Origin of the sequence: Leptospira kemamanensis, from assembly GCF_004769665.1 — a bacterium.
GTDB lineage: Bacteria > Spirochaetota > Leptospiria > Leptospirales > Leptospiraceae > Leptospira_A > Leptospira_A kemamanensis.
The window spans coordinates 173,015-224,302 of record NZ_RQGG01000010.1; the positions used below are offsets into that span (position 1 = coordinate 173,015).

The 51,288-nt window shown below is 38.5% G+C and carries 43 protein-coding genes (1 of these 43 running past the window's edge); 27 read left to right on the forward strand and 16 right to left on the reverse strand.

The window, feature by feature from the left end; all coding sequences use genetic code 11:
- Nucleotides 1–1,689 carry the 3' portion of a sensor histidine kinase gene (locus EHQ59_RS04245; protein ID WP_135617898.1) on the forward strand. The gene continues 636 nt to the left of window position 1, outside the view, so 1,689 of the gene's 2,325 nt are visible here — the last part of the coding sequence; its start codon lies off the left edge, out of view; it ends in the stop codon at nucleotides 1,687–1,689.
- Here EHQ59_RS04245 and EHQ59_RS04250 read toward each other — a convergent pair.
- On the reverse strand, nucleotides 1,673–2,482 hold the full coding sequence (locus EHQ59_RS04250; protein WP_244245377.1) for a magnesium transporter MgtE N-terminal domain-containing protein: 810 nt from the start codon (nucleotides 2,480–2,482) through the stop codon (nucleotides 1,673–1,675). The genes EHQ59_RS04245 and EHQ59_RS04250 overlap by 17 nt on opposite strands.
- Nucleotides 2,483–2,573: 91 nt before the next feature.
- Here EHQ59_RS04250 and EHQ59_RS04255 point away from each other — a divergent pair, with 91 nt between their 5' ends.
- Nucleotides 2,574–3,737 (forward strand): AZOBR_p60025 family cell surface glycopolymer formation protein, encoded by a 1,164-nt coding sequence (locus EHQ59_RS04255; protein WP_135617899.1) that lies wholly within the window; start codon nucleotides 2,574–2,576, stop codon nucleotides 3,735–3,737.
- The gene (locus EHQ59_RS04260) at nucleotides 3,734–4,561 is read left to right on the forward strand and encodes a 1,4-dihydroxy-6-naphtoate synthase (protein ID WP_135617900.1); all 828 of its coding nucleotides are present in this window, start codon (nucleotides 3,734–3,736) and stop codon (nucleotides 4,559–4,561) included. Before EHQ59_RS04255 ends, EHQ59_RS04260 begins: the two co-directional genes overlap by 4 nt.
- On the opposite strand, the gene EHQ59_RS04265 is transcribed toward EHQ59_RS04260, so the two are convergent.
- From EHQ59_RS04265 to EHQ59_RS04280, 4 genes are all read right to left on the reverse strand, one after another.
- Nucleotides 4,547–7,057, reverse strand: coding sequence for a discoidin domain-containing protein (locus EHQ59_RS04265; RefSeq protein ID WP_135617901.1), 2,511 nt, complete (start codon nucleotides 7,055–7,057; stop codon nucleotides 4,547–4,549). The two genes, EHQ59_RS04260 and EHQ59_RS04265, sit on opposite strands and share 15 nt — an antisense overlap.
- A gap of 51 nt (nucleotides 7,058–7,108) precedes the next feature.
- Nucleotides 7,109–7,999, reverse strand: a complete 891-nt coding sequence (locus EHQ59_RS04270; protein ID WP_135617952.1) for a helix-turn-helix domain-containing protein — start codon at nucleotides 7,997–7,999, stop codon at nucleotides 7,109–7,111.
- A 374-nt stretch (nucleotides 8,000–8,373) separates the two neighbouring features.
- A complete protein-coding gene (locus tag EHQ59_RS04275; RefSeq protein WP_135617902.1) occupies nucleotides 8,374–9,195 on the reverse strand; it encodes a ParB/RepB/Spo0J family partition protein in 822 nt (273 codons plus the stop codon).
- Nucleotides 9,179–9,931 carry a ParA family protein gene (locus EHQ59_RS04280; RefSeq protein ID WP_135617903.1) on the reverse strand — a complete coding sequence of 251 codons (753 nt, stop codon included), beginning with the start codon at nucleotides 9,929–9,931 and terminating at the stop codon, nucleotides 9,179–9,181. Before EHQ59_RS04280 ends, EHQ59_RS04275 begins: the two co-directional genes overlap by 17 nt.
- 230 nt (nucleotides 9,932–10,161) lie before the next feature.
- Between EHQ59_RS04280 and EHQ59_RS04285 the strand changes: the two genes are divergently transcribed.
- From EHQ59_RS04285 to omp85, 10 genes are all read left to right on the forward strand, one after another.
- Nucleotides 10,162–11,481 (forward strand): helix-turn-helix domain-containing protein, encoded by a 1,320-nt coding sequence (locus tag EHQ59_RS04285; RefSeq protein WP_135617904.1) that lies wholly within the window; start codon nucleotides 10,162–10,164, stop codon nucleotides 11,479–11,481.
- A gap of 2 nt (nucleotides 11,482–11,483) precedes the next feature.
- Nucleotides 11,484–12,482: a hypothetical protein gene (locus tag EHQ59_RS04290; RefSeq protein WP_135617905.1), complete on the forward strand. Its 999-nt coding sequence runs from the start codon at nucleotides 11,484–11,486 to the stop codon at nucleotides 12,480–12,482.
- Nucleotides 12,483–13,011: 529 nt separating this feature from the next.
- Nucleotides 13,012–13,443 (forward strand): phosphatidylinositol phospholipase, encoded by a 432-nt coding sequence (locus EHQ59_RS04295; protein ID WP_135617906.1) that lies wholly within the window; start codon nucleotides 13,012–13,014, stop codon nucleotides 13,441–13,443.
- 1,018 nt (nucleotides 13,444–14,461) lie between these two features.
- Complete coding sequence (locus EHQ59_RS04300; protein ID WP_135617907.1) at nucleotides 14,462–14,677, forward strand: hypothetical protein; 216 nt, start codon at nucleotides 14,462–14,464, stop codon at nucleotides 14,675–14,677.
- Between the two features lie 249 nt (nucleotides 14,678–14,926).
- Nucleotides 14,927–16,180, forward strand: a complete 1,254-nt coding sequence (locus tag EHQ59_RS04305; protein ID WP_279638176.1) for an MBOAT family O-acyltransferase — start codon at nucleotides 14,927–14,929, stop codon at nucleotides 16,178–16,180.
- An 8-nt stretch (nucleotides 16,181–16,188) separates the two neighbouring features.
- A complete protein-coding gene (locus EHQ59_RS04310; protein WP_135617909.1) occupies nucleotides 16,189–17,709 on the forward strand; it encodes a hypothetical protein in 1,521 nt (506 codons plus the stop codon).
- A 36-nt stretch (nucleotides 17,710–17,745) separates the two neighbouring features.
- The gene (asd, locus tag EHQ59_RS04315; RefSeq protein ID WP_135617910.1) at nucleotides 17,746–18,795 is read left to right on the forward strand and encodes an aspartate-semialdehyde dehydrogenase; all 1,050 of its coding nucleotides are present in this window, start codon (nucleotides 17,746–17,748) and stop codon (nucleotides 18,793–18,795) included.
- 15 nt (nucleotides 18,796–18,810) lie between these two features.
- Nucleotides 18,811–20,811 carry a hypothetical protein gene (locus EHQ59_RS04320; protein ID WP_135617911.1) on the forward strand — a complete coding sequence of 667 codons (2,001 nt, stop codon included), beginning with the start codon at nucleotides 18,811–18,813 and terminating at the stop codon, nucleotides 20,809–20,811.
- A gap of 4 nt (nucleotides 20,812–20,815) precedes the next feature.
- Nucleotides 20,816–22,249: a pyruvate kinase gene (gene pyk, locus EHQ59_RS04325; RefSeq protein WP_135617912.1), complete on the forward strand. Its 1,434-nt coding sequence runs from the start codon at nucleotides 20,816–20,818 to the stop codon at nucleotides 22,247–22,249.
- 5 nt (nucleotides 22,250–22,254) lie between these two features.
- Nucleotides 22,255–23,676, forward strand: a complete 1,422-nt coding sequence (gene omp85 / locus EHQ59_RS04330) for an Omp85 family outer membrane protein (protein ID WP_135617913.1) — start codon at nucleotides 22,255–22,257, stop codon at nucleotides 23,674–23,676.
- A gap of 7 nt (nucleotides 23,677–23,683) precedes the next feature.
- On the opposite strand, the gene EHQ59_RS04335 is transcribed toward omp85, so the two are convergent.
- From EHQ59_RS04335 to EHQ59_RS04350, 4 genes are all read right to left on the reverse strand, one after another.
- The gene (locus tag EHQ59_RS04335; RefSeq protein ID WP_135617914.1) at nucleotides 23,684–23,986 is read right to left on the reverse strand and encodes a P-II family nitrogen regulator; all 303 of its coding nucleotides are present in this window, start codon (nucleotides 23,984–23,986) and stop codon (nucleotides 23,684–23,686) included.
- A gap of 2 nt (nucleotides 23,987–23,988) precedes the next feature.
- A complete protein-coding gene (locus EHQ59_RS04340) occupies nucleotides 23,989–24,966 on the reverse strand; it encodes a sodium-dependent bicarbonate transport family permease (protein WP_135617915.1) in 978 nt (325 codons plus the stop codon).
- Between the two features lie 9 nt (nucleotides 24,967–24,975).
- A complete protein-coding gene (locus EHQ59_RS04345) occupies nucleotides 24,976–25,659 on the reverse strand; it encodes a carbonic anhydrase (RefSeq protein ID WP_135617916.1) in 684 nt (227 codons plus the stop codon).
- A 405-nt stretch (nucleotides 25,660–26,064) separates the two neighbouring features.
- Nucleotides 26,065–26,802, reverse strand: a complete 738-nt coding sequence (locus EHQ59_RS04350) for a pirin family protein (protein WP_135617917.1) — start codon at nucleotides 26,800–26,802, stop codon at nucleotides 26,065–26,067.
- A gap of 107 nt (nucleotides 26,803–26,909) precedes the next feature.
- Here EHQ59_RS04350 and EHQ59_RS04355 point away from each other — a divergent pair, with 107 nt between their 5' ends.
- The 6 genes from EHQ59_RS04355 to EHQ59_RS04380 are packed head-to-tail and all read left to right on the forward strand — an operon-like array spanning nucleotide 26,910 to nucleotide 35,602.
- Nucleotides 26,910–28,487 (forward strand): methyl-accepting chemotaxis protein, encoded by a 1,578-nt coding sequence (locus EHQ59_RS04355; RefSeq protein ID WP_135617918.1) that lies wholly within the window; start codon nucleotides 26,910–26,912, stop codon nucleotides 28,485–28,487.
- A 9-nt stretch (nucleotides 28,488–28,496) separates the two neighbouring features.
- Entirely contained in the window at nucleotides 28,497–29,798 is a 1,302-nt protein-coding gene (locus tag EHQ59_RS04360) for a caspase family protein (RefSeq protein ID WP_135617919.1), read from the forward strand.
- A 34-nt stretch (nucleotides 29,799–29,832) separates the two neighbouring features.
- Nucleotides 29,833–31,296 carry a Kelch repeat-containing protein gene (locus EHQ59_RS04365; protein WP_244245379.1) on the forward strand — a complete coding sequence of 488 codons (1,464 nt, stop codon included), beginning with the start codon at nucleotides 29,833–29,835 and terminating at the stop codon, nucleotides 31,294–31,296.
- The gene (locus tag EHQ59_RS04370) at nucleotides 31,283–33,136 is read left to right on the forward strand and encodes a Kelch repeat-containing protein (protein WP_135617921.1); all 1,854 of its coding nucleotides are present in this window, start codon (nucleotides 31,283–31,285) and stop codon (nucleotides 33,134–33,136) included. The genes EHQ59_RS04365 and EHQ59_RS04370 overlap by 14 nt, the downstream gene beginning before the upstream one ends.
- The gene (locus EHQ59_RS04375) at nucleotides 33,129–34,874 is read left to right on the forward strand and encodes a Kelch repeat-containing protein (RefSeq protein ID WP_135617922.1); all 1,746 of its coding nucleotides are present in this window, start codon (nucleotides 33,129–33,131) and stop codon (nucleotides 34,872–34,874) included. The genes EHQ59_RS04370 and EHQ59_RS04375 overlap by 8 nt, the downstream gene beginning before the upstream one ends.
- 2 nt (nucleotides 34,875–34,876) lie before the next feature.
- Entirely contained in the window at nucleotides 34,877–35,602 is a 726-nt protein-coding gene (locus EHQ59_RS04380; RefSeq protein WP_135617923.1) for a hypothetical protein, read from the forward strand.
- Here EHQ59_RS04380 and EHQ59_RS04385 read toward each other — a convergent pair.
- Genes EHQ59_RS04385 through EHQ59_RS04415 form a run of 7 tightly spaced genes read right to left on the reverse strand, consistent with a single transcriptional unit; the run spans nucleotide 35,599 to nucleotide 42,816 of the window.
- Nucleotides 35,599–35,937: a nucleotide pyrophosphohydrolase gene (locus EHQ59_RS04385; RefSeq protein ID WP_135617924.1), complete on the reverse strand. Its 339-nt coding sequence runs from the start codon at nucleotides 35,935–35,937 to the stop codon at nucleotides 35,599–35,601. The genes EHQ59_RS04380 and EHQ59_RS04385 overlap by 4 nt on opposite strands.
- The gene (locus tag EHQ59_RS04390) at nucleotides 35,924–37,069 is read right to left on the reverse strand and encodes a hypothetical protein (protein ID WP_135617925.1); all 1,146 of its coding nucleotides are present in this window, start codon (nucleotides 37,067–37,069) and stop codon (nucleotides 35,924–35,926) included. Before EHQ59_RS04390 ends, EHQ59_RS04385 begins: the two co-directional genes overlap by 14 nt.
- Nucleotides 37,070–37,071: 2 nt before the next feature.
- Nucleotides 37,072–38,562 carry an MBOAT family O-acyltransferase gene (locus EHQ59_RS04395; RefSeq protein ID WP_135617926.1) on the reverse strand — a complete coding sequence of 497 codons (1,491 nt, stop codon included), beginning with the start codon at nucleotides 38,560–38,562 and terminating at the stop codon, nucleotides 37,072–37,074.
- Between the two features lie 10 nt (nucleotides 38,563–38,572).
- Nucleotides 38,573–39,859 carry a hypothetical protein gene (locus EHQ59_RS04400; protein WP_135617927.1) on the reverse strand — a complete coding sequence of 429 codons (1,287 nt, stop codon included), beginning with the start codon at nucleotides 39,857–39,859 and terminating at the stop codon, nucleotides 38,573–38,575.
- A gap of 14 nt (nucleotides 39,860–39,873) precedes the next feature.
- On the reverse strand, nucleotides 39,874–40,461 hold the full coding sequence (locus tag EHQ59_RS04405; protein ID WP_135617928.1) for an LIMLP_18675 family protein: 588 nt from the start codon (nucleotides 40,459–40,461) through the stop codon (nucleotides 39,874–39,876).
- Entirely contained in the window at nucleotides 40,458–41,552 is a 1,095-nt protein-coding gene (locus EHQ59_RS04410) for a glycosyltransferase family 4 protein (RefSeq protein WP_135617929.1), read from the reverse strand. The genes EHQ59_RS04405 and EHQ59_RS04410 overlap by 4 nt, the downstream gene beginning before the upstream one ends.
- The gene (locus tag EHQ59_RS04415; RefSeq protein ID WP_135617930.1) at nucleotides 41,530–42,816 is read right to left on the reverse strand and encodes a glycosyltransferase family 87 protein; all 1,287 of its coding nucleotides are present in this window, start codon (nucleotides 42,814–42,816) and stop codon (nucleotides 41,530–41,532) included. Before EHQ59_RS04415 ends, EHQ59_RS04410 begins: the two co-directional genes overlap by 23 nt.
- Before the next feature lie 63 nt (nucleotides 42,817–42,879).
- Between EHQ59_RS04415 and queA the strand changes: the two genes are divergently transcribed.
- From queA to EHQ59_RS04455, 8 genes are all read left to right on the forward strand, one after another.
- Nucleotides 42,880–43,920, forward strand: a complete 1,041-nt coding sequence (gene queA / locus EHQ59_RS04420) for a tRNA preQ1(34) S-adenosylmethionine ribosyltransferase-isomerase QueA (protein WP_135617931.1) — start codon at nucleotides 42,880–42,882, stop codon at nucleotides 43,918–43,920.
- Between the two features lie 52 nt (nucleotides 43,921–43,972).
- On the forward strand, nucleotides 43,973–44,995 hold the full coding sequence (locus EHQ59_RS04425; RefSeq protein WP_135617932.1) for a hypothetical protein: 1,023 nt from the start codon (nucleotides 43,973–43,975) through the stop codon (nucleotides 44,993–44,995).
- A complete protein-coding gene (locus EHQ59_RS04430; RefSeq protein ID WP_135617953.1) occupies nucleotides 44,955–45,485 on the forward strand; it encodes a FlgO family outer membrane protein in 531 nt (176 codons plus the stop codon). Before EHQ59_RS04425 ends, EHQ59_RS04430 begins: the two co-directional genes overlap by 41 nt.
- 109 nt (nucleotides 45,486–45,594) lie before the next feature.
- Complete coding sequence (locus EHQ59_RS04435) at nucleotides 45,595–47,850, forward strand: aconitate hydratase (RefSeq protein ID WP_135617933.1); 2,256 nt, start codon at nucleotides 45,595–45,597, stop codon at nucleotides 47,848–47,850.
- 115 nt (nucleotides 47,851–47,965) lie between these two features.
- Nucleotides 47,966–49,141, forward strand: a complete 1,176-nt coding sequence (locus EHQ59_RS04440; protein ID WP_135617954.1) for a hypothetical protein — start codon at nucleotides 47,966–47,968, stop codon at nucleotides 49,139–49,141.
- A complete protein-coding gene (locus tag EHQ59_RS04445) occupies nucleotides 49,141–49,818 on the forward strand; it encodes a class I SAM-dependent methyltransferase (RefSeq protein WP_135617934.1) in 678 nt (225 codons plus the stop codon). The genes EHQ59_RS04440 and EHQ59_RS04445 overlap by 1 nt, the downstream gene beginning before the upstream one ends.
- 112 nt (nucleotides 49,819–49,930) lie before the next feature.
- The gene (gene pnuC / locus EHQ59_RS04450) at nucleotides 49,931–50,614 is read left to right on the forward strand and encodes a nicotinamide riboside transporter PnuC (protein ID WP_425270116.1); all 684 of its coding nucleotides are present in this window, start codon (nucleotides 49,931–49,933) and stop codon (nucleotides 50,612–50,614) included.
- A gap of 74 nt (nucleotides 50,615–50,688) precedes the next feature.
- Entirely contained in the window at nucleotides 50,689–51,195 is a 507-nt protein-coding gene (locus tag EHQ59_RS04455) for a hypothetical protein (protein ID WP_135617936.1), read from the forward strand.
- Nucleotides 51,196–51,288 lie beyond the last annotated feature (93 nt).

Below are 51,288 nucleotides of genomic sequence, written 5' to 3' on the forward strand. Positions count from 1 at the left end.
GCGGTCAAAAAAGCTATTGATTTTCTGCAAAATACGACGAACCAGTATACGGGCAATTTATGGGATGACCTTCAACTCTCCCATTTTTATCCTCACTTAAGAGTAGGGGAAACAAAAAACCTACTAACAGCTCATCCACTCATCCAAAAAGGAATATTCTCTTACCATGGAAATGAGTCGTCCTTGTTCCCTCTCTTAAAGGATGTCTATTTCCGATTGATCCGAAGAGTGATTCAACCTGAATCAGTACAAACGGCCCTCAATTTTGATGAAATCCTTTCGGCATTGGAACCTAAAAAAGTATTTGATGTTCGAAAATTATCCAGTTTCCAAGAACCAACACAGGTAAAACTCCACGCACCATCTCAGATCAATTACCGAAAACTCAATGCAGTTCGTCATCTCATCGTGGATGTCAATTCATTAGTACTGGATATGCTCCAAGGAAATTATGGATCCAGACTCAATACAGACGAAACTTTACAATTAGACAATCGCGTAAAAGTTCTCGTAAACTCGATGTTAGATTCATTTAACGCGAAAATAGAATTACAGAGGGAAGAAATCACAGAACTGGAAAACCTAATTTCCATTTTAGAAATCAAACTCGATCGATCTGCTGTAGACTTACAATATTCAGAGGAAAAGTATCGTTACTTATTTGAATTTTCAAGAGAAGCAATCGCACTTGTAGATGCCGATACCGGTAGTATATTAGAAGCCAATAACCAATTCCGAACACTCACTGGATACACCCGTGGAGACATTACAAAAATGACAATCGAAGATATCATTATAGGAAATCAAGTATCAAGCCAATTGCGATTTGGTTCCGATTTATCTTCTGATACGATGTTGTCTTTACCAGATGTTGAAATTTTAGCAAAAGATGGAAGCAAAGTAGAAGTGGATATCAGTTTTACATCCATCCTGTTATCACCTAAAAAAAGATACCAGGTACAATTTCGACCTAACTCAGAACGAAAAGAACAAGAACGACTTCAACATGAATTTATCTCTAATGTCAGTCATGAACTGCGAAGTCCAATGACCAATATCCGAGGATATTTAGAATTTTTTAAATCCGATTCATCCTTACCCTTTAACGCAGAACACATCAATATGTTAGAGGTCATTGATAAAAACGCAAAACGATTGAGTTTCTTAATTGAAAACTTACTCAAATTGACAACCTCAAGAGAAAAAGACAAAGAAGCGGAGGTAGTAGAAATTTTTGATCCTGTTCCTGTCATTGAAGATGTAATTCACATGAATTCTCATCTTGCTAAAGGCAAACCAATCGAGTGGGATCTTTCCCTCAAAAAAGGACTCTTCATACGTGGAATCAAATTTGAATTTTCGCAAATCATCACAAATCTCTATGTAAATGCCCTAAAGTATACCTTCAAAGGGAAAATCGGGATTTCTTTAAAGGAATCAAACGGCAAAGTTGAAATTATAGTAGAAGATACAGGGATCGGTATTGATCCAAATTACAAAAATCAAATTTTTGATCGATTCTTCCGAATTCCATCCTCAGATAACAGAAAGATAGGTGGAACTGGACTTGGACTTTCCATCGTCAAGTCCCTTGTAGAAAAAATGTCAGGCGAAATATTTGTAGAAAGCACAATGGGAGAGGGAAGTAAATTTACTTTGTATTTCCCAAAGATCAATGCGATCGTTTAGATTGTTTTTTCTTTTTGGGAGCAGGTTTTTTCTTTGCAACTAATTTTGATTTCGGTTGGTTAGATTCGACCTTTGCTTTTAACGTTAGGTGAGAAGGAATGTTGGATTCCTCCAAATGCATTTTGGATAAAATCACAGACAATTCCATCATTTCGCGAGTTCCAAGTAAATGCATCATTGCCAATGCTTGGTTCATCCCTAATTTTTTGAAAATTTCTAATACGTTTGAGACACCAAAAAACTTAAGTAAAATGGGAAGTTCTTCCAATCCTCTTTGTTTGATCCATTTTTTACAATCAGCAACGGACAATTCATTCACGAGTCGAAGGATAGGTTGCACTTGGACTTTATCGACTAACCATAAAAAATCCCGCATCGGAATTTCTTTTAATAAAGCAATTGATTTCTGAATTCCCAAGGATTTCAAAATTTCAACACTCACTTCTCGTCCCAACGTTTTGGCAAGTAATCCAACATCTTGGGGAGGTATACTTTTCGACACTGTTGCCAAATCGGTGATCGACAAAGAGTGAATGAAATACACTAAATCGTCATCATCGTTCTCTGAGATCATTTCCACTAAAATTTTTTCAGGGATTTGATTTACCAATTCCACAACCGTTTCTTCACTTAACTTTTGAGTGAGAACAATCAGTCTTTCTTTGGGGACTTTTCCAGTGAGGGAAAGCAGTTTTTCGTAACCTAAATTTTTCAATATTTGGAATGATTTTTTGGGACCTAGTTTTTCTAAATATTGATAAACGGTTTGAATCGTAACGAGAACTTCTTTCATTTGCCCCAACTTTGGATACAAACTGTCAGAATCTTCTGAAAATTCCAGAGAAATTCCTTTCAAAATCCATTAAATTTTACAAAATGGAAGAGTGAAACCAAGAGATCTTTGGCTTGTTTTGATTTTATTCATTTTAGGTGTGACCGGGCTCGTTTATGTCAAAACTGAACCCTACGGAAACTCACTTTCTGCTCTCATTGGCATATGGGAAGGGTTTTACGAAATCAATCCTAACCTAGTGGATTCAAAGTTTGTGATTTATCCTTCAGGGGGATATGATGGCCAATTTTTTTACCTACTCGCCAAAGACTTGTTTGCCGAAAGTAATTGGGATTTAATCGTTGATAGTTTCTACTTTCGTTACCACCGTATCGGACTTTCCTTTACAACAGGGATTTTGTCTTTACTATTTGGTTCAGAACACTACCCAATCCTAACGCTGATTCTACTATTTACAACATTCCTTTTTTCTGTTTATTGTTTGTACGAATTATTACCAAAACACTCAAAATGGCTGACATTATTTTATATTTTTTCACCTTATTCCTTAAACGCAAACCTTCTGATAGTTGCCGATTCTTTCTTTGTTAGTTTAGCCATCATCGCTTATTACTTTTACTCGAAGGAAAAACACCTTTTATCTTTTTTATTCTTTCTTTTTACCGTTTTCACAAGAGAACTTGGCATTTTATTTCTAGCCCCCATTGTCTTCCAATTTTTACGAACGAAACACTGGAAACTTGGATTCCTATATTCCTCGCCAGGGATTCTTTTTATTGGATTTATGTTTTACGGTTGGGTATCCACTCCGAACCATTTAGGCACAAACCCACTCGGTTTTCGAGATATGACTGATTATCCTTTGTTTGGTTTTGTTAAAAGTTTTTTGGAGAATGGATCCTTCCAATTCAAATTAAAAGAAACCCCGAAACTCCTATTTTTATTATCTTTTATTGCTATGGTCGGAGTCAGTATTTCTTCCATTCGCAAATCCTTTTTCAAAGATATTGAAGTGTTATTCCCAATCCTTGGAAGCTTATTTGTCATTGCCATTGCGGAAGAAGGGTATTGGCGTTCCTTTGATAATTTAAGCCGCATGTTCACCCTCATCCTTCCTTTTTCCTTATTACTTAAAGAAGGACAGAAAAACTTAGGATTCAAAATATTTTTAGGTTCTTCTCTATTATTGTTTTTCTTTTTACTCATCCGAATCGTATTCATTACACCTCATAAGGAGTATTTTTTAGCACTATGATCTCACTTGCTTATTCGCCTTGTCCGAATGATACATTTTTGTTTTATCATTTGATCCGTAATCCAAGTTACCCTGTTAAAGAAGAACTATATGATGTGGAAAATTTAAATGAATTTGCCCAACAAGGAAAGTTCCCAGTAACCAAACTTTCTTTTGCAGCTTACTTTCAGATCATGAACCAATATATATTATTGGAAACAGGTTCTGCCTTAGGAAGAGGTTGTGGACCACTTCTTGTCCGGAAAAAAAACACAAACACGACTTTAGAAAATTGCAAAGAGCTTCTGATACCGGGCCATCTCACAACTGCAAATCTACTTCTGTCTTTATACACAAATGGAACGCATAAACCAACTGCCCTTCGTTATGACCAAATCATCCCAAAACTTCTATTAGAAGAGGATAGTTTGGGTGTCATCATCCATGAAGAAAGATTTACGTATGAAGATCGTGGCCTAGAAAAAGTCGTCGATTTAGGGGAGTGGTGGGAAAATTCAACAGGTTATCCCATCCCACTGGGGGCAATTGCCATCAGAAGAGACATTCCAAAAAAGGATGCCTTACAATTCCAAAAGGAATTACAAAATAGTTTAAGTGCCGCATACAAAGAACCAAAAGAGATGATGGATTACATTCGAGCCAATTCGCAAAACAAAGAAGATGCGGTGATTCGTTCCCATATCAATTTATATGTAAACGAATTCACAAAATCTCTCGGTGAAGAAGGCCATGGCGCCGTCACCTACCTTCTCAAAAGAGCAATCGATGCAGGTTTCATTAAGAAACCCACAGAAATTCCTGCTTTATTTTTAGGAGAAAGTTAACATACAAAGGATATGTCCTTTGTCTTTTTTGCATGCTTCCATCGCTTTCGCGACAAGCATTCCTGGTTTTAATTTCGCTGGGTCAGCTTTAATGGCATGACCTGAAGAGAGTCCAGAGACAAGAAGATCCCCTGGATAAATGGGCACCTGTGTGGCATCCACATGGATTTTGGTGATCCCAAGCAAAGCAACAAGCACATACTCCACACCTTTCTCTTGTTTTCCGAACACAAGATTTGCATTGGAAACAGCAACACCAATCACATTTGTGGAGTAGGGGTGTTTAGAACGTCCAAGGACACCTGTTTCTTCCGTTGCTACCAGTAAATCACCTGCAGTGATCACATCTTTTCCATCTAAACGGAAATACTTAGCAACACATTCTTCTCCACCATCTTTTGTAAGGCGAAGATTCCCTTCAAAAACAGACTCACCATTTGCATAAATCGCTTTTCCGGATCCAGTTAATTCAAATCCTGAAATCCCTTTCCCATCGGCAATGACTGCAAATTCCGATTGAGAAACAAATCGCCCACCAGGTGACGTAGTCCCGGCACCCAAAACCCCAGCAGAACGAGTGTTATCTTTTCCTTTGGAAATTCCATACAAACCAATGGAATCACCAAAACCAACTACACCGATTCCCGAAGAAACTCCAAGGACACCGGATCCATTTTTTGTATTTTTTCCATAAATGATTGCATCACTTGGTTGCGGAGGGACATATCCTTTGGATGCAGATTCTGCTTCGCCAGTGATTTTCAATAATCCTGTATGGGAATTGAAATCATGTTCTTTTTCAGCATATGGGTGAGTATGTGGTTTAGGATCTCTTTTATCAGACAATCTTGGATCATCGGATAAAACAACTTTCCCTGGAACGGCCTCTCCATGGTTTGCGAGTAATACAATCCCTGCTTCGTCAAACGCAGCTTTGGCGAGACGTTTATCGTTCCCTTGCACAACCACACCGGCTTTACTTTCCCCAGAGTGAGCAAGTTGCACGATTCCATGGGACTCAGTACTAGCCAATTTCAAACGTTTGTCATTCCCTTGAACAACAGTATTCCCTTCTTCACCACCATTGGGGGCGAGTTGCACAATCCCTTTTGCTGTTGTTGTTGCATCTTTGAGTCTTGGATCATCACCAGTCACAACTTTGTCGATCGCAGTTTCACCAGCTTCTGCCAACTGCACAAGTCCAACCGCTTTTTTAGTAGCAATCTTTAGTCTGGAATCATTCCCTTGCACCGCAACACCAGGTCTAGTCTCACCATCTAACGCAAGTTCTACGATTCCAGGGTGTTCTGTGGAAGCATTTCGTAAACGTTCATCATCCGATTGAACCACAAGCCCAGGCCTTGCTTCTCCACTTCTAGCCAATCGGACAAGACCATGAGTGAGTTCAGTGGCGATTTTTAGGCGTTTATCATTTCCTTGGACAGCAACACCTGGTTTTTCTTCTCCATCGGAAGCAAGTTCTACAATCCCTCTGTATTCTGTTGTGGCATCGCGAAGACGTCTGTCATTGGACTGGACAACCACACCTTCTTTTACTTCCCCATCAACTGCAAGGCGAATGATACCAGACCTTAAAACAGAAGCGTAGGGGAGTGGTTCTCTTGTGGGGCCACCGGATTCTTTTTTATCGGCACTCGAATACAATTCGATTTCTATGACTTCGGTGACGTATTCTTTTTTGTTTGTTTGTTTTTCATCGATGAAAACAATTTTCAAAAATCTTAAATTGACTGGTGGGAAACGCCACTTATACCAAGTCCCAGGTTCTGATAAAAAATAATTCTCTTCATGTAATTGGTGCCAAGTAAGATCATCTTCACTGTAGTATACAATGAATCGTTCTGGAAAATTCGTGATAGGATCATTTTTGGTCAACATCCGAAATTCTTCAATTCGGTTGACCGATCCCATATCTAAAATGACATACTCATCCGCTGGTTCTTCCTTTTTTTTAGAAGACCAACCATAATCAGGTCTTGTATCAAATAAGTTTTCTTTTACATACAACCGGTCTAATTCAGAACTGATTTGGATAGACTGAACCCCACTGATTAAAATTTTAAGAGGCCCGAAACTAATTCGATTTTTACCATTACTCGCTTTTCTCGAAATTTTAGAGATAAACTTCACATAACGAGCGCTAGTAAGCGAAAAAAGCCATTTAGCAGATGTTTTAAAGGATTTGCGAAAGGATGATTCTTGTAAAATGGGTTCCCAATACTTTCCGTCGTGAGACAATTCAAACCGAAAAGAATCAGGGAAAAAATCTAATCCATCCTTTCCTGGCAATAATTCGATTCCATTAAAAAATACAACATCATCAAATTGAAAGATAATCGAGGAAAGAGAGGATACCTCCTTTTCTTCCATAAAGGATAAAAACTCGTTATTTTTGATTTCATAAGTTCCCGTCGTTGTAACGGTTTGAATGGGTAGAGAGTAGGGGTGACTTGTGCGGATTAAATGATCTTTCATGCGCTTTTTCTGTTATGATTCCTTCCAAAAAATACCGTTTTTCTAATCAGTCTATCGAATTTCACTCACACGTGAACCTTCTTCCACTTCTGTAAACACAACCAGTACCACAGGTTTCACACGTTCCGTGAAATACATTTGGATGATTTGCCTAAGATGACCAAAAACCGCAGAAGTGACCACGATGACATTTCCGTCGGTCTCCACTTTCACTTGTTCCAGTTGTCGAAAGGAAGATTCTGTGAGTTGATGGGAAGCCCAAGTCAAAAACCCTGACCAAGAAGCAGGGTGGGGCGAGGTGGCAGGTGAGGATTGATTTTGCCCAGAATTAAGCACTTCTTTCCGTTGTAAACTGACAAGCTCGCGGCACAGTGTCTGCACATAAGAGACATTGGATTCCATGTGCAAACTCACTGCTTTGCGATAAGCTTCCAAAGCAATCTCTGGTCCAAATAAATCGACCAAGGATTCGAAATCTTTTTTTCCTTCTTTGTTTTGTCCCAAATTTTCTCCCAATTCCTTCGCGTTTGGTACATGGTTTGTATTTGAGATAGTTATATTAATATGGTTAGGGGTCCCGAGAGAACCCCCCTTCGTTTCCGATTTCGATCCCCCAGGGGTCTCCTGTCCTGCCTCCCTGAGGTGTATTTGTGTATCTCCCAGAGGGGTAATTTTGGAACCCTCATAATGGAAGGAAAAGTGATATCTGGTGGAGGTTCGACCGCTCCCTGGGACTTGGAAGAGGAGGCCTGCTTGGGTTAATTCTTTTTTCGCGGAAACGATGGATTTTTTGGTTTTGAATCCGGTAAGGCGCATCAAAGTTTCCGTGTTTGGCCAAACAGGTTTGAAATTATAGTCACTGAATTTTAGGAGGACCGGATATAGGGTCTTCGCCGCATGAGATAACTCTGCCCAGACACCAGAATCAATGATGTCGGTCATCAGGCGGATATAGGGGTGACGTAAGTCGCTCACAGGACTCCTCCATTTTTCTGCAAAAATGAAACTAATTTTAAGCAAATAAAATGAAGGAGTTGACATTATCTGACATAATGTTAATTATGTCTCATCCAACAACATTCCTTCGGGAAACCCCGACCCCCTGGTGTTCCAGGGGAATTTTTTTCTTTGTCGGGTTGGGACAAAACTTGCCCCACACCTTCCCTCTGCAGGAAAGGCTTTTGCTCAAACTCAAATAGTTTTATTATGTCACATTATTGTCGGATTCTGGTAGATGTCAAGTTCGTACAGTATTTTTCCCAGTAGGTACTTAAAATTTTTTTCCTAAGTACTTGACTGCTTAGTACTTGTTTGGGTTACGCCGAATCTCCGTATTTTTTAGAAAGTTCCTTTCTTACGAATTTATAAATATCGCCAAGTAGGATTTCGTCGTCGGATTGGATTTGGATTCCGTTGGTTGTTCTTCTGATTTTATAACCAGAAAGGGTAGTGGGATTCGTTTTTTGAGGCTCACCGGACTTAACCTGTTTATTGAAATCTTTGGCGTCTTTGACGGTTTTTAAGGCACCCTTGTGGTAGAGTGTTAAAAATTCATCCAAACTTCCTTTTTTGGCAGCTTGTGCAGCTTGAACGAGTAAGTTCTTATTGTAGATTTCGTTTTTTTTGCACTTTTCTAAATCGGCCTTTGACATCGATGTGATCGACAAAACCTCTGTCATGTAACTTCGGCTTTTGCCAAACAAATCTCCCAATTCTTGGTCCGTATACTGGTGAGCATTTTTTAGAAAGAGAAGGGCGTCGACTTCTTCATAGGGGGATAAGTTTTCCCTTTGTAAGTTTTCAATGACTGCTAATTTATAAATTTCTTTGTCGGGTCGGTTTAAGATCTTACATTCGATCTCGGGCCAGCCAAGAGATTTTGCGGCGTGGTAACGCCTTTCCCCTGCGATGATTTTATAAGTTCCTTCTTTGTCACTTTTGGAAACGATAATGGGTTGGAGTAGGCCATCCGCTTTTAAGGTCTGTGCCAACTCTTCGATCCCTTTTTTTCTCTCTTGTCTGGGTTGGTGTTCAGAAGGTTGGATTTTATCCATCCGGATGGTACGAATGGTTCCGTCTAAATTTTCCGCTTGGTAGATGTCGGCTAGAGATCCGAGGCGTTTACTTTTTAAGCTCACTGAGAACCTCCTCAATAAAACCTTCATACTCCTGCGATTGTCTAGAAGATCGGTTGTAATCGTAGACTGATTTTTTAGCCAAATGACTTTCTCCAATCGCCACTCCATCGGAGATGGTGTGTTCAAAAATCCGGAAGTATTTTGTGAGAACAGGAAGAATGGTTTTTGTAAGTAGGGTTTGGGGTTTCAGTTGGGTGATTAGGGCACCTAGAATTTCCAGGTCGGGATTAATTCTTTTTTTAATGGAGGAGATGGTTTGTTGTAAACCCATGATTCCATCCATGGAAAATTTCTCCGCTTGTAAAGGGATGAGAACGTAGTTTGCCGCCACAAGACTATTCACGGTGAAAATGGAAAGGGAAGGTGGGCAGTCGATGATGACGAAGTCGAAATCTTTTAGCCCAGAAAGAGAGTCCCTTAAAATGTAGGGAGCCTCAACAGAATTGACGGATACTGTTTCCATTTCCGCCAAACGCATGCTAGATGGCGCGATCCACAAATGCTCGTTATACGCCGGTGTGATGATGTCTTTGATATGAGCAGAATTCTGGAATAAATGTGCAAGGTCCTTTTCAACGGTTTCCGGGTTTAGAAAGATTCCCGTAGAGTTTGCCTGAGGATCCATATCGATGAGTAAGGTTTTGAGATTTCGGCGAGCCAATCCCATGGCAAGATTCAAAGAAGTAGTTGTTTTTCCCTCTCCGCCTTTTTGATTCGCAACTGCAATGGTGATCATCTATCTCTTGTTTCCCTTCCCAATTGGTATGCTTTCTTTTTGAAAAATTGGGATCAATTGAATTTTTGGAAATCACCAAAAAAAGGATTTTTGGATGGTTTCTATCCACATTGTCGGACATCCGACATACCAAAAATTAGCAAAAACTATCTCGTCTCTTTTGGTCGGACATCCGACATTTAAATCGGTACGTACTTGACAAAGTGATTAAATTTAAACAGTTTCATAGCATGCCTTCACACACCGCCTCCTTGTTTGCTTCGGGCAAAACAGGCAAAGATTGGATGGATTCCGTCCTACCAACTTTGTGGGTTGAGTTGTGTACCGAATTTGATTTGCATTGTGGCGTCGTTGTCATTAAGGCAGATCAGGAAGATTCGTTTTATGAATCTGCCAGTTTTGGTTACAGTGAAGATGGATTTTATTATTCTTTTTTAAACCGAGGTTCGGTCCATTGGGAGACTCTGATGACCTCTCTGGAACCAGTTTCCTTTCCAGGTGTGGAGTTCCCCCTTTTTGGGAAAAACACAAATGCTCTTGGGATCCGAATCCACGCTGGAGAAAGTGTGGGTTTTCTTTTGGTGGAGTTGGAAGGCAAACCAAGTTTCTCCGTCCTCAGTCTTCTGATTTTGTTTGCTGAAAAAATTGGAATCGAATGGGGGAAGGGAAACCAATTCATTCCAGTTCCCGTTCAAACCTTGCTCCCTGAAGATTCGTCACATTCTATTTTTAGGGATGAAATTTCGAACTTAGAAGTTGCGATCCAGGAATTCCATTCCAAGCGAATTGTCTCAATTTTTGGAGCACCTGGGATAGGGAAAAAGACGCTCGCAAAATGGATCCACCAGAACCAAAATCCAGGGGCTCCCATTCTTGTTGTGGAGTCTCTCCCTGATCATTTTGGCAAATTTGAGAAGGCGATTTCTGAGTGGGGAAAGGAAACCAATTTAGGAAGTCTTGTGTTTACGAAGGTCCAATCCTTCTCTTTGGGTCAGCAGCAGATCCTGGTGGATTGGTGGTCGAAGTCGGGATTTCAAGGTTTTCTGTTTCTACTTGGCCCCACAGAATTTGGACAAGAAATTTTACCTGAATTCAGCCAACTCCTGCAAACGAATTCTGTTTTTTTACCTTCTTTGAGTTTATTTCCCAAACCTAATTTGGTTCGAATCATCCAGTCTATTTTCCAAGAGCTTTGCCGAACGCAAAATCGGTTAGGACTGGTTCTGGCTCCGGCAGCGGAAAAGGAACTTTCGACTAGAGTTTACCAGGAAAATTTTGTGGAACTTCGGAATCGAATTCTATCGGGAATCCTCACTTGCCGCACCCAAACGGTGGAAGTATCTGACCTGGAAGTGGGCAAAATCCGGATGGAATTAGAGATCCCCGATGCGGAAGATTTAGACTTGCGGCGAGGGATAGAGGCCTTAGAAAGGCAGAAGATTCTTTTGGCTATGAGGATATTTTCCGGTAACCAAATTCGGATGGCAAAGGCACTGGGAATCTCGAGGGGTTCCCTCCAATACAAAATGAAACAACTTGGTTTGATGTAAAGATGGATGATACTGTATACGAAGAGCGGAAAACCCCTGCTGGTTTTCTCGTAAAAGTCCGGCTTTCCAAACTGACCTATGTTGTTTTTACCGAGTCAGGTCCAGAAGTCCCAAAAGGTGCCAAAAACAATTCCATCGTTGTGAACGTCCCAAGAGTGGGATTTTTTGGGGACGATTTCGACGTTTCCCATTTCCATTTAGGTGAGCTTTCTTTTGTGAATGTAAAAGCCGGGAAAATGGTCATTCCATACCAACACGGATTTTCGAACGAAATCAAAACGATTTACTTAGGTACGGGAAGCCAAAGTGACGTCCTACCTGTTGTCATTTATCACTATAAAAACAAAGAAGAATTAATGGCGGCCTGGGAAAGAGGGGAGCAGGCACAATTTCTCGTTGTAGACGAAGAGATCCCTCGTTCCGACATGGTGTCGTTTAAAATCCGATACCCCAGCATGAACATCCTTGTGATCAAAAAAAGGATCAATACCTCGGCGGAATCTCAGTCCCCAAAAACGGATGAGTCCAAGGACAAGGGAGTTGTGGACTATGACAAAGTGCGTGCCACGGACGTTGCAAAAAACCAGAACTTAAACACCTATAGCGAAAATCCAGTTTTCCTTGCGAGAATCCATTTGCGTGCGATGGAGCTCGACAAGGTCAAACAATTGCTTCTCGACTTTCATTTATCATCAGATGATGTCATGTTCATCCGAACCTTTTTGAACGTGATGATCAAAAATGAGTACAATAAGCCGGAACTGGAAACCGTCAAACCACAACTCATCGCCATGAACGAAGCCTTTCGTTTGGCAGTTCTCATCTTGGAATTCCAAGTCGAATCATTTGAGAAAGAATTGGACACTGGTTTCTCGAAAGACATCTCCAATATGATCTATGCACTCCTTGCCAAAGAGCAGGATCTTGCCAAAGACCTAGAACACGAAATTGTTTTGTGGGAATGGAAATTGCGAGTGCGATCTACCCTCTACAAAAAATAGCCAAAATTCCTAAAAAAATGCTTTATTTTTCCCGAATTTCGGTGAAATCTATGGATATTACTATGTTTTTCAGGGAAAAAATCAAAAATGTGGCACGAAATTTGCAAATGTTTGCGCCCGTGATATGCCTTCTTGTTTTTTTGATTTTTCCTCAGACAAATCTTTTAGCCAATGAATGGGATAGACCCGTTGTCCTTATGGAAGACCCTCTAGTTCCTGCGATTGAACTTCGAGAGGGAGTAGTGAGCGAAGTACGTTACGAGTCCGAGAGCGAATTGGCATGGGAGAAGGTAAACCTCACTGAGGAAAATCACTCCACAATCGAAAAAAACAGTTCCGATTTGGAAATGCAGTTTGTTTTCTCCGAAACTTCTAAACCAGAATCCTCCATCTCACCTGCAACATCGTTGGTGGAGCAGGATTCCAGACGTTCTCAAGTAAGAATAGATGGGTTTGGATCTAAGCAAGAACCGCAGCATTTGGGAGTAAAATCGATTGCCAACTCAGGACTTTTTGGTTTTCTGGGGATATGTCTCAGCCGAAGCGAGTTGCCTTCCAAAAATTTCTCAACGCCATGCGAAAACTTTCCACTGAAGTCAATGACTCAGAAATCTGCAAACGATTGGAAATCCTCATGGCAACGAGTAAGGATGACCTCCCTTTGGCTCTCGTCAACCAACTCCTCCAGGAGCCAAGAGACTTCGATCCAAAAGCCATTCACGAGCCCTACACGCAGTATGTCCGACATTTCATCTACATGGTCAAACGGAACGGAAGAATTCCCAATGATATCCTCGCAGGGGATGAAGATGGTCATGGGGAAGGTGGAGGCAGTCGTTCTGGAAAAAAACCAAACAAACAGGTTACTGGAACGGGTCAGCCTAAGCCAAAGAAGTCAAGTGCCAAGTCTAGCTCGGCAGTGAAGAAAGCGAAAGCTCCCTCAACTAAATCTAAAAAATAAAGGAATTCGTTCCTAATACACCAAAACACCAAAGACCAGTCACCTTCCTTTCACTGGTCTATATCCTTACATGATTACAAACACAAGTCCTACTCCGACTAGGGTCGCAAGTGGGCTTATCGTAAACCTTACCAATCGCTCCTGTGCGCACCACAGGGGGAAAAGTCAAAAAACCCCGCTGTTTGGACGAATTTTACCTTTCCCGCAAAAACTACCTAAAATTAGGCAAATAATGTGAAAATTTGGACCAATCTCTGTCTAGGAGTGGGTTTCCGAGCAAATCAGCAGATTTCCTGGTATGATTTTGAATAAAACTGCCTATATTTAGTCATTTATTGAATTGGCGGGTTGGACCCAAGAAGTGACGAATGTTCGGCAGTCTCTGGCGAAGGGTTTTGCTCCTCTTGCCTGGATCTCGGCAGTGTATGACCGTAAGAGGGCGGGGAAAAGCCGTCCTGCCTACACACAGGCGCCTCCTTCTCGGCAGATCAGAAGTCCCTTGGGTCTGACCATATGGCGTCACTAGAATCGGATTCGGGTTTCAGTAGGAAGTGACGTTAGCTCCTTGTCCTTCTTTAGGAAACAGGCGGGGAGATGTCGGAAGAGTGTCGGGGATTCGTCAGATAAACTTCCGAATTTCCATAGAGAAAAGCAGTTCCTTAAGTCCCTATTTTGTAGCTCCCCCAGGATCTGCAGTCGCTTTATCTACCTAGGGCAGCGAACCACTGGGGTAATTTAGGCCCAAAGAAGGATTGAGTGGGAAAGAGCGTAAAAACAAAAAATTCAGTGATTTTTGCCGAAATTTCGGCATTTAGAGGAAAAAATCCGGCATTTACGGCCATTTTTCCAAGCCAGACACACAGGGAAAGACTCGACTCCAGAGGGCAGAAATCAGACTGTTTTATGGTATATTTCTGCCAGATTGTCATGTGTAGGCAATTTGCATCCACCTGTAAAATTGGCAGAAAAGGGAATATTGGTTGCCAGGGCATGTCCTCTCCTCATCTTTCCCTGGTATATGGCAGAAACAATACGACTACGGGTGAAGTGTCACGCTTGCTCGAATGTGATAGAAGGAACCGCTAAGTATGGTTCCGGCCACTTTGTTCCCGAAGGGGTTATGTTTGAATTTGTGGCAATAGGGAAAGTGGAAGGGGCAAAGGGACGCCGAGTGAAGGCCGAAGTGACCTGCACTTGTCCCAATTGCGGCGTCAAATGCAAATACAATGTTTAATGCTTTTATTTAAGCAAATTAATGCTCTTTAATTCAGCTATATTCGCACTATTTATGACCATATCTTTGCTGCTATGGTATTCTCTCACTAACCTGTTGCTTAAATATAATCAAGAAAGTGCGCTTGCATTGGGCTTTCGGAGAGCATTTTTAGTCCTATATTTGCTAATTATTAGTCTATTATTTTATGGATTTTGGAATCATTTCTACCTGATTTTAATCATGTGGATCGCCTTGGTTGATTTTTGGATGGCGAATAGGATTTTTCGATCGAATTCCCGAGGGCAACGTAGATTTTTCCTTTGGGTTTCCTTATGCAATAGTTTAGGAATTCTAATTTTCTTTAAATATGGGCATTTTATTGCTGAAAATTGGGCATTATTGTTTGGATTGCCGAATGCTTCACTCGGTTCCTTCTGGAGCCAATGGTTGCTTCCTGTTGGGATTTCCTTTTATACCTTCCAGTCGATCTCTTATGTTGTGGATGTTTACCGGAAGGAATTGCATCCTGAATCGAAATTTTTGTCGTACTTGCTGTTTTTAAGTTTTTTCCCGCAACTCGTGGCAGGTCCAATTGTTACTGCCAAGTCCTTTTTGCCCCAGATTCGTCGCCCTATGGATCTGACTCGTATCCCTATTCTCTTTGGGGGATTTCTCATTTTACTTGGTTTGTTTAAAAAAATGGTATTAGCAGACCATTTGGCCGAAGTAGTCGATTTGGTTTTTGCTCATCCGGCGGAGATGTCCACTCGATCTCTTTGGGTGGGAATGTTTTCCTACTCCTTTCAGATCTATTGTGATTTTTCGGGATACACGGATATTGCCCAAGGCACGGCACTTCTCTTTGGCTTTCGGCTTCCTGAAAATTTCCGGATGCCTTACCTTGCGAGTGGTTTTTCGATGTTTTGGACTCGATGGCATATTTCCCTTTCGCAATGGCTACGGAACTACCTATACATTCCACTCGGTGGGAATCGAATGGGTAATTTTTTTACATATCGGAATTTGATTATGGTCATGGCCATTGGAGGACTTTGGCATGGAGCTTCTTGGAATTTTGTTTTTTGGGGGATTGGGCACGGTGGATTTTTAGTTTTGGAGAGATGGGTTGGAAATCGGTTTCCATCTCTTTCGATGTACGTTCCGAAACTGTTCAAAATTCTTTTTACGTTTATCGTCGTGAGCCTACTTTGGATTTTCTTTCGGAGTGCGAATTTTGCAGATTCTCTGTGCTACCTACAGGGTATTTTAACTAAAAAAGAGGGTTTTTTACTACCATATAGCTTGGAAATGAAGTTTGTTTATTGTTTCAGTTTCCTAATTTTAGGACATATTTTAGGATTATTTTTCTTTCAAGAAAACAAACAAATGTTAGATCATTTTGAAAAAATTCAAAATTCCTTAAGAAAATCGCTATTTTTTGCATTTTTGGCTGCGATTGTAATGGTTCTCATTGTTTTGTATGCAGCTGAAAGTAAACCTTTTGTTTACTTTGTCTTTTAGGGATTGGTATGAAAAAACGGATTGGCATTCTACTTTGTTTTTTGGTTTTTCTATTCGCCGTCGATTTTTTGTGGTTTCGAAAACTCCAATTCCTTGTTCCAAACGAATCGCCTTGGAATACTAATCATTTCTTTAATTTTTTATATGAATACGAAAGAATTCGTTCTCTCCCTAAAATCAAAAAAAGAATCATCATCGTTGGAAGTTCTGTTGCCTATTATTCCATTGATGCAAATCGACTCGAAAATACCTTACGTGAGAAATATTCCTTAGATGTAGATGTGTTTTATTTGGCCTATGCGGGAAACAGCCCCTTGTATGTGTATTTACTTCTCCATTGGTTAGGGCCTTTGCAACCAGACTTGGTTGTGTATCCTGTTAATTTTATCGATTACCGCCTCCACCGAACATATATTTTGTTCCCTGAAGGGAGAAATGACGCTGTGGATGAATCGGTGATGGTGCAAGATGCCCTTACCTTTACAGAAGCTCCTCAATCCTTATGGGTCTTCCCATGGGAAACTCTTATGGAAGTTGGATCGGAGATGGACTGGGAAACCTGGTCTCGGTATGTCGTTTCCTCAACGTTTACTTTTTACCGGTACAAAGACATCTATGAGCAAAACTTGCAAAACTTAATCCAACACAGATGGGGGCGAAATACGAGTTACCATTCCTATATGGGGGTTTTCATTCCAGAAGGTGTCAATGGTCTTGGTTGGACCGGGAAACAGTTCACTTTTCTTCCTACGAAAAAAATGCAAGAAAAAGGGATTTGGTTGGAAGTCACTCCTTACCTCCTCGCAGGTTCCCCCTGTAAACTTACCTTTAGAAATGAAAAACGAGAGCAGGTTGTGAATTTGAAGGAAACTCGGTGGACGAATGTTCGTTTGGATCCAAACTTTTTCCAAGACAATCTGCCAATCACGGCCACATTGGAGAGAGTTTGGTTTGCTCATGAAGCCAGTGGTGCGTATTTAGATTACCATTGGGATCCGATGGGAGTGCGTTTGGAACAAACTTTTGGATTAGAGGAACCGAAATCGGGTGTGCAATACAAACGAGAGCCTAGAACCGAGGACTTTCGGTACAATGGGATGGATGACAAAACCTACACTCGCTATTTTTACTATCGATTGTTAGAAGGTTTAGAGAAACGACCCGGGATTGGTTATTTGGTCGCATTAAAACTTGCCAAGGAACGAATTGCAAAGGAAGAATTTAGGCCCTTGTTTCATTTCCGATACTTAGCAAAAATCGCAGACCATTTCAGAAAGCGAAATGTATCGTTTTTGCTCATCAATAACCCCGAAAATCCGATCTCACTTGCTTGGTATGAAGATTCCAAATGGTACAAAGACCATTTGGATTATCTGAAATCATTGGAATCGGGGTCAGTTCATTTTTGGGACATTCACGGAGTTCTTCCGATGCAGGGATTTTCCGATTTTCATCACTTCACTTATGTCGGAATGGAGCAAATGAATTCGATTTATGCGGAAAGAATTGGAAATCTCTTTCCGAAATAACATGTTTTTCAATCCTTACATTAGATAAGGAAAATTATGGAAAAAATCAAAGTTGGAGTCCTGGGAGCAACAGGATCCGTCGGTCAAAGATTCATTCAACTTTTGGAGAATCACCCTTATTTTACGGTGACTCATTTAGCAGCTTCTGAAAAAAGTGCGGGCCAAACCTATGGTGACGTAATGAAGTCTCGTTGGAAAATTTCTTCTGACATTCCTGCTTATGCAAAAGACATTATCATTTCTTTACCAGATCCAAAAGTCACGAAGGGCGTACAACTCGTGTTTAGTGGCCTAGATGCATCTATTGCAGGTGAGGTGGAAACTGCCTACGCGGAAGAGGGAGTGATGGTTTTATCAAATTCCAAAAACCATCGTATGGATCCAAACGTTCCCATTCTTTCTGCCGAAGTGAACTCTCATCATTTGGATGTGTTAGCTGCACAAAAAACAAAAGGGAAAATCATCACAAATTCGAACTGCACCATCATGGGTGTGACCATTTCCTTAAAACCACTCATGGATGCTTTTGGATTAAAGTCTGTTATGTTATTTTCGATGCAGGCAATTTCGGGAGCAGGTTATCCTGGTGTTCCGACGATGGATATCCTTGGAAACGTTGTGCCTTTCATCGGTGGAGAAGAAGACAAAGCTGAAGTAGAACCTCAAAAATGTTTGGGGACAGTGGAAGGCGGTGTGATCAAATCCGCAGACTTTAAAATTTCTGCTCATTGTAACCGAGTGCCTGTCTTTGATGGTCATACGGTTTGTGTTTCGGTGGCCTTCGATAAAAAACCAAAAAAAGAAGATATTTTAAAGGTTTGGGCCGATTTTCAAGGGGAACCTCAGAAATTGGGATTGCCGTTTGCACCGAACCCCGCTATCCTTTACCGCGAAGAAAACGATCGCCCGCAACCACGTCTAGATTTGGACACGGGAAAGGGAATGACAACCGTAGTGGGAAGGTTACGAGAAGATTCAATCTTGGACTGGAAATGGGTTGTCCTTTCGCATAACACGATTCGAGGTGCTGCAGGTGCTGCCATCTTGAATGCAGAGTTATTGTATAAAAAAGGATATTTTAACTAAGGACTCTTTACAACCATGTTGGATCCAAATCTCCCAGAATTAAAAGTCATGGACTACACGGCCTGTCTCCAAAAGGTGCAGGCTATGGATTCTCGTGGAGATTTTTCCTATAAGGGAATTTATAAAGTACTCCTCGTTATCTTTGAATGGACAGATAAGTTTTTACAAAACCGAGTTTTGCCGAATGTGGAACAAATCGAAAGAGATAGTTCCATTGATCGGGATCGCACAGAAAACTATGTGATCGATCTCAGTTACAAACAAAACCCTGCCATTATCAAAAAATTAAATGTTTTGGAATTTCACCCTAATGAACCAGGGGATCCGGAAAATCCAAAAACCTACATCAAACACAACACTGTATTTGCAAGGCCGACTACCTCGGATGGAGGAACTGCCTTTCGTTATGCACTTGGTTTAAACGAACTTTCGACAACAGCCATCAAGGGATGGTACAATGAAAAACGGAAGTATGTAGGCAAAGAAAAAATGCGAAAAGTCATCAAGGCAGCTGTAGATGCCAATCGACTTTTTGATACATATGCGTCTACAGAGTTAGGAAATTTGTTCCAATGCCCATATGACAAAACCAAAGTGCAAAAAGATGCAACAATTGTCATTCATCTCAAACCAATTCTCAAACAATTGGTAGATGATAAAATTTTGTTTTTCTTTCGAAATGATTCTGCTTCGAGACCAGCAAACAAAAGTGTGTTTTTATACAACAGACCATCAGAGATTGCGGATCGTTATGATGCTTATGTGGACTATGCAAAAAATACCATTTACCCAGCCTTAAAAAACTTAGGTGTGATGGGCGAAGTGACTGAGGACTCTTGGAATTCTCCAAAAAACATTTTAACAGAAATCAAAGGATACATGAACGAATCCTACGGTGACCAAAAAACTCTAATGGAAGAGTGTTTGGTGTTAAATGAGATCATTGAAAAAGATAAAGAAAGAGAAGAAAAACAAAAACGAAAACAACAAATAGAAGATTTAATGGCTTTCCTTGCGGAAGCTGGCCGGATCGTGGAAGTTAATTTACTGCGTGTGAGTGGCGAACCACTTACCGATGAATTCCGAGCTACGTTGTTATCTCAACCTGAAGTTTTATATACGGAGTATGCTGATAAACGTGTTTATAATGAATTTATTTTACATAAATCTTGTATCCCTCAAGCTATCGAATCCGCAAAACGAACCTTCCAAATCAAACACTCTGATTTAGAAATTCGTGTTTTAAATCAAATGAATGTAACGATCCATTTGAATGATGAAAGCCCAAAACGTTTGTTAGAGGAAATTGAGGCACAAAGTCTGTTCCAGTTTTTGCCATTTTTTACAAGGCTTTGGAGGATGATTATGGGGAATATGACAGTCCATAAATTTGAGATTCCTCCTATCAAAGCAAGATTACAACAACAATTGACTAGGGATTTGGCAAGCCAAAAGGTCAAAAAGATTTCCCAAGAAAAAGAACGTTTGGTGAAAGCTAGGTTGAAAGAAAGAGAAGAAGCCGAAAAAGACGCTGAAAGAAAATCGAAACAAGGCCATTCACATTCAACTCCTACAAATCAATCTAGGGATGATGACGAAGATTCGGAACCAACCAAACAAGGAAGTCCGGAAGAAGAAAAAAAATGGAAAGAATCCATTGAAACCATCATTCGCATTTTAGATGAGGCTTGGGAATTTGGAGTATATCCTGATCGTGAGTATGTACTTTCCAAACTCAATGGAAAGTTTACAGAAGAGAATTTGATCTTTTTCCTAAAAAAATTTGGCGGTAAAGAAATCTATAGTTTCCCAATCCGCAACCAAAGAGAAAAGTTCCCTTGGCCAATTTTAGTATCCACTGGGTATCTCAAACGGCATGGCAAAAAACTATTTGATAAAGTATCTGCCGAAAGTGAACGCCAAAGAAATGATAAATTTCCAAACCAAGAGAAATTTGACATTGCGGAATCGCAACTAGAGTTTCTAAACCGAATTTTACCAAAATTAAAACCTTAACATTATGCCAGCAATAGAACAACTTAGAGCCAGAAAAACCAAGATCGTTTGCACCATAGGTCCTGCGACAGCATCAAAAGATATGATCCGAAGTTTAGCTTTGGCCGGGATGAATATCGCAAGGATCAACATGAGTCATGGTGATCACGAATTTCATCGAAAGATCATACGGATTATCAAATCGTTAAATAAAGATGAGTTACACAAACATCCGATCTCTATCTTACTTGATACACAAGGACCAGAGATTCGCACTGGGGATGTCCAAAATGATCTACACTTAAAAGTCGGTGAGACATTTACCTTTCACATCATACCTGGTATGGAAGCGGAAGCGCAAAGTGTATTTGTCAACTACCGTGATATTGTCAAAGATTTAAAAGTAGGTGATAAGGTAACAGTTGATAACGGTTTAATCAACCTTGCTGTTCAAGAAATTCGTGAAAACGAATTGATCTGTACTGTGTTAGACGGTGGTAAATTAGGCTCTAGAAAACATATCAATTTACCTGGAATTCGTGTGAATATTCCGTCGATCACGCCAAAAGACCAAAAAGATATTTTATTTGGTTTGGAAGAAGATATTGATTTTGTGGCTTTGTCCTTTGTCCGATCAAAAGAAGATGTTTTGCAGTTACGTGATATCATCGACGAAAAAAAACATCATGCACAAATCATTGCCAAAATTGAAGACCAAGAGGGCTTAAAAAACTTAGACGAAATCATCAAATCGTCTGATGGTATTATGGTAGCGCGTGGGGATTTGGGTGTTGAAATTGAAATTGAAGAACTCCCGATCGTACAAAGACGAATTGTCAAACGTTGCCAAGAAGAAGGCAAACGAGTGATCGTCGCCACTCACTTACTCGAATCCATGATCCACAATCCTTCCCCGACAAGGGCCGAAGTAACGGATGTTGCCAATGCGGTTTATGAAGAAGCTGATGCGATCATGCTTTCTGGGGAAACAGCAATGGGTAAATACCCGGTGCGTTGTGTGGAAATGTTGGATAAAATTGCACGTCGAATGGAGATGTCGATTAACTTAGGTCTTGCGGCACAAAGAAAACCAAAGGACCAAAAGGAAGAGATGGCTCGGTCTGCCGCAAATCTCGCAGATTCCATGCAGGCTCATGCCATCATTGCGATCACAAGACGTGGGATTACAGCTAATAATTTAGCATCGTTTCATCCGAGATATCCAATTGTACATGCATTTACAAATATGACATCTGTTAGACGAAAACTCTGGCTTACACGTGGTGTGATTCCATACAGAGTTGATTTTTCTTCTGATCCTGAAAAAACAATCAATCTTGCCATCCAAACACTTGTGAATAATGGGTATTTACAAACTGGGGAAAAGGTTGTGATTTTATCGGACATCATTGCCGGTGAAGATAGAGTCGAAACCATCCAAGTACGCGAAGTCAAATAAACTCCATGCCTTTAGGTAAAGCGATACAATGTTTGGTATATCTGCCAATATTTGTCGTTTTGCCGTTGTTTGCTGATGAGAGAAGTCCCGATGTTCCCGAATGGTTGGGTGAGTTCAAAAAATTAGACGAAAAGGAACTCGCCAATAAAAAGGAAGGGTGGTATGCCACAGGGTTACCACTGATTGGGAATGATGCCGTCAATGGATCAGGCCTTGGGATCAATGCCAATCTCTTCTATAATGGAACTAAAAACGATTCTTCCTTTAAATATACTCCTTACGAACATTTGTTTAACATTGGTGTGTATCGAAGTAATCGCGGAACACAACTCAATTATTTAGCTTGGGATGCACCTTATTTTTTAGATACGGCTTATCGATTACGAGCATATGTTGGACATGATTCCAGTTTGTACAACCAATACTTTGGTGTAGGTACGGAAAGTTTACAACCTCTCTATTTCAAAGATAGAAATGCGGATGGAAGTCGGATAGTCAGGAATGCAACTTTTTCTGATTTTGAAAATGCCAATGCGTATGCGAAAAACAGAGGACTAGGTCGTGAGTTTACGTCCACACAACATTATCATGACTACCAATTTGAAACAACGTATGGGCAATTCGCTTTAGATAAAACTATATTTCAGGTATTTCGAGTTTGGGGTGGAGTTGAGTTTTCTAAAAATATTGTAAGACGATATGATGGTAGGTCAACAGAAGCAAAAGAACCTCTTACGAGTGGAAAAGTACCAGCTATAGAAGATACTTCTAAAATTACAGAAGATGCCAATTCTGGAAAAATCATAGGTGTAAACGGCGGGAATCTAAATTATCTAAGAGCGGGACTTGCTTATGATACAAGAGATTATGAACCAGACCCGGACAGGGGTTGGCTCGTTGAATACAATATCAATAAGGCTGAAAAGACAATTGGATCAGATTTCAATTATTTACGACATTTTGCCCAAATTAAAAATTTTTATCAACCTTTCCCAAAATCATTTGAAGAGTTCGTCATCGCACAAAGAGTAGCGCTTACAAAAATTGAAGGGAATGTACCTTTTTTTGAATATCGATATTTATTTTCCATAGATGGGCCCTTTGGTGCGTTAGGTGGGCAGAATACTCTACGAGGTTACAGACAAGAACGATTTTTTGGTCCTGTAATTGGCTTTTATAATATCGAACTTCGGTACCGGTTGGGGAGTTTTTCACTATGGGGTCAATTTTTCCAGGTGAGTATCGTTCCATTTTATGATGTGGGACGTGTTTGGGACAAACTGAGACAAGTGAATGCATTAGATTATAAACATTCGCGTGGATTAGGATTACGGCTTGTTTGGGACCAAGCTACTGTAATCCTAATCGATTATGCTTATTCAAGAGAAGACCAATTATTCTATGTGGATATGGGTCATACTTTTTGAATTGACTTTACTGAAATCTTCCTTTTCGAATCACTTCCACATCATTCATAAAAATCACCATCGGAAATTTCTCTAAGTATTTCTCCGATATGATTTGAAAGATCTTCATCGCTTTTGCTTCGGAAACCAAAGATTCTAAACGGATGTTTTTCCCTTCCCAGGAAGTAAGGTGCTCGTGGTTAATTCCTTCCCCTTTTGCTTCACTGATCGTATACCCTTTGACATTCACAGATTTTAGTTCTGAAACCAGGCGATCTTGTAATACTTCATCGGCTATAATGGTGATGAGTTTTGCTTTTTCTAATTTCATGATTAAACTCCGAATAGATATTTGGAAACTGTGAGATACAAAGGTAACCCAAATGATAAATTAAAGGGAAAGGTGATCGCAAGAGAAGCTGTCAGGTAAACGGCAGGACTTGCTTCGGGAATCGCTAATCTAACGGCAGCAGGTGCCGCAATATAGGATGCACTAGCGCTGAGAGTTCCAAGTACCATGGCACCTCCCATCGAGAGCCCAATGAATTTTCCCAAGAACAACCCAAACATTGCTATACAAATTGGGAAAAGGATCCCAAACCCGATTAAAAAAACACCTGCTTTTTTTAGGTCCGAGAGTCGTCTGCCGGTGACAATACCGACTTCTAAGAGGAATAAAATTAACATTCCTCGGAATGGAGTTTCAAAGAGTGGGGCAAATTGTTCATGCCCTTTTTTTCCAGAGATCATACCTATGAAAAGACCACCTAATAGTAGTAAGGTACCTTTGCCAGTAAAGAGCTCGTGGAAAATTTTTCCCCAGGAAGACTCTTCCGTTTTATCCGTTGGATTCATTTTGATAAGGAATAAGGCAACAAGGATTGCTGGAACTTCCATGATCGCAAGTAAACTTGGCATAAATCCTTCATAACTGATATGAAGGGAATCTAAGAAAGCAAGTGCTTCACTAAATGTGACAGCTGATACAGATCCGTAATGAGCAGCCAGTGCTGCTGCATTGGCTTTGTCATACTTTCCAAATTTAGTTAGAATTCCATAGGCAAGGAGTGGGATTGTGACACATAAGACGAGTGCCGCAACAGCAGGTTTATAAAATTCTAACAGAGTTGTATTACTTAGTTTTACACCTCCTTTTAGGCCGATCGCAAAAAGTAAGTAAATGGTGAGTCCAGCATACATCCCATCTGGGAACTTGAGATCACTTTTGATTACGGTCGCGATAATTCCTAGCAAAAATGCTAGGAACATCGGTGTTTGTAAATTGGCAACTAATGCTTGTAAGATTTCCATTGGAATTTCCTATTTTGTAACACTATTGATGTAATCTTCTGAAAGAAAATTGACTTTTCCTGTTTCTAAATCGTAAACAGCACCTACGATTTGAAGTTGGCCTTTGTTGTAGGATTTGGATAGAATCGGATCCAGTTTACGTAAGGAAACAACTTGGAATGCTACATTGGCTTTGACAGCGTTGTCAAAAAAGTCACCGTCCATATGTTTTACTTTTTCTGCTGCGGGTTTAATTGCATTGGTAAGTGCAATGATATGTCCTGGAACATCATCTGCTTTACAAGCGGCACCCACAGCACCACATTTAGTGTGGCCTAGGACAACGATGAGATTCACTCCTAACACTTCTACGGAGAATTCAATCGAACCCCAGGATGCATAAGTGGAAACTTGTCCTGCAGTTCGTAAGATAAATAAGTCGCCTAAACCTTGGTCAAAAACGATTTCATTGGGGACTCTTGAATCAGAACAACCTACAATCGTTGCAAATGGGTTTTGTTTTTTGGAAACTTCCTTAATTCGATCCACTGATTGGTTCGGACGAATTGATTTCCCTTGCACAAATCTTAAATTTCCTTCCACCAATTTTTGTAACGCTTCTTTGGCTGACACACTAGCGTTATTACTTTGTGCCATGATTTGTGTTGAAATAACACATAAAAAGAAACTGATTAGAAACTTGTAACCTTTCATTGTTCTTCTCCTAGGTGAATCCGATCCAATTCGGATCCCCTGATAAGATCAATTTAAAATTCGCGAATAAAAATACACGAAAAAAAATACGTATTAATGAAAAAAAATGAGCTGCGAAATAGAAAAATTTTTTAAATTTTCATGATTTGCGAAATCGATGGGAGAAAAAGATTTTGGGATTCGAACGAAACTTACACTTACAGTAAAATTCTAAGGATTGTCAACCGAACTAATGGTTAGAGAGAAAAGGTGGTGAGTTGATCACAAGGTAAGGGTAAAAAGATGTAAACATCCATTAAAATGATTTCTGCAGGGAACTAAGAAAGGAGAAAGGAGACCTGAGAGTTTTGCTATAAGCCATGCCCGATCTCCTTTCTCGACATCTTTTCTAAAGATACCATTCTTTTACTTCATGGGAATTTCAATGACGAGAAATTCTGATTTCACTTCCGCTTGGAAGGTATATTCATTTGCTCCCCATAGACCGACAGCATCTCTTCTTTCTAAAATTGTGCCTTCCGTAGAAAGTTTCCCTTGGATGAGAAATACATAAATCCCTTGGTTTGGCGCATGGACCTGATACGAAAGAGGTTTTCCTGGTTCCAAGGTTGCCAAAGAAAAATACGCATCTTGGTTGATCCACACCGCTTCTTCATCAATGGGGGAAACCACTGTTTGAAACCGATTCAATCGACCTGCTTCCGGGAAGGTCTTTTGGTCATACCTTGGTTGGATATTGGCTACCTTCGGTAAAATCCAAATCTGTAGGAAATTGACTTTTTTCTCCGAACTATGGTTGAATTCCGAATGTTGGATCCCAGAGCCAGCAGACATGATTTGCACATCACCAGTTTTGATGATTCCATTCGTACCTGTACTATCTTTATGAGCGAGTTCGCCAAAAAGAGGAATGGAAACAATTTCCATATTTTGGTGAGGGTGTGTTCCAAACCCCATACTTGGTTCCACGATATCATCATTTAGAACTCGCAGAGCCCCAAAATTGGTTTTTTCTGGGTGGTACCAATGGCCAAAACTGAAGGAGTGATGGCTGTCCAACCAACCAAAATTGACATGCCCCCGCTCAGAGGCAGGGTAGAATTTTTTTTGAATTGAGGTTTTGTTTAGGCTTGTTGCTTCCATATCAAATAGTTTAATATCAAACTATAATTTGTCAACCCAGAATCTTTTACACTCCGTGAAAAAAGAAAATCACTTTCCAATCACTTTGGTTCAGAAAGGATCAACCTATGTCGAAACCTTCGGAAGAATTGAGCAAAGGTAAAAAAAATTGGTTAGAACTCGGTCCTGTTTATGTCAACCGAGTGCGGTTTTTACTAGCTGGCTTTTATATCATTGCTACGTTGGGATCGTTCAAAACGTCCACAACCTTACAAACAACCAGTTATCTTGTAGGGATCACTTGTATGTTTTTGTATGGAGGATTACAAGCTTACCTTTTTAAGAAAGGTCGTTTGAATGTATTATTTCCGAAGCTGTTAATTTTATTGGATATAACTGTTCTCTTTGCTGTCACTTCTTCAGGACTTATGGGAGGTAGCACTGTAGCTGCGGATCTCATCAAATCACCGACATTATATGTTTTATACTATTTTTATGTAGTGTATTCTGCGTTTTTATTTTCCAAAAGAACTTTACTCATGAGTACCTATTATTCTGCGTTTTGTTTGATACTCATATTACTAATCGGATATGGACAAGGGGTATCCTTTAAAGAAGCAGAAGGCTTACAGAGTGAAAAGGGCACAGTGGCAATTTCTAATGAAGTATTTAAAATTTTATTTCTCATTTGTTTTGGTTATTTAACATCCTCTGTCTTAAATTTATTAAATGAAATCAAAAACGAATCAGAAGAGAAACATAAACAAGCAGAACAAGAAAGATTACATGCGGATACTCTAAATCAAAATTTAGTCAAAATTGGATCAGAATTATTTTTAACTCTAAAAAATATTCGTGAATTAACAAATGATTTCAATGGACAGATAGAATCACAAGACCAATCCATAAATGAATTAACAGAATTTGTGACTTCCTTTTCTGGGAGTATCCAAACTTCAGTGGATCATATCGGGAAGCAACACAATCAGATCATTCTTTTGAATCATAAATCAGATGCTTTGAAACTAAATATTGTAGAGATTGGGAAAGCAGTAGAAGAGCTAAATTTAAATATGAATGATTTTCAAGAAAGAAGTTCAGTTCTATCTCATACAGTAAAAAATTTAGAAGAAAGATTACGTTTCATCAATCTATCTCAGAAAGAAGTCAGTGAAGTGAATGATATCATGGCTGAGATTGCAGATCGAACGAACTTACTTGCTTTAAATGCTTCCATTGAAGCAGCAAGAGCAGGTGAACACGGAAGAGGGTTTGCCGTTGTTGCACAAGAAGTAGCTAAATTAGCAGAAAACTCAAATGAGAATGCCACTAAGATTAAAAAAATCATCAATAATTCCAATCGTTTCATCCAAGAAGGGACAGAACTTTCTTCTGTTGCATTAAACCAAACGGATATGTTGCAGAATAAATATGTTGTTTTAAGTAAAGTAATGAAGTCGGCTACTGAAAAAATCAATTCTCAAAAAGATTTAAACAACGAAGTTTTAGAATCAATCGAAACAATTGAAGCAATTTCCAAAATATTAGACCAAGAATCAAAAGTGTTAAACCAAGAGAAAGACCAAATGGTTTCAGTAGTGCATGAAATGGAAAATATCAATCGGGATGTTGTAATAAATGCTAGGAAAATGGGAGAACATACTTTAAGTTTAGAAAACCAAGCCCAGGAATTAGCTGTTAATTAATCCATTTTAATGAAATCAAAAATTCTAATATATTTATTATTGATTTTACCGTTTGTATTGTTTGCCGAACCCGCAAGCAAACGGTTTGGATTTGTAGTAGGTGTAAGTGAATATAAAGATTTAGGATTAACAAATTTAAAAACTGCCAAAAACGACGCCTTAGGTATGACCAAAATTTTGTTTAGTTATGGGTCATACAATCGGATCCAAACACTTTTACAAGAAGGCTCAATCAATTCAACACCTACTAAATATAACATCATTTCTCAATTCGAATCATTATTAGAAGAAACTAAACCGGAAGATTTACTAGTGTTCTATTTTTCTGGCCATGGTGTGGTTGATTATAACGATAAAGTTTATCTGCTCCCAGAAGACGCAAATCCCCAAAATCCATTCGAAACAGGAATTGCGGTTGAACAATTATTAGAGATGACAAGGCGATTCCAACTCAAACGTGTTGTTTTCTTTATAGATGCTTGCCGTAATCCTGAAGATAGCAAAGGAGAGATCGGTCGAAAGTATTTAGAAAACGTTCAATTTAAAGATACGGAAATCGTATCAGTTTTTTATTCCACTAAAGTCGGATATTCTAGTTTTGAAGATCCGAAATCGGGGTATGGGATTTATACAAAATATTTGATTTATGGGTTAGAGGGGAGAGCTGATTCCAATTATAATGGTGAAGTTACGTATTCTGAATTATCGAATTATGTAATCAAATCCATGAAGGAATGGACGAAAGAGAATCAAAGAATTCAAAAACCCTATACCAAAGAATATGCTGAGAAATCAGAAGATACAATTTTAACGTATGCTGTGAATCCAGAAACATCTTTGGCAGATGCTCCCTTATATAATCCGTATAATCCGACCTATGCTTTCCGTTCGTTTTTGTTTCCTGGGTGGGGTCAGTATGCAAGAGGACAAGAAGAGAAAGGCAAAATTTATATGTCTATTTTTACCTTAGGCCTTTTATACGCAGGTTACCAATACAACCAATATCGGTCCGACAAAGAAGCATATGAAACTGCGATAGGGGTTCCTCCTAATGCGCGTGTGACCGAAACCATTGTATTGAATTATTTTTTAATTGAACCTTATAGGCAACAGATGGAATCTTCTAGGGCCAATTTATCTCAGGCTCTCACAGCTTTAGTGTTCCTATGGTCTGCAAATGTATTTGATTTTTATTTGTTAGGCCCACATCCTAAGGAAAAGTCGGGTGTATTTTTAGATTTGGATATGGAAAACCAAGGTTATATGGGAATCAATCGAATTGGTAAGGTTGGTTATGCGCTTCGGTTTTAAATTTCTTTTTTTCTTTTTGGTGATCCATTGTAATGTGAACGCACCAAAAGAAAATATTTTCGATCCGAAATCATTACTCGGTGGATCGGCTGCTGTTTTATTTGGGATTGGTTTTGGTACGGATCTCAAAATCACAACTCGTTATTTAGAAAGTGATTACCCAACATTTGTTAAAACTGAATATTTAGATTTGAATCTAAGTGAACCTGTTTCAATTTATTTTTCAAAATCAGATTTCCAAATTTCAGATCCTTATAAAAGCGATTTAATCGTAAGAGATGTATATTCACTCTCAGATACAAAATTGAGAGTTCTATTTTCGGTGTCATCTCGCTCTGAATGGCGGGACCCAGTTTCAATATTGATCACTCGCCCCAAAGATTTAAAGGGATATGATTTTTATGGAAAAGAATTTACATTTCGTTTTCCTTATCCTAGATTTTTTGGTTCGATATCAGAAGCAAAAGGTTATATCACAACGGAAAAATTATTAGATGGAAGGATTCTTTTAGTCGGTGGGGTGAATCCCAGTGGCTCCACTTTGTCCACTGTTGAAATTTGGAATCCTGAAACTGGTTTAACGGAATTATTACCACCCTTGAATCAAAATTTGATGGGGCTTTCCATTTGTAGATTGAACAGCGGTAAGGTTGTGGTTTCTGGCGGCAAATCAAAGTTAGGAAATCCTACCGCAGATTCAGATTTATCAGATCGAATCTATATGATAGACACTACGAATCGGACCGTGGATGAATTACCATTTGTGATGCAGAAACGTAGGATTGGCCATACAATGGTCTGTTTAAACAATGGAGATGTATTGGTATCTGGTGGTCAATTTAAAGTAGGGAACGAGCCAGATGCCATTGCCAACGATCATGAATATATTTCATTAAGTGAATTTACCTCGTCAATTATCGGAGCGGCTTCAGATTTTTCGATTGGAATTCATTTTCATAGAGCAGAGTATGATGAAGCCAATACACGTGTTCTCTATTTTGGAGGGAGAGATCGTTTAGATCAGTTCGCCCTTTTTTCTAATCGGGTATATAGTATTGATACTTCTAGTTTTACTCTAAAAACATTATCAGGATCTTTCCCCGCTGGGAGGTCCAATGTAACCTATGTTAAGATGCCTAACTCGGATTATGTTATTTTTGGAGGGAACATTCGTGAAGCAACTGGATCAAAATCGATTGAATCGTGGAATGAAAGGAATGCCGCCACATATTCGTTAGGTTTCGCTAGCCGATTCAAAAATGGGAGCGGAATTTCGAAGTTTTCGGATGAACAGGTATTTTTTACAGGAGGTGTGGATACCTACTATAAGTCTGGAATTTTGGAATTATATGATCATTTTGAAAGGAAAAATTTTATAGTAGATACAATGATGTTACCTCGTTCCGATCATTCGGCAATCCTAACATCGAAAGGGATCGCAATTTTCGGTGATTCAGCACTTACTGATGCAAGGGTAGAGATCTATGGAAAAGATTAAAAATATAGTCTTTTTGATCTTTCTTTGTTCTTGTAAAATATCATCTGGAACAAACTTGTTTGATCCAAATTCACCTGTGAGTTTGGGTTTACTACTTTTGGGCAGTGACAAAGTCATTCAAATGGATTTCTCATCCAATAAGGTGCAACCAGGAGGCATCTTATATATTTCCACAAACCATGATTTTTCATCTAATTCAAATGGATTTAGTTTACCGATTTCGGACGAAGGTATCAATCCAATTAAACAGGTAATTACTCGTAGTAAATTTTTATATGAAGTCAGAATGAATCCTTCTATAACCAATGGAAAATTTACATTCAATTTAAAGGACTATTACATAAATGAAGCACTGATCGTGAATCCGGAAACATTTCAATTTGAAATTGATGCAAATCCACCACTATTGCAGTTAAAAACAGGGAATGGTATTGATATTTCGGAATTGCAATCAGGGTTTTTAGACATTGAAGCAAATGAAGATATTGTTTGGGAAGGTAATTTGTCCCAAGTCAGTTTGTCAGGTAATGCGAAAAACAGTTTAGTTGTTTCAGATGTGATCGTGTCAAATAGGAACATACGCTTGTTATTTGCTGGTAATCCAAATGCGAATGGTGGAATTTTATCGATCAGTTTGGAAGGTGTAAAAGACAAAGCATCAAATACACAAGGGACTCTTATGGTTCCAGTTCAAGTATTTGCATTCAAAAGTGGACCCAATATGAATTTACCGAGAAGGTCCTGCGGTGGTATGGAGTTAGACGACGGACGTAAGATCGTTCTTGGGGGTCGGGCTCGTAGTGGAGTTGTGATCAATGGGAATGGTACTTTGAGTAGTATGGAATATTATGATTCTGTTACGAAAGAATTTACTTTTGGTCCGGATATGGTTTACCGTAGGCAAGAATTTTCCATTGTGAAACTTTTAGATGGAAGAGTGCTTGTTTCGGGAGGGTTTGGGGCAAAAGTTGGCGTGGGTCCGAATGATAGTTTATCATCCATTGAAATATTTGATCCTGTTACCAATACATGGATAGAGGGTCCTTCCTTACATACTCCTAGGCAACTTCATAAGATGACGGTTTTACCAGATGGGAATGTACTTGTAGTGGGTGGTTTGAACCCATTCCCAGCGTTCCAAACTGTTTCCGAGGTAGAACTGATTCATGTAACTCCGAATCCTGCTGATATGACTGTGGAATACATCGGAAATCTAGCGGAGTCGAGAGCCAAACAGGCTCAGATTATGTCCACTAACACAGGCAAAGTGATCATTACTGGTGGAGAAAGATCGGACATTACTGGACCTGCGAGCACAGATTATTATGCAAGAGCAATTGATTCCATAGAATTGTATGATATCCAAACGAAGACGCTTTCCACATCCAGTGCTAAAGTTGTGAGAAGGTTTAATCATTTTATGCATCCTACCTTGAATGGGGAAATTTTGATCTTAGGTGGCATTTCTTCAAGGTTTGATGATAACCAGCCAATTTTACGAGCACAAATTTACAATCCATCCGCTGATACAATTCGTGATCATAAAAATTTATTATTTGGTCGGGAATGGGGAACTTCCTTTGTGTTTCCTTATGGAAAAGATCAGATCATGATTGCGGGTGGACTTGAGTATCGAACTGTCAATGGCAATACATTTGATTCTATATTAGATACGGAATCTTGGTCCGAATCTTCACAACATTTTTATTTGACCGGCAGATCTTTGAATGCTCGTTGGGATGGATGTGATTTGCCATATACATCCACTGGTGGTGGAATGATATTAGGTGGTCGTATTGGTGCGATTGTCGCCAATACAGAGGAGTATAGTTTTGAATAAACTAATACTTCCATTGTTCGTTTTCTTTGTCGGTTGTGTAGTGCCATCCGAATTTAAAAATGCGTTTGATCCAAAGTCAATGACGAGTTTGATATTAAGTGCGGCATTTACGAATGAACCATTTTCCTGTGCAGAACGATCGAATATGAAATCCTTTGGAAACATCAATCAAATTTTATTGAAATGCAATCGGGAATTATCTGCTGTTGATACAGATTTTTTAACTTCATTAAATGAAACAACTTTTTCTAATATTACATTCACCAAATTAGGCAATGACCAAATATGGGTTCAATTTGACCCATTGATTTTTGACGGTAAATATGAATTAAATTTACAAAGTGTTGTTTCTGGTCTCGGTGAGACATTACAAGAAGATACTTTTCCAATTGTCATCGATACACAGCTACCAACTGTTAATTTAAATAATTATATTCCAATTACAGACTATACATTTTTTTCAGAAAGGTACTGGGATTTCAGTAGTTCCGAACCTCTCTCACATTTTTCTCCTCCTAAACTTTCAGGTTCATTGGCTTCCTCCATCGTGATCCGGTCAATTCAGAAGATAAACGATTCAAATTTTCGTGTTTATTTTGAGACAAATTTTGTTTCAAATGTTCCAGGAACTATTGTTTTTTCTTTTGAAGATTCTAAAGACAAAGCAGAAAATTCTGTAACGAATTCAATTACTGTGCGGTTGATTGGACTTGTGAAAGGGCCAGATTTAAACTATGGTCGAGCTGAATTTGAGGCATTCCAAAATGAAAATGGCGATGTAATTGCGATTTATGGTTATAGTTCCAATGCAGAAATCCTTAGAAAAGGAGCTAATCAATTTGTTGTAACGAATCCAAGTTTACCTTCAATCCTGAGAGGGGAAAGAGGAGTTATGTTGGATGGGAAACGACTGCTTATCACGGGAGGAATCCCACCTCTAGCAACCATTTCCTTAAACGGAAGTTATATTTTGGATACTGATACAACTGCTTTCTCCGCAACAGGAAATATGAACCAAATTCGATTTGTACATAACATTGTAAGATTGTTAAATGGGAAAGTTTTAGTGTTAGGTGGAGTGAGTCAAATTTTTCCATCTTTTTTTATTACTTTGGATTCAGCAGAAATTTATGATCCAAATACAGAGGTTTTCACTGAGTTGCCAAATCGAATGAAGAGTCCTCGTTCCTTTTCCTGTTCGGTTTTACTCAATGATGGGCGAGTTTTTACGATCGGTGGCACGAATGGAATTTATGCACCCATGGATACAACAGAGTTTTTTGATCCAGTAACAGAAACATTTTCTTGGGGTCCAAACTTACCCATAGCAGTTGGAGCTTTAAAATGTTTGAAACTCTCAGATGGGAATGTTTTGATTTATGGTGCACAACTTTCTAACTTAAGTAATGCAACAATGTTATATGATTTTTCTAAAAATCGAGTTGTTACCATTGCAAACTCTGTTTACAGAAGAGAGTGGAGTGATGCACAAGAATTACCTGATGGTGGTATTTTATTTTTTGGTGGCGCGTATCGTTATAATACCAGCGAACCTAGTCGCACAATTGAAAAGTTAGACTATGGTAAAAGTAATAGTTTTTATGATATGGGGATGGCTAGAAATAGTATATCAAAACATAGTGGTGTCAAATTTTCTGATGGAACTTTGTTTTTCCTAGGAGGCGAATTTGGAGGGTTGTTCCACCATGGCACAGATTATTATGGGCTAACGGAATAATTATGCCGCACGACAATGGAAGAATCTTTGGATCTTTTAAAAAGATTTGTATTCCAGAATCGGAAGTTTCTGTAGAAGCCATCGAATTACAATCCAGTTTGCTACAACTTAAACAATCTTATTATGATCAAACTCTATCGGAATGTGATGTTAGTTTCCAGATCATTCTATTATACCTTGAAAAACGAGTCAAAAAACACCCTTTCTTAAGGATGGGTCAAAAACTGCCAAAACGAACGTTAGTCAATGATTTCCTTGAGGTGGTTCGGTTTTATGGAATGCCAGATACTGTTCGTTATGCGCTATGGAAATGGCATTCCAATGAGTGGGATATCCGACTCATTGATTACAATCCTACTTCACTTGAAATGTTAGAGTCGCAAAGCCGTGGGGTTCGTTACGCAACGATATCTTGGGATCATGCATTATCGGGAGCTCTCGTTGAAGGAAAACGAGATGCATTTGAACACTTGTTACATGATTTAGCTCATGCATACATGTTTTTCCGTGAAGATTATGATTTTGTCGGTCAAAAAGAATTCTTTAAATCTATGTTAAATGATTTTCAGCAGTATGAAATGCATTTAGAAAATAATCCGGTTTTTAAGGAGAAGTTTGAATATTGTATTTCCGATATGAATTCTCACCCAGCACATTTGCGAGCTTATTGGAATGCAATTCGAAGAGAAGCGGGTATCCCCATTATGGAAGAGAGTAGAACGACTTAAAGTTTTGGATTATTTTTGTGACGATTTAGATCTCTTTTTGTATTCTTCTGGATTGTGGATTGAGCCACATCTTCCAGAGAAATTCCCATTTGATTTGCAAGACAAGTAAGAACAAATAGGATATCACCTATTTCATTAGGAATTTGGTCTGCAGATTCACCTTGTTTAAATGATTGGTCTCCATACTTTCTTGCCATAAGCCGAGAGAGTTCTCCAACTTCTTCCACAAGGATTGCTAAATTGGTTAACTCAGAAAAATAACGTACGCCAATTGTTTTGATCCATTGGTCAACTTCTGATTGTAGATCATTTAGAGTGAGATTATTGTTTTCCAAGTTTTTTCTCCAATTCTTTTGCCAGAACATTGGAAAACTTTACCATTCCTTTTTCATTTAAATGGATCAAATCAAAACAATACTCTCCATTTTTTTCACCTAACGAATCTTGTAAGTCTATCGCATCTAATGTTTGAAAGTCCTTTAACGATTTTGTTAAACCATCATACCAAACTTTCATTCGATTTTCATCATTGTTTTTTCGAATCACATCTGAGTAAGGTGCAAAGATATTATATATATGAATTTTCTTTTGGCCAATGAAATTGTACATCCTTGTCATTCGGCGAAAGTATCTCTCTGTATTTTCAGTTGCGTTTGTGTCTTTCGGAACAACATTTGCTACATTACAAGTTTCAAATAACATCCGTCTATGATCTGGGTTGGATCCGTTTGGTATTTCAATCGGTAAGTGAAGAGCAAGACGATCTAAGCAATCCTTAACACTGATAAGGTTATATTCGTCAATAGATTCTGGATGATCGTTTTCATAATCCCATGGATTTAGATTTGGGTTTTTGTTTGTTCTTACGATCGTTTTGATTCTTTCATTAAAATTGATAACTAGGTCTGACATATCCTTTCTATATGCGATCGATTTGAAGGCCAAGAATAAATAATTCGAAAAATCAAGATCATACTCAAATTCACGTAAGGTGGGGATAGCTTTAAAATTTCCCAACTCCGACAACATAGCTAAAGTTGGTTCTACAGCAGTCTTTCGATCTACCCAAGGCATTCCTGGTTCCATGACATGTAGGATGATTTTTACATCAGGGAATTGGTCTAAATACTCTTCAAGGATTCGGTGTTGGACGATGAGTTCCGAACCACGGATGGCGACGGATTGCGTTTTCCAACCAAGTGGTGCCAACTTTTCATTTAAAATCCGGACACTGATACCTTCAAAGGCGACGGAAGTTCCCACAATTAATATATTCGGATTTAAGTCCTCTTTATGGCTTATCACATGTTCCGTGACACGGTTGATATTGGATGCATATGAATTTTTTTTCAGATACGGTTTGTAAACACCCAATTGTAGAAGGGATTCAAACACCAATAAAAAGAGAATCACCGTGATGATTTTTTTGTCTTTGAAAAATAATAAAGTCTCTTTGGTTAAATTCATAATTAAAATTGAAAGTAGAGGAAATTCTGGCTTTCAGTGACTCCAAATAAAAGTAATAAGAGAATGTTTACGATCACAAAGATAGAATATTTCATCCAACTTCCCGTAAGTAGGGTAGGAATTTGTCTTTTTGAAAAAACATAACTCGCAGTAAAACAAATCACAAGCAGAATTCCATAACGATAATTGGACCATTGTAGAATCGGTACATCATTGATAAAAACAAGTGCTTTCATCATGGGGATTGCTTTTTCCATTGTTTCTGCCCGGAACATGATAAAACCAAATGCCAAACAAAACATGGTGAATATTCTTGAAAATAGTTCGTATGTTTTGCCACCCTTTTCATTCAAGAATTTGGAGGTCGATGTATCACCATAAAACTTATGAATGAGTAACATCACTCCTTGCCATATACCCCAACCCACATAGTGGTATGCAGCACCATGCCAAAGCCCGGCAAATAACCAAGTGATCATGATATTTCGAATGTAAAGTAATACACTTACTCGTGAGCCACCTAACGGAATGTAGATATAATCTCGAATCCAAGTGGAAAAGGAAATATGCCATCTAGACCAATGATCCGCAATGTTTTTGCATGACATCGGGAAATTGAAGTTTGCATTAAATTGAAAACCAAATAATCGTGCTACACCAATGGCAATATCGGTATAACCAGCAAAATCAAAGTAAATTTGCCAACCAAATGCCAAGGCACCAGTCCAAATTTCAATTGAGTTTAGGTTTTGATAATTGGCAAAAGTAAAGTCTACAACTTTTGCTAGGTTATCAGCAAAAACAATTTTTCTCGTAAAACCGATGAGAATTAAAGCAAATGCTGCTTCAATGTGTTCTTTGTGGACGCTCAATCGATAATCGAGATCTCGAAAAAAAGTTTCCGCTCTAACAATGGGTCCTGCCACCAATTGAGGAAAAAAGGCAACATACAAAGCGAAATCTAAAAATGATTTACGAGCTTCCGTTTTACGATTGTAAACATCAATTGTATAACTCATGGATTGGAAGGTATAAAATGAAATTCCAACTGGTAAGATGATGTTTTGTTTTGCAAATTGGAATGATCCAAACAAATGAATGTCGTTGAGAAGTCCGAGTAAAAAGTCTGTATATTTAAAAAATCCTAATGTTCCAATATTGACAACGAGTGATAATAGAAGTAACCAACCTCTAAGGGAATCCCCATCTTGTTTTTTCTCAATGGCTCTTGCAGCAAAATAATCAATGAATGTAGAAAAAATTAGAATGAAAACATAAGGATTGATTTTGAAATCACAGTGTAAACGGTCTGTAAAGAATTTGAGGCCGGAATCTGCCATCGCCGAACAAGAGATTGATGATGGCTGCCAAGCCATATAAAAATAGTAACTTGCGAGTAAAAAGAACAAACGTTGCCATCTGTTTTTTAAAATATTTCCAATGATGATGGTGATAAAAAAGAAAACTAAAAATTCAAAGGAATTAAATAACATTTGTGTTGTCCTATTTGTAAATTGATTCTTCTGCTAATTTTTCAACAGGTCCTTGGATTCCTTCTGTATAACCAAATTTTGGTCCAATCGATCTTGGGAGTGTTGAGAATGTGAAATTGGTGAGAAAATAAAATAAAAACAAAAACGTATAAGTGGAATGTAAAATTGCGTTTGAAAATCTTGGAAGTGATTCGGAACGAAAAGATCTTAGGATAAAAGAATTGAAAATCCATAAACCTATGGTTGTCCCTACCCAAAATTCAAAAAAATATCCTTCCCACCAAGTATAAAAAGCAATGGAAGGTAGTAACCAAAACATTAAAATCAAAATTTCTTGTTTGTATTTTGCCCACATTGTACGGAAATTCAAAATTCCCAAACTCAAACTAAAAATCCAGAACAAAAGATTTAAATTATAGGGTAGGTGTTTCGGATTTTGGAAATCAAATAAGTTCACTCGGAATTTGGGAATCACATTTTGGAAGACAAGGAAGGCGTCACCGATCCCACGATAAAAGTACAATACGTAGTTTTTGTCTTCCCCTAAACTTGTTCCCCATCGATTGATAGCGGCATATAAAAACATCCAAAAGGAAAAATGTTTTTCATCAATGGGACCAAGTCCACGTTTTAAGATGATAAATCCGACAAATAAATAAGAAAGAATTGTGGCTAATCCCAAACAAGTTAAATAAACGAATATCGTTCTGATTTTGATCCCAAAACTTCTGTTTGGTGAAAGAAAGATCGCCATTGGCACCATACCGAAATGAATTACATTGGATTGGTGGAAATAAATGGAAAACAGTTGGATGATCCACAAAACGAATAAATGTTTTTTGGAGAGCCCTTTTCTTAGAAAATAGATTGTGAGTAAAAACAATAAAGCCATCAAACAGGAATGAATGAGGGGAGTGTCATTGTGTAAGCTATAAAACCAATATGCCTGGCTCACTTGAATCACAAGGGCAAGGACAATTGCTAATACAAAGTCTTTATACAATCGGTAATAAATCCAAATAAACAATCCTAAAAAAAATAAGGAAAAACTGAGGATCCGTAACCTTAGAAAAAACATAATGTCCGTTGTAGGATAAATAGATCGAACCATTTTCCAATATAGCAAACCGGAAGATTCAAAACCCAAATGGTGAGGATTAAAAAATGCAGATTCAACTCGATCTTTTTGGATGTTAAGTGCGTAAACACAGGAATCCCAATCAAAGGCACGAGACATGTACCTCAAATGAAATAGGAATAAACCCAAAAGGAGAAGAGATATCAGGATTTTTTTCAAAAATAAAACCTATGTTAACGATTTAAGATCCGATTCACGATTGTTTTGTTTTTCCGAAAGGGAAAGAAAAATGGTGTGCTCATCAATACCACTCCATTTTTTTTCCAAAGCATACGATTCCATCCCAAATAATCATTGAGTCCACCATGTTCATAAGTGAATACCAAACCTTCTTCTTTTAATTTAAATTGGTTTAGCTGTTTCCCAAAACCATGATGACTGATTTGCCATAGTTCATCTTTTACAAAAACAGTCCTTTTGTTCCAAAGGTTTAATAATTTACTAATATCGACGAGTAGGGAAATCGAAAGATAAAAGTAAACAAAAACAGATAGGTAATGGTAATATCGAACTTCATCGAGAAAGGGAATCTTTAACACTTTCGTGATTTCTAAAACTCCTACGAACCAATAAAAAAAATGGCCTAAGTAGTGGATATAAGGGAGAGTGAAATAGAAAAAACAAATAGATCCAATAACAAGTAGGATAGAGGGAATTGGATTGGATGTTAATTCATCATACAATGAAGTTCCAAAATAGGATGTTTCTTTTTTGGATTTGTATTCCTTCCATTTGGATAGGATGGTTTTGAGTTGTTTCATTGGAAGAGTACCTCTTCAATTTTTTTAGCAGTTTCGCTCCAAGTCCAAAGTTTTGCTTCGAACTTGGGGATTCGATTTTTTTTAGGTCCTGACATCATTTGAAAGGAATGTGTCCATGCTTCTGTATCTTTGGGTGGGACATACAAATCACATTTGTCAGAAAGGATTTCTTTGAATACAGGGATATCAGAGGCTACACAACGTTTCCCTTCTAACATTGCTTCTAGTAGTGGTAACCCAAATCCTTCATGTAAGGAAGGAAAGAAAAATGCCTTACAATGCTGAAAGGCCAAAGCCAATGTATTTTCGTTTGGATTTTCAATGAAATGAACCCCCAAAGATTTGATTTTTGGATCATTCAATTTTTCGTATAAAATAGTCCCTTCTTCACCCCATCCTTTGCGTCCCATGATGAGAAGAGAGTGTTTGTCCTTAGGGTTCTTTTTTTTGAAATCTAGAAATGCATCCACCAACCGATTGATATTTTTTCTTGGTTCTAATGTTCCTACAGTCAGGAAAAAATCTTTTGGGAATTTTATTTGATTTTTTGAAGCAATGGTTTTTGTTTTAGAGACGCCAGGATAGACCACCAAACACTTGTTCCGGTATTCGGATTCAAATTGGATAATTTCTTCTTTCGTGTTTTTAGAAAGGCAAAATATTTTATCAGCATTTTTCATAGTAATTGGTGACAATAGTTTGTGTTGCCAATAATTCCATTTTGCCATTGTTTCTGGCGCTGAGATAAAATTTAGATCATGGTAGTTTACATAACTAGGGATTGGCAGTTTTCGAATCGGTAACATTTGGATTGTGCCCCAGAAAACTTCAATTCCATTTTGTTTCAAACGTCTTGGTAAAATCAAGTTTAGATAAATTGGGCCAGGAATCGATTTTGATTCGACCACCAAATGTACATTTGGTGCAAGTAGGTCATTAAATATTGGATGTATTTGTTTGTTGCTAAAAAAATAAAATTCTTTGTTTTTATGTTTCGGCAATAATACCTTCAATACTTCAGCAAGATACCGAGAATTCCCGGTGATGCCGTAAGCAAGTGGCCTTACATCAATTCCGATTTTTGTTTTCATGAAGGGCAAACCTAACAATATAAAAATACAACAAACTTGTGGAATAAAACAAAATCGAATACATCGATAATATGGATTCTAGCGTTTGGCCAACAAAGGTGCGATGGCTAAGTAAAGGTAAACTTAAAATCAAAAATAGCCCATACTGAGAGTTTGATTTTGTCACCATCACTTGGTTTAGGATATAATAAATTGGGACAAGGCATATGATAAAACTATGAATCCAACTGATACCACTGAATAAAGCAGATACTAAAAATAACAAAGATACGATGGACCAAGTTTGATTTTTCATCCTCCAAAGTAGAAGTAGTGGGATTCCAAAAAGGAAAATTAAAACAATTTGGATACATTTTAAGGTAAATAATGATAACTCAAAAAATGGTAAATGGTATGTAGGTTGGTTGATGAAGTCTGCACCAGATACAAAGTATTTTGCTAAGGTAGACGGTAAGGACTGGTTGTTTTTCCAAGATCGTAATAATGGATTGTTTAATGCGTTCCCCAATATCTCCGTAATCCATTCATGAGACATACGAATTGCATACTCAGAATTGTATGCTAAAGGGAGTGCGTTCCAAAGGATAAGTCCTAAGACAAACCAAAAGATGCGGATGTATTTTTTTTCATAAACAAAAACAAATAGAAACACAAGAGGTGTTACTTTGATACTCACGGCAAGTGCGAGTAAAAATCCACTGAGAATATCGTTTTTGATCAGTATCGAAGTCAAAACAAGAAGGATGAGAAGGATCCCTACTTGATTATTTTGGATGTGGCTTTCTATGAATCGAAAATTAAATAAAATTGTCAGTAGTAAAAGTAAAAAAGGGAATTTGATTTCTTGTGATCTGAGTTCTTTCGTTTGGAAAAGAATATAAAAAATCAAACACAAAGAAATCCAACTAATGACTTCAAAGACAAGGGCCGCTTGTGATTCGGAAAAAAAAGTGATTGGGATGAGTAAAAAGGAAAACAGCGGAGGATAAATATAAGTAGCCGTTTCGTTTTGTAAGGCAAGGAGTAGGGATAAGTTCTCTGGACGGAACAAATCTTCTGTGGTTTTGATTTTGGTTTGTAGTTCGGTTGCGACATCAAAACGATATAAGTTTTCTCCAGTGGACCATCGTTTACTAGCATGGTAATAGTCCAAAAAATCTGATTTTTGATCCGACCTTTGGATGGAATTTACCAATAAAAATAAAAAAAGAACACCGAGGATCCATTTCCCCTGTCTTTCGATGGTTTCAAAAAATTTCCACATAGTTCTCCTACCATTCCCAATATTTCTGGTTAATTGACAAGGTTTTCCTAAGGTGATTCCAACATGGATTTTTTAAACGAATTTGATTTTCATTTACCCGAAGAACAAATTGCTCGTTTCCCCGCAAAAAATCGGGATGAATCGCGGTTGTTATTAGTAGACAAAACAAATGATCGATTTTGGGAAGCACCCTTTTTTCGGGATATCAAAGAGTGGGTGAAACCAGGGGATGTCTTTGTATACAATGAAACCAAAGTTTCCTATCGTCGGGTGTATTTACAAGTGCCCTCGGGGCGTATCCATGAATCCATATTTTTAGAAGCAGAAGATGGTGAGAGTCGGATTTGGACTTGTATCTTAAAAAATAGAGCCAAACTTAGATTAGGTGAAATTTTGTCACCTGTTGGATTCCCCAATTTTTCTTTTCGGTATGAAGGGAAAAAAGATGAATTGTCTGTTTTGGTTTCTTTGGAATCGGTCACTGACAATGACTTTGAAATTTTTGGAACGATCCCCATTCCTCCCTACCTGAAACGCAAAGTGACAGAAGAAGACAAAGTTCGTTACCAAACAATCTTCGCCAAAAAATCCGGTTCGGTGGCAGCGCCCACAGCGGGCCTCCATTTTACCGATTCCTTAAAGATGGAATTACAAAGTATCGGTGCAGAATTTTTACCTGTGGAACTCCAAGTAGGTTATGGGACATTTCGTCCCTTGACCGCCGAACAATGGCAAACTAAAACCTTACACAAAGAAAAATATGAGATCTCGGAAGGGACAGCCAACCGATTGAACACTGCCAGAAAAGAAGGACGCCGGATCATTGCGATTGGTACGACTTCGTTACGGGTGCTCGAAACTGTATTTGATTCTCAACAACAGAAATATAAGGTAGGTCTGGGTCAAACTGACATATTTTTGTCGCCAGGAGACACAATCAATTCCGTACAAGGACTAATCACAAACTTTCACTTGCCTAAATCCAGTTTGTTATTACTCGTAAGTGCTTTTGCCAAGAGTCGACTTGTGATGAATGCTTATCAGTATGCATTGCAGAACCAGTTTCGTTTTTATTCTTATGGGGACTCAATGTTCTTATTTTAAAAATAGATTTACATTCCTTTTGGATTAGGAAATATGTTGTAACAGTTTCTTTATGCATTCCCCACAAACGTCTCTTTTTGTATCACTGTTTTCTGGATTGGGTCTTCTTGGGGTTGTGATCTTTACACCCATTCAAGAAAACCAAGTCAAAAAATTGGACAATGCCACAAAACCAGCGTTTGTTGAAAAAGATTCTTCTAATCGTTCAATCCCATGGAACGGTCATTCTGGGCAATCGAGAAGTTCTGAATTCGAAATAGATAACAACGATAAGTTGATTTCTCTTGTTCTTAACGGAAATCAATTAGAAACACAAAAAAAAAACTTAAAACGTTATTTCAATTCTTATCCTTCCACAAGATTTGATTTTGATTTCACTCCTGCTACGTATTCTGTTTTAGACGCAAAACTCAGTGGTGAACCTGCTTTGTCACAAACTTTGTTTTCCACTTCAACACACCCATCCACTACGATGATTTTTCGCCAGTTGGAGACAAACAAGCGCACGTTATACGATCCTAAGCAATTGTTCGAATACCAAGGTAATTTTGCAGCTTCCTCATTTTTGAATGTACAAACTTCCGTATATAATGTAAAAACAGAAAATCCAGTTTCATCTTATGGGGCAGAGGGTGGTAAATTTTCTTTTTTTTTCGGCAGTGACAAAATCCAACTCAACGTTCGTTATAATTATGTGAACCAAAGGCCAAATGCATCCAATAATCAAATTGGAATTGTGCCATCACAAGATATTGCTTCGCTTGGTTTTATTTTTTATTTAGGTTCCTCCAAAAACTATTCCTTGTATGTGGGGAACCAAATTTTTAATGTCTTTAATGATCCGCTTCTCCGTGTGAGAGACCAGAATGGTCGGTCTCCCGAAACTTTTTCTGCATCATTTCGTGGGAAACATACTGGAAATCACAAAACCACATTTTTTCTAAATTTCCAAAACCAATTTTATAAAGATGGTGTCCTCTATGGAGTACCTGGTGGATATATGGTAGGAAATACCTTCAATGGGAAATCGTTTTATGAATATGTTACTTCACTTGGGATGGAACTTGCGTTTTAAATTTTTTATTATCTTCTTTTTTTTAAGTTTCTTTAGCGCATGTTATTTGGGTGAAGAACGTGAGTCCAAACCGAAAAAACCACCCACACCACCTTTAGAACAATTGGCTCTCTCTCTTTCGGAAAATGGATTTTATTTTCAGCCACAACGATTGGTGGTATTAACATTTTTAGACAATGAAGGGAAAAAAAGTCCCTACGGCGAAATCCTCGCTGAAAAACTGACAACAGAACTTGTCAAAAAGGATAGATTCCTTGTTTTGGATCGACTCGCCAACCATAAGGTATTAAAAGAAGCAGGTCTTGGTTTGGACTCTCCAACGGACACTGCCACCTTGCGCAAAATAGGTGAGGTTTTGAAATTAGATGTAATCATCACGGGAATTGTGACACCTTATCAAGATGGAGTTTTTGTCAACACACGGCTCATCGAAATCAAAACAGGCCTCATCCTAAAAGCCGATGAAGTGTATGTCCGTATTGACGGATAATCCCAATCCACTTCGCCAAAAGAACCAATTTTACTGATTTTAGCTTCTGTAGTTTAATTTTCGATTGATTCCCTTTTTTCCTACGGTCTGATAGGTATAAGAGGTTCAGATGGCATTTGATATAGAAATGATCGCGGCTCGTTATTCCAAAATGGAAGCGGCCATCACACAAGCCAGGAAGATTGTGGGTCGACCCCTCACTCTCACAGAAAAGATTTTATACAACCACCTTTGGGATGGAAATCCTTCCAAAAGTTTTGGACGTGGTGCTGATTACGTTGACTTTGCACCAGACCGAGTGGCCATGCAAGATGCAACAGCTCAAATGGCTCTTTTGCAGTTTATGCAAGCAGGCCGAAAAAAAGTGGCAGTCCCTTCTACCGTTCACTGTGACCACTTGATTACAGCAAAAGAAGAATCGGGAAAAGACCTTGGTGTTGCTGTCACAGAAAACAAAGAAGTTTATGATTTTTTATCTTCCGTTTCCAATAAATATGGAATTGGATTCTGGAAACCAGGTGCTGGGATCATCCACCAAGTCGTTTTAGAAAACTATGCCTTCCCTGGTGGAATGATGATTGGAACAGACTCCCACACAGTAAACGCGGGTGGTCTTGGTATGGTTGCCATCGGTGTTGGTGGAGCTGATGCTTGTGATGTGATGGCGGGACTTCCATGGGAGCTCAAATGGCCAAAAGCAATCGGTGTCAAACTCACAGGAAAACTGAATGGTTGGACATCCGCAAAAGACGTCATTTTAAAAGTAGCAGGGATCCTCACAGTGAAAGGGGGAACTGGTGCGATTGTAGAATACTTTGGTCCAGGTGCGGAAGCTCTTTCTTGTACAGGTAAAGGTACAATTTGTAACATGGGTGCTGAAATTGGTGCCACCACTTCCACATTTGGATATGATGCTTCTATGGAACGATACCTACGTTCTACTAACAGGAGTGATGTGGCAGATCTTGCCAACAAGTACAAAGCACACTTAACTGCTGATCCTGAAGTGTATGCAGACCCAGCAAAATACTTTGACCAAGTGATCGAAATCGACCTCGACACTCTTGAGCCATACGTGAATGGTCCATTCACTCCAGACCTTGCGACTCCTATTTCCAAAATGAAAGAAGAGGCAACGAAAAATGGTTGGCCACTCAAAGTAGAAGTTGGTCTTATCGGATCTTGTACAAACTCCTCTTATGAAGACATCTCTCGTGCGGCTTCCCTTGCCAAACAAGTGGCTTCCAAAGGTCTCAAAACCAAAGCAGAATTTACCATCACACCAGGTTCGGAACTCGTAAGGTATACGATTGCACGGGATGGATTTATCGATACCTTCCACAAAATTGGTGCAAAAGTATTTTCCAATGCTTGTGGACCTTGTATTGGAATGTGGTCACGTGTTGGTGCTGAGAAAAAGGAAAAAAACACAATTGTTCACTCCTTCAATCGTAACTTCCAAGCACGACAAGACGGAAACCCAAACACTTACGCTTTTGTGGCATCACCAGAAATCACAACAGCACTTGCGATTGCAGGGGATTTAGGTTTTAACCCACTCACTGATACTCTTGTGAATGAAAAAGGAGAGAAGGTAAAACTCGATCCTCCTACCGGGGAAGAACTTCCTAACAAAGGTTTTGCGGTTGAAGATGCAGGTTATGTGGCTCCAGCAGCAGATGGATCTGGGGTTCAAGTCATAGTTGATCCAGGTTCCACTAGACTCCAACTCCTTGCTCCATTCAAAGCTTGGGAAGGCACTGACCTAAAAGGTTTGAAACTCCTCATCAAAGCAAAAGGGAAATGTACAACAGACCATATCTCCATGGCAGGTCCTTGGTTAAAATTCCGTGGTCACTTGGATAATATTTCCAATAACCTTCTCATTGGTGCGACAAACTTCTTCAATGGCAAAACCAATGAAGTCAAAAACCAAATCACTGGAAATTACGAACCAGTTCCGCAAACCCAAAGAGCTTACAAAGCACAAGGGATCGGATCGATTGTGGTGGGAGATGAAAACTACGGGGAAGGTTCTTCTCGCGAACACGCAGCGATGGAGCCAAGGCATTTAGGTGTAAGAGCAGTACTTGTAAAATCGTTTGCTCGTATTCACGAAACAAACTTAAAAAAACAAGGGATGCTTGCACTTACGTTTGCCAACAAAGATGATTACGATAAAATCCAAGAAGACGATTCCATCGACATCATCGGACTCACTTCTTTCCAAGAGGGAAAACCACTTAGTTTGGTTTTAAATCATAAAGATGGAAAAAAAGATGAGATCCAAGTGAACCATACCTACAATGCGCAACAAATCGAATGGTTCAAAGCAGGTGCTGCTTTGAATTTGATGAAAGCGTAAAACAACTCGATAAAACACTTGCCAGAGTTATTTCTGGCAAGTTCTTCCTTACATGCCAACTCCGAAACCCAAAACAAAATCATCGTTAAAAAAAGGTTCCGATCCCGAAACTACAATGACAAATTCGGCTGCCAAATCCAAAAAAGAGAATGCCTCTGTCGGACAAAAAACGATAGAAGAAACCTTAGTCTGGACAGGGGAATCTTCGAACCAAACCAAAGCACAAAAAGAATTCAATGATGCGCTTCGTAAACATAAAGAAACCCTGGAACGTTCGAGAGAAATTGAACCTTTATTCCAATTAGTAAATGAAACCTATTTAAATGTTGTTTTGCCAGAGCTAAACAAACAAAAACAATTAGAAAGAGAACGTTTTGAACTGATGTGTTCCATTTTACTCGAAGAAAAACTTTCCTTTGGCAAAATGCAAAGAGAGTTTTTACGACGGTATTTATTGGATATGTGTAACGACTCTTTGGCGGAAGACCCCGAGTTTTATACTCCATTTCGAGACCAGTTAGAAACCAAATTTGAAAAATTAGAACGGATTCGTTACAAAAACCAAATGGAGTCCCGGATCAAACAAACCTTTGGAATGGACATTGATTTGGATGATTTCAATCGCACCCAATTTGATTCAGATGAAGAAAGGGAATCTCACGAAGAAAAGTATAGAGACTTTCGTGAGAAATACGAAGAATATAGAGCAGAGTATTTTCGAAAATCAAAGTCTGGATTCAAAGACAAAAAGAAATCGAAAGCACAATTGGACAAAGAAAAAAAACAATTAGAAGCAGAACGGTTGTTAAGTACTGACATCAATACCTTATTCAAAAACTTAGCGAAACTCATTCATCCTGACAAAGAACAAAATCCTGTTTTGCGCGAAAAAAAAGCAAAACTGATGACCAAACTCTCTGGTGCCAGAGACAATATGAACATTGCCGAAATTTTGGAAATCAAACTCCAGGTAGACGAACTCATCCCAAACCAACAAACCAATGTGTCCTTCCATGATACTTCGATCAAACGATTCGTTGGGATCATCAAATCGAAAATTCGAGACTTGGAAGATTCGATTAAACAAAGGTTTTTTTCACACCCACTTATGGCTGATTATCCTGCCAGTAAAATCACAAAAGAAACTTTGGATGTGTATTTAAAACGAGTGAAACAAGACAATCAAATGGTGACAAAGGCATATCAAAAAGAAGTGGATCAGTTAACCAAAGAACCAAAGTACATAAAAGAGATGATTAAAGAACTGCAAAGTTTAGGAGTCCAATTCTAATGAAAGGATTTTTAAAACAAAAAGAAGTTGGTATCGGCAAAAACGGCAAAAAGTTTGGGAGCGAATACTGGTCTGAAATTTATGGAAGTGGTCTCGATGTAGACGGCTCTTATAACGCCAAACAACATGCAGACTATTTAAAGTCTCTTTTCCAACTTATGGAAATTCCAGTTTACAAAATTGCAGACTTTGGGTTTGGGAAGGGGATCCTTCTTCGTGAAATGGTGAAAACATTTTCTCCTGTTAAAGTGTATGCGGTGGATGCTTCAAAAGAAGCCTATGAGGAACTCAAAAAAAAAGACTGGGTCAAACGTTCAGATAAATTTCATATTTACCATGAATCATTGGAAACATTAGTTTTGCCAAAATTGGAAAAAGAACCAGTTGAACTCGGGATTTGTAATTCAGTCATCCAATACTTACCTGATAGTCAGATACCTGAAGTTTTAGAAAAAATGGCTAAGTATTGTAATTATTTATATTTTACGGTGCCAACAAACGAAGACTATGCGGTGATGAAAAAAGAAATGTCCTTTGTTGACCCGTATGCTTTTTCGCGCACCAAAAAGAAGTATAGAAAATGGATCGAAAGAGATTTCGAAATTGTCGGTTACAATTTATTACAAAGCAAATGGCTTGGGGAAAAAGGTTTTAAAGAAGATTTCTTTCGGATTTGAGCGAGTAGGAAACGAAACCCACTTTTTTCGGTATTCCTTTGTTATGTTTGGAATTCATTTTTAAACTTGTTTTGAATCTGATAGAAAAAATAGAAATTCACTTTATTTAGAAATGATGTTAGACCTACGATTTCTCAAAGAACTTTTCTCTTTAGACTATACGATCTTTGTTTGGTTAGGATATCCTTTGTCCTTACTGGAATTACTAGGCACTACTTCCGGACTAATTTGTGTGTATTTAGCTTCCAGAAATCATATCCTCACCTGGCCAATTGGAATCTTTAACTCTATTTGTTTTTTCTTTTTATTTTACCAAATCCAATTGTATTCAGACATGTTGTTACAAATCTATTTTTTTGGATCCAGTATCTATGGATGGATCATTTGGAGGAAACGAACAGGCCAGTTCACGAAGATTGTTTCATTAGGGCGAAAAATGAATTTGTTTTTAATGTTTCTTATACTCGTGGGAACTTTTGGTCTTGGGTATCTTACAAAACATTTGCCAGTTTTGTTTCCTCAAATATTTCAAAAACCACCTGACTTTTTATATTGGGATGCGTTTACTACAGTCACAAGCATCATTGCCAATTTACTGCTCGCCCAAAGAAAATTGGAATCTTGGTTTTTGTGGGTTCTTGTAGATATCGTTTGTATTGTTTTGTATTCTCTAAAGAATATTCCTTTTGTGACCATCGAATATGTAATCTTTCTTCTCATTGCGTTTTATGGATGTTGGCATTGGTACAAAGAATATCAAGAAAATCGAAAATTTGAAACCAATTTTACAAGCTAAAGGCTGTTGGTTCGGAATTAAAAGATTTAATTTCCTTCCCCAAGTTAGTTGACAACGCTTGAGTAAATGTAAAAATGAAAATCGATCATTGTTTTGGAGCAATGACTAAGATGACAAAATTTAGAAATATAAAGGGAATCAATTTTGTAAAAATAATATCTCTATTTATATTTCTACTTCTAATCTCAAGGAACTATAAAGAAATTAAAAATGTTACGAAACTGTATTTGAATTACAGTGATATGGCAAATATTTATTCCAACTTCATTACTGATAGAGATGCAACTTCAATTATTAAAGAATTGGAGGAGGTATCAGAGCCGATCCGAAATCACTTCAACCAAATGATTTATGTTATACCAGAATTCATGAATCCAAACTTAGTGGATTCCCATCAAGCAATTGCCTTCGCATTACTACCTTGTAGAACGAAACTAGTTGCAGATTTCAGAAAAGAAAATCTGGAGAATGCTGATTTCCTGATAGTTTACAATAAGAAATTAAGTGAATTAGAAGGTTCAAATAATTATAAAACTAAAAACCAATCGAATTTTTACACTCTTTTATGGAAGATAAAATGAAGTTTACGTCTATTGTATTGCTCCAGTTCAGATGAAACGGTAATTTTAAAGTCCTAAATTAAGCTAATCCCAATTACCGAAAATGGAGATTAG

Bases quoted from the DNA above. Each gene is read 5' to 3' on its own strand.
- EHQ59_RS04250 (WP_244245377.1), bottom strand. From the start codon at position 2,482: ATGAAAGAAGTTCTCGTTACGATTCAAACCGTTTATCAATATTTAGAA.
- EHQ59_RS04260 (WP_135617900.1), top strand. From the start codon at position 3,734: ATGATCTCACTTGCTTATTCGCCTTGTCCGAATGATACATTTTTGTTT.
- EHQ59_RS04265 (WP_135617901.1), bottom strand. From the start codon at position 7,057: ATGAAAGATCATTTAATCCGCACAAGTCACCCCTACTCTCTACCCATT.
- EHQ59_RS04270 (WP_135617952.1), bottom strand. From the start codon at position 7,999: ATGACCGACATCATTGATTCTGGTGTCTGGGCAGAGTTATCTCATGCG.
- EHQ59_RS04280 (WP_135617903.1), bottom strand. From the start codon at position 9,931: ATGATCACCATTGCAGTTGCGAATCAAAAAGGCGGAGAGGGAAAAACA.
- EHQ59_RS04285 (WP_135617904.1), top strand. From the start codon at position 10,162: ATGCCTTCACACACCGCCTCCTTGTTTGCTTCGGGCAAAACAGGCAAA.
- EHQ59_RS04290 (WP_135617905.1), top strand. From the start codon at position 11,484: ATGGATGATACTGTATACGAAGAGCGGAAAACCCCTGCTGGTTTTCTC.
- EHQ59_RS04295 (WP_135617906.1), top strand. From the start codon at position 13,012: ATGTCTCAGCCGAAGCGAGTTGCCTTCCAAAAATTTCTCAACGCCATG.
- EHQ59_RS04300 (WP_135617907.1), top strand. From the start codon at position 14,462: ATGGCAGAAACAATACGACTACGGGTGAAGTGTCACGCTTGCTCGAAT.
- EHQ59_RS04305 (WP_279638176.1), top strand. From the start codon at position 14,927: ATGGCGAATAGGATTTTTCGATCGAATTCCCGAGGGCAACGTAGATTT.
- EHQ59_RS04310 (WP_135617909.1), top strand. From the start codon at position 16,189: ATGAAAAAACGGATTGGCATTCTACTTTGTTTTTTGGTTTTTCTATTC.
- asd (WP_135617910.1), top strand. From the start codon at position 17,746: ATGGAAAAAATCAAAGTTGGAGTCCTGGGAGCAACAGGATCCGTCGGT.
- EHQ59_RS04320 (WP_135617911.1), top strand. From the start codon at position 18,811: ATGTTGGATCCAAATCTCCCAGAATTAAAAGTCATGGACTACACGGCC.
- pyk (WP_135617912.1), top strand. From the start codon at position 20,816: ATGCCAGCAATAGAACAACTTAGAGCCAGAAAAACCAAGATCGTTTGC.
- omp85 (WP_135617913.1), top strand. From the start codon at position 22,255: ATGCCTTTAGGTAAAGCGATACAATGTTTGGTATATCTGCCAATATTT.
- EHQ59_RS04335 (WP_135617914.1), bottom strand. From the start codon at position 23,986: ATGAAATTAGAAAAAGCAAAACTCATCACCATTATAGCCGATGAAGTA.
- EHQ59_RS04340 (WP_135617915.1), bottom strand. From the start codon at position 24,966: ATGGAAATCTTACAAGCATTAGTTGCCAATTTACAAACACCGATGTTC.
- EHQ59_RS04345 (WP_135617916.1), bottom strand. From the start codon at position 25,659: ATGAAAGGTTACAAGTTTCTAATCAGTTTCTTTTTATGTGTTATTTCA.
- EHQ59_RS04350 (WP_135617917.1), bottom strand. From the start codon at position 26,802: ATGGAAGCAACAAGCCTAAACAAAACCTCAATTCAAAAAAAATTCTAC.
- EHQ59_RS04355 (WP_135617918.1), top strand. From the start codon at position 26,910: ATGTCGAAACCTTCGGAAGAATTGAGCAAAGGTAAAAAAAATTGGTTA.
- EHQ59_RS04360 (WP_135617919.1), top strand. From the start codon at position 28,497: ATGAAATCAAAAATTCTAATATATTTATTATTGATTTTACCGTTTGTA.
- EHQ59_RS04370 (WP_135617921.1), top strand. From the start codon at position 31,283: ATGGAAAAGATTAAAAATATAGTCTTTTTGATCTTTCTTTGTTCTTGT.
- EHQ59_RS04380 (WP_135617923.1), top strand. From the start codon at position 34,877: ATGCCGCACGACAATGGAAGAATCTTTGGATCTTTTAAAAAGATTTGT.
- EHQ59_RS04390 (WP_135617925.1), bottom strand. From the start codon at position 37,069: ATGAATTTAACCAAAGAGACTTTATTATTTTTCAAAGACAAAAAAATC.
- EHQ59_RS04395 (WP_135617926.1), bottom strand. From the start codon at position 38,562: ATGTTATTTAATTCCTTTGAATTTTTAGTTTTCTTTTTTATCACCATC.
- EHQ59_RS04405 (WP_135617928.1), bottom strand. From the start codon at position 40,461: ATGAAACAACTCAAAACCATCCTATCCAAATGGAAGGAATACAAATCC.
- EHQ59_RS04410 (WP_135617929.1), bottom strand. From the start codon at position 41,552: ATGAAAACAAAAATCGGAATTGATGTAAGGCCACTTGCTTACGGCATC.
- EHQ59_RS04415 (WP_135617930.1), bottom strand. From the start codon at position 42,816: ATGTGGAAATTTTTTGAAACCATCGAAAGACAGGGGAAATGGATCCTC.
- queA (WP_135617931.1), top strand. From the start codon at position 42,880: ATGGATTTTTTAAACGAATTTGATTTTCATTTACCCGAAGAACAAATT.
- EHQ59_RS04425 (WP_135617932.1), top strand. From the start codon at position 43,973: ATGCATTCCCCACAAACGTCTCTTTTTGTATCACTGTTTTCTGGATTG.
- EHQ59_RS04430 (WP_135617953.1), top strand. From the start codon at position 44,955: ATGAATATGTTACTTCACTTGGGATGGAACTTGCGTTTTAAATTTTTT.
- EHQ59_RS04435 (WP_135617933.1), top strand. From the start codon at position 45,595: ATGGCATTTGATATAGAAATGATCGCGGCTCGTTATTCCAAAATGGAA.
- EHQ59_RS04440 (WP_135617954.1), top strand. From the start codon at position 47,966: ATGACAAATTCGGCTGCCAAATCCAAAAAAGAGAATGCCTCTGTCGGA.
- EHQ59_RS04445 (WP_135617934.1), top strand. From the start codon at position 49,141: ATGAAAGGATTTTTAAAACAAAAAGAAGTTGGTATCGGCAAAAACGGC.
- pnuC (WP_425270116.1), top strand. From the start codon at position 49,931: ATGATGTTAGACCTACGATTTCTCAAAGAACTTTTCTCTTTAGACTAT.
- EHQ59_RS04455 (WP_135617936.1), top strand. From the start codon at position 50,689: ATGAAAATCGATCATTGTTTTGGAGCAATGACTAAGATGACAAAATTT.